Source organism: Pseudomonas sp. LBUM1663 (assembly GCF_059695905.1).
In genome coordinates, this window is the sequence record NZ_CP166792.1 from 628,454 (window position 1) to 686,124 (window position 57,671).

The 57,671-nt window shown below is 60.5% G+C and carries 46 protein-coding genes (1 of these 46 cut by a window edge); 17 read left to right on the forward strand and 29 right to left on the reverse strand.

Translation table 11 applies throughout. The features are described from left to right. Positions 1 to 219 precede the first annotated feature (219 nt). Positions 220 to 2,295, forward strand: coding sequence for an AsmA family protein (locus ACA075_RS02815; RefSeq protein ID WP_497297191.1), 2,076 nt, complete (start codon positions 220 to 222; stop codon positions 2,293 to 2,295). A 105-nt stretch (positions 2,296 to 2,400) separates the two neighbouring features. On the opposite strand, the gene ACA075_RS02820 is transcribed toward ACA075_RS02815, so the two are convergent. After that, positions 2,401 to 3,333 carry a LysR substrate-binding domain-containing protein gene (locus tag ACA075_RS02820; RefSeq protein ID WP_497297192.1) on the reverse strand — a complete coding sequence of 311 codons (933 nt, stop codon included), beginning with the start codon at positions 3,331 to 3,333 and terminating at the stop codon, positions 2,401 to 2,403. An 87-nt stretch (positions 3,334 to 3,420) separates the two neighbouring features. On the opposite strand from ACA075_RS02820, the gene ACA075_RS02825 reads away from it, so the two are divergent. The 3 genes from ACA075_RS02825 (at position 3,421) to ACA075_RS02835 (ending at position 5,363) form a co-directional block, all read left to right on the forward strand. Then, positions 3,421 to 4,059 (forward strand): FMN-dependent NADH-azoreductase, encoded by a 639-nt coding sequence (locus tag ACA075_RS02825; protein WP_497297193.1) that lies wholly within the window; start codon positions 3,421 to 3,423, stop codon positions 4,057 to 4,059. Further along, a complete protein-coding gene (locus ACA075_RS02830; protein ID WP_497297194.1) occupies positions 4,059 to 4,364 on the forward strand; it encodes a DMT family transporter in 306 nt (101 codons plus the stop codon). The genes ACA075_RS02825 and ACA075_RS02830 overlap by 1 nt, the downstream gene beginning before the upstream one ends. Before the next feature lie 108 nt (positions 4,365 to 4,472). Then, positions 4,473 to 5,363, forward strand: a complete 891-nt coding sequence (locus tag ACA075_RS02835) for an esterase/lipase family protein (protein ID WP_497297195.1) — start codon at positions 4,473 to 4,475, stop codon at positions 5,361 to 5,363. 132 nt (positions 5,364 to 5,495) lie between these two features. Here ACA075_RS02835 and ACA075_RS02840 read toward each other — a convergent pair whose 3' ends face one another. Next, positions 5,496 to 6,371, reverse strand: a complete 876-nt coding sequence (locus ACA075_RS02840) for a DMT family transporter (RefSeq protein WP_497297196.1) — start codon at positions 6,369 to 6,371, stop codon at positions 5,496 to 5,498. Positions 6,372 to 6,469: 98 nt separating this feature from the next. On the opposite strand from ACA075_RS02840, the gene ACA075_RS02845 reads away from it, so the two are divergent. From ACA075_RS02845 to ACA075_RS02860, 4 genes are all read left to right on the forward strand, one after another. Next, positions 6,470 to 7,252, forward strand: coding sequence for an AraC family transcriptional regulator (locus tag ACA075_RS02845; protein WP_497297197.1), 783 nt, complete (start codon positions 6,470 to 6,472; stop codon positions 7,250 to 7,252). A gap of 148 nt (positions 7,253 to 7,400) precedes the next feature. After that, a complete protein-coding gene (locus ACA075_RS02850; protein ID WP_497297198.1) occupies positions 7,401 to 11,801 on the forward strand; it encodes a dermonecrotic toxin domain-containing protein in 4,401 nt (1,466 codons plus the stop codon). A 98-nt stretch (positions 11,802 to 11,899) separates the two neighbouring features. Continuing rightward, a complete protein-coding gene (locus ACA075_RS02855; RefSeq protein ID WP_497297199.1) occupies positions 11,900 to 12,205 on the forward strand; it encodes a PsiF family protein in 306 nt (101 codons plus the stop codon). A 234-nt stretch (positions 12,206 to 12,439) separates the two neighbouring features. Then, positions 12,440 to 13,453 carry an AI-2E family transporter gene (locus ACA075_RS02860; RefSeq protein WP_219093713.1) on the forward strand — a complete coding sequence of 338 codons (1,014 nt, stop codon included), beginning with the start codon at positions 12,440 to 12,442 and terminating at the stop codon, positions 13,451 to 13,453. 130 nt (positions 13,454 to 13,583) lie between these two features. Here the strand turns inward: ACA075_RS02860 and ACA075_RS02865 are convergent, their stop codons facing one another. Further along, positions 13,584 to 14,858 carry an Hsp70 family protein gene (locus tag ACA075_RS02865; protein ID WP_497297200.1) on the reverse strand — a complete coding sequence of 425 codons (1,275 nt, stop codon included), beginning with the start codon at positions 14,856 to 14,858 and terminating at the stop codon, positions 13,584 to 13,586. 296 nt (positions 14,859 to 15,154) lie between these two features. Here ACA075_RS02865 and ACA075_RS02870 point away from each other — a divergent pair, with 296 nt between their 5' ends. Together ACA075_RS02870 and ACA075_RS02875 are read left to right on the forward strand one after the other, a co-directional pair. Then, on the forward strand, positions 15,155 to 16,102 hold the full coding sequence (locus tag ACA075_RS02870; RefSeq protein ID WP_219093719.1) for a DnaJ C-terminal domain-containing protein: 948 nt from the start codon (positions 15,155 to 15,157) through the stop codon (positions 16,100 to 16,102). Between the two features lie 23 nt (positions 16,103 to 16,125). Beyond that, a complete protein-coding gene (locus ACA075_RS02875) occupies positions 16,126 to 16,431 on the forward strand; it encodes a chaperone modulator CbpM (RefSeq protein ID WP_094469361.1) in 306 nt (101 codons plus the stop codon). A 132-nt stretch (positions 16,432 to 16,563) separates the two neighbouring features. On the opposite strand, the gene ACA075_RS02880 is transcribed toward ACA075_RS02875, so the two are convergent. Then, positions 16,564 to 17,691 (reverse strand): sensor histidine kinase, encoded by a 1,128-nt coding sequence (locus ACA075_RS02880; RefSeq protein WP_497297201.1) that lies wholly within the window; start codon positions 17,689 to 17,691, stop codon positions 16,564 to 16,566. Positions 17,692 to 17,928: 237 nt separating this feature from the next. Between ACA075_RS02880 and ACA075_RS02885 the strand changes: the two genes are divergently transcribed. Next, positions 17,929 to 23,214: an NEL-type E3 ubiquitin ligase domain-containing protein gene (locus ACA075_RS02885; RefSeq protein WP_497297202.1), complete on the forward strand. Its 5,286-nt coding sequence runs from the start codon at positions 17,929 to 17,931 to the stop codon at positions 23,212 to 23,214. Between the two features lie 64 nt (positions 23,215 to 23,278). Here the strand turns inward: ACA075_RS02885 and ureC are convergent, their stop codons facing one another. From ureC to ACA075_RS02945, 12 genes are all read right to left on the reverse strand, one after another. After that, a complete protein-coding gene (ureC, locus tag ACA075_RS02890) occupies positions 23,279 to 24,979 on the reverse strand; it encodes an urease subunit alpha (protein ID WP_497297204.1) in 1,701 nt (566 codons plus the stop codon). Positions 24,980 to 25,163: 184 nt separating this feature from the next. Further along, complete coding sequence (locus ACA075_RS02895; RefSeq protein WP_497297205.1) at positions 25,164 to 25,472, reverse strand: urease subunit beta; 309 nt, start codon at positions 25,470 to 25,472, stop codon at positions 25,164 to 25,166. Further along, the gene (locus ACA075_RS02900; protein WP_497297206.1) at positions 25,472 to 26,005 is read right to left on the reverse strand and encodes a GNAT family N-acetyltransferase; all 534 of its coding nucleotides are present in this window, start codon (positions 26,003 to 26,005) and stop codon (positions 25,472 to 25,474) included. Before ACA075_RS02900 ends, ACA075_RS02895 begins: the two co-directional genes overlap by 1 nt. Before the next feature lie 6 nt (positions 26,006 to 26,011). Further along, complete coding sequence (locus ACA075_RS02905) at positions 26,012 to 26,545, reverse strand: GNAT family N-acetyltransferase (RefSeq protein ID WP_497297207.1); 534 nt, start codon at positions 26,543 to 26,545, stop codon at positions 26,012 to 26,014. A 9-nt stretch (positions 26,546 to 26,554) separates the two neighbouring features. Next, positions 26,555 to 26,857: an urease subunit gamma gene (gene ureA / locus ACA075_RS02910; RefSeq protein WP_007907366.1), complete on the reverse strand. Its 303-nt coding sequence runs from the start codon at positions 26,855 to 26,857 to the stop codon at positions 26,555 to 26,557. A gap of 132 nt (positions 26,858 to 26,989) precedes the next feature. After that, complete coding sequence (locus ACA075_RS02915; protein ID WP_497297208.1) at positions 26,990 to 27,829, reverse strand: urease accessory protein UreD; 840 nt, start codon at positions 27,827 to 27,829, stop codon at positions 26,990 to 26,992. Positions 27,830 to 27,859: 30 nt separating this feature from the next. Beyond that, positions 27,860 to 28,558, reverse strand: coding sequence for an urea ABC transporter ATP-binding subunit UrtE (urtE, locus tag ACA075_RS02920; protein WP_077748951.1), 699 nt, complete (start codon positions 28,556 to 28,558; stop codon positions 27,860 to 27,862). Between the two features lie 122 nt (positions 28,559 to 28,680). Beyond that, the gene (gene urtD / locus ACA075_RS02925) at positions 28,681 to 29,553 is read right to left on the reverse strand and encodes an urea ABC transporter ATP-binding protein UrtD (protein ID WP_497297210.1); all 873 of its coding nucleotides are present in this window, start codon (positions 29,551 to 29,553) and stop codon (positions 28,681 to 28,683) included. Continuing rightward, a complete protein-coding gene (gene urtC / locus ACA075_RS02930) occupies positions 29,550 to 30,629 on the reverse strand; it encodes an urea ABC transporter permease subunit UrtC (RefSeq protein WP_497297211.1) in 1,080 nt (359 codons plus the stop codon). Before urtC ends, urtD begins: the two co-directional genes overlap by 4 nt. After that, the gene (gene urtB / locus ACA075_RS02935) at positions 30,629 to 32,131 is read right to left on the reverse strand and encodes an urea ABC transporter permease subunit UrtB (protein ID WP_497297213.1); all 1,503 of its coding nucleotides are present in this window, start codon (positions 32,129 to 32,131) and stop codon (positions 30,629 to 30,631) included. The genes urtC and urtB overlap by 1 nt, the downstream gene beginning before the upstream one ends. Positions 32,132 to 32,295: 164 nt before the next feature. Next, positions 32,296 to 33,561, reverse strand: a complete 1,266-nt coding sequence (gene urtA / locus ACA075_RS02940; protein WP_497297214.1) for an urea ABC transporter substrate-binding protein — start codon at positions 33,559 to 33,561, stop codon at positions 32,296 to 32,298. Between the two features lie 386 nt (positions 33,562 to 33,947). Continuing rightward, positions 33,948 to 34,319, reverse strand: coding sequence for a DUF6124 family protein (locus tag ACA075_RS02945; RefSeq protein WP_497297215.1), 372 nt, complete (start codon positions 34,317 to 34,319; stop codon positions 33,948 to 33,950). Between the two features lie 644 nt (positions 34,320 to 34,963). Here ACA075_RS02945 and ACA075_RS02950 point away from each other — a divergent pair. Then, entirely contained in the window at positions 34,964 to 39,451 is a 4,488-nt protein-coding gene (locus tag ACA075_RS02950) for a hypothetical protein (RefSeq protein WP_497297216.1), read from the forward strand. 58 nt (positions 39,452 to 39,509) lie between these two features. Here ACA075_RS02950 and ACA075_RS02955 read toward each other — a convergent pair whose 3' ends face one another. The 13 genes from ACA075_RS02955 to cbiE all read right to left on the reverse strand — a co-directional run bounded on the left by ACA075_RS02955 (position 39,510) and on the right by cbiE (position 51,628). Further along, complete coding sequence (locus tag ACA075_RS02955; protein ID WP_497297217.1) at positions 39,510 to 40,520, reverse strand: FecCD family ABC transporter permease; 1,011 nt, start codon at positions 40,518 to 40,520, stop codon at positions 39,510 to 39,512. After that, complete coding sequence (locus ACA075_RS02960; protein ID WP_497297218.1) at positions 40,517 to 41,464, reverse strand: ABC transporter substrate-binding protein; 948 nt, start codon at positions 41,462 to 41,464, stop codon at positions 40,517 to 40,519. Before ACA075_RS02960 ends, ACA075_RS02955 begins: the two co-directional genes overlap by 4 nt. Then, positions 41,461 to 42,249: an ABC transporter ATP-binding protein gene (locus tag ACA075_RS02965; protein ID WP_497297219.1), complete on the reverse strand. Its 789-nt coding sequence runs from the start codon at positions 42,247 to 42,249 to the stop codon at positions 41,461 to 41,463. The genes ACA075_RS02960 and ACA075_RS02965 overlap by 4 nt, the downstream gene beginning before the upstream one ends. A gap of 213 nt (positions 42,250 to 42,462) precedes the next feature. Further along, positions 42,463 to 43,842: a PepSY-associated TM helix domain-containing protein gene (locus ACA075_RS02970; RefSeq protein ID WP_497297220.1), complete on the reverse strand. Its 1,380-nt coding sequence runs from the start codon at positions 43,840 to 43,842 to the stop codon at positions 42,463 to 42,465. A 155-nt stretch (positions 43,843 to 43,997) separates the two neighbouring features. Further along, positions 43,998 to 46,115, reverse strand: a complete 2,118-nt coding sequence (locus tag ACA075_RS02975) for a TonB-dependent copper receptor (protein ID WP_497297221.1) — start codon at positions 46,113 to 46,115, stop codon at positions 43,998 to 44,000. A 223-nt stretch (positions 46,116 to 46,338) separates the two neighbouring features. Further along, positions 46,339 to 46,767: a DUF2946 domain-containing protein gene (locus ACA075_RS02980; protein ID WP_497297222.1), complete on the reverse strand. Its 429-nt coding sequence runs from the start codon at positions 46,765 to 46,767 to the stop codon at positions 46,339 to 46,341. 21 nt (positions 46,768 to 46,788) lie between these two features. Further along, positions 46,789 to 47,268, reverse strand: coding sequence for a copper chaperone PCu(A)C (locus tag ACA075_RS02985; protein ID WP_497297223.1), 480 nt, complete (start codon positions 47,266 to 47,268; stop codon positions 46,789 to 46,791). A 48-nt stretch (positions 47,269 to 47,316) separates the two neighbouring features. Next, entirely contained in the window at positions 47,317 to 47,715 is a 399-nt protein-coding gene (locus ACA075_RS02990; protein ID WP_497297224.1) for a DUF2946 domain-containing protein, read from the reverse strand. 98 nt (positions 47,716 to 47,813) lie between these two features. Next, positions 47,814 to 48,104 carry an addiction module antidote protein gene (locus ACA075_RS02995; RefSeq protein ID WP_109627766.1) on the reverse strand — a complete coding sequence of 97 codons (291 nt, stop codon included), beginning with the start codon at positions 48,102 to 48,104 and terminating at the stop codon, positions 47,814 to 47,816. Continuing rightward, positions 48,101 to 48,409, reverse strand: coding sequence for a type II toxin-antitoxin system RelE/ParE family toxin (locus ACA075_RS03000; protein ID WP_497297225.1), 309 nt, complete (start codon positions 48,407 to 48,409; stop codon positions 48,101 to 48,103). Before ACA075_RS03000 ends, ACA075_RS02995 begins: the two co-directional genes overlap by 4 nt. 192 nt (positions 48,410 to 48,601) lie before the next feature. Further along, positions 48,602 to 49,330: a cobalt-precorrin-6A reductase gene (locus ACA075_RS03005; protein WP_497297226.1), complete on the reverse strand. Its 729-nt coding sequence runs from the start codon at positions 49,328 to 49,330 to the stop codon at positions 48,602 to 48,604. Continuing rightward, complete coding sequence (locus ACA075_RS03010) at positions 49,327 to 50,424, reverse strand: cobalt-precorrin-5B (C(1))-methyltransferase (RefSeq protein WP_497297228.1); 1,098 nt, start codon at positions 50,422 to 50,424, stop codon at positions 49,327 to 49,329. The genes ACA075_RS03005 and ACA075_RS03010 overlap by 4 nt, the downstream gene beginning before the upstream one ends. Next, positions 50,417 to 51,628 carry a precorrin-6y C5,15-methyltransferase (decarboxylating) subunit CbiE gene (gene cbiE, locus ACA075_RS03015; protein ID WP_497297229.1) on the reverse strand — a complete coding sequence of 404 codons (1,212 nt, stop codon included), beginning with the start codon at positions 51,626 to 51,628 and terminating at the stop codon, positions 50,417 to 50,419. Before cbiE ends, ACA075_RS03010 begins: the two co-directional genes overlap by 8 nt. 143 nt (positions 51,629 to 51,771) lie before the next feature. Here cbiE and cobG point away from each other — a divergent pair, with 143 nt between their 5' ends. From cobG to ACA075_RS03040, 5 genes are all read left to right on the forward strand, one after another. After that, positions 51,772 to 53,079, forward strand: coding sequence for a precorrin-3B synthase (cobG, locus tag ACA075_RS03020; protein WP_497297230.1), 1,308 nt, complete (start codon positions 51,772 to 51,774; stop codon positions 53,077 to 53,079). Then, a complete protein-coding gene (locus ACA075_RS03025) occupies positions 53,072 to 53,698 on the forward strand; it encodes a precorrin-8X methylmutase (RefSeq protein ID WP_497297231.1) in 627 nt (208 codons plus the stop codon). Before cobG ends, ACA075_RS03025 begins: the two co-directional genes overlap by 8 nt. Then, complete coding sequence (locus tag ACA075_RS03030) at positions 53,698 to 54,429, forward strand: precorrin-2 C(20)-methyltransferase (protein ID WP_219093862.1); 732 nt, start codon at positions 53,698 to 53,700, stop codon at positions 54,427 to 54,429. The genes ACA075_RS03025 and ACA075_RS03030 overlap by 1 nt, the downstream gene beginning before the upstream one ends. After that, positions 54,429 to 56,132 carry a precorrin-3B C(17)-methyltransferase gene (cobJ, locus tag ACA075_RS03035; protein ID WP_497297232.1) on the forward strand — a complete coding sequence of 568 codons (1,704 nt, stop codon included), beginning with the start codon at positions 54,429 to 54,431 and terminating at the stop codon, positions 56,130 to 56,132. The genes ACA075_RS03030 and cobJ overlap by 1 nt, the downstream gene beginning before the upstream one ends. Before the next feature lie 481 nt (positions 56,133 to 56,613). Continuing rightward, positions 56,614 to 57,671 carry the 5' end (the start) of a TcdA/TcdB pore-forming domain-containing protein gene (locus ACA075_RS03040; RefSeq protein ID WP_497297233.1) on the forward strand. The gene runs 6,031 nt beyond the window's last position, so the window shows 1,058 of its 7,089 coding nt (coding positions 1-1,058); its start codon is at positions 56,614 to 56,616; its stop codon lies off the right edge, out of view.

The window sequence follows — 57,671 nt, forward strand, 5'->3', positions numbered from 1 at the left end:
GTATTTTCGACCCACTCGCGCCGCACAAAAGTGCGGGGGGCGGTAACGCCGGGTTCGGGGGCAGTCTCTCCCCGGCTGATTATTTGAGGATTAATCGGTGTTTCGGTTAAACCTGCGGGCCGTTTTCCAGTCGTAGATTCCATGGCAGGCCGGTTCTGGCCTGACGTTTCACTCGTGCGTCGCAGTCAGGGCGCTCAGTCGTATCAGGAGCCCTGTGCAATGACGCGCACTCGTAAAATTGTTACCTGGACCTTCGCCAGCCTGATTGTCTTGCTGGCGGTACTGGTTCTGATCATCGTGTTCTTCGATTGGAACCGGATCAAACCGCCCCTTAACGCCAAAGTTTCTGAAGAGCTGCATCGTCCGTTCGCCATTAATGGCAACCTCGCGGTGGTCTGGCAGCGCGAGCCCGACGAGGGTGGTTGGCGGGCCTGGGTGCCGTGGCCGCACGTGGTGGCCGAAGACCTGAGCCTGGGCAACCCGGATTGGTCGAAGAAACCGCAGATGGTCACCCTCAAACGCGTCGAACTGCGCATCTCACCCCTGGCTCTGCTGGCACAGCGGGTGGTGATCCCGCGTATTGATCTGACCGAGCCGAATGCCGACCTGCAGCGCCTGGCCGATGGTCGCGCCAACTGGACGTTCCAGTTCGACCCCAAAGACCCGAATGCCGAACCTTCGAGCTGGGTGGTGGACATCGGTGCCATCGGCTTCGACAAGGGCCACGTGACACTCGATGATCAGAACCTCAAGACTCAACTCGATGTGCTGATTGATCCGCTGGGCAAACCCATTCCGTTCAGCGATATCGTCGGCGACAAAGCCGCGAAAACCGCGCAGGAGAAAGGCGCAGCCCCGCAGGATTACGCGTTCGCGCTGAAGGTCAAAGGCCAATACCACAATCAGAAACTCGCGGGCGAAGGCAAGATTGGGGGGTTGCTGGCGTTGCAGGACGCGGCCCGGCCGTTCCCGCTCCAGGCGCAAGTGAAGATCGCCGATACCAGCGTCGAACTGGCCGGTACGCTGACCGATCCGCTGAACCTCGGTGCCCTGGACCTGCGCCTGAAACTGGCCGGCACCAGCCTGGGCAATCTCTATCCGCTGACCGGTGTGACACTGCCGGATACGCCGCCGTATGCAACCGACGGGCATTTGATCGCCAAACTGCATGAGTCCGGTGGCGCGGTGTTCCGCTATGAAGAATTCAACGGCAAGATCGGCGAGAGCGACATCCACGGCAGCCTGGCCTATGTCGCCAGCCAGCCGCGGCCGAAACTCAGTGGGTCGCTTGTTTCCAATCAACTGCTGTTCGCCGACTTGGCCCCGTTGATCGGCGCCGATTCCAACGCCAAGCAAAAGGCCCGTGGCGGCGAAAGCAAGCAGCCGACAGACAAGGTGTTGCCGGTCGAGGAGTTCAAGACCGAGCGTTGGCGCGACATGGACGCCGACGTCGAATTCACCGGCAAGCGCATCGTCCACAGCGAAAAACTGCCGTTCAAGGACCTCTACACGCATCTGGTACTGACAGACGGCGTCCTGAGTCTTGAACCCCTGCGTTTCGGCGTGGCGGGCGGCACTCTGGATGCGCAGATTCGCCTCAATGGCCGCACCGAACCATTGGAAGGCCGGGCCAAATTGACCGCGCGCAAGTTCAAGCTCAAGCAGTTGTTCCCGACCTTTGAACCGATGAAAACCAGCTTCGGCGAACTCAATGGCGATGCCGACATCACCGGCCGCGGCAACTCGGTGGCCAAGTTGTTGGGCGGCGCCAATGGCAATCTGAAAATGCTGATAAACGATGGCGCCATCAGCCGCGAGCTGATGGAGCTGGCCGGTCTGAACGTCGGCAACTATGTGGTGGGCAAGATCTTTGGCGACAAGGAGGTGAAGATCAATTGCGCGGCGGCCGACTTCGATATCAAGACCGGTTTGGCCACCACCCGACTGTTCGTCTTCGATACCGAGAACGCGATCATCTATATCGACGGCACGGCGAACATGGCGACGGAGCAACTGGACCTGACCGTTACCCCGGAGTCCAAGGGCTGGCGCCTGATTTCGTTGCGTTCGCCGCTGTATGTGCGAGGCAAGTTCATCAAGCCGGATGCGGGCGTGAAGGCGGTGCCGCTGATTTTGCGTGGCGCGGGGATGGTTGCGCTGGGCGTGATTGCAGCGCCGGCGGCGGGGCTGCTGGCGTTGGTGGCACCGAGCGGGGGTGAGCCGAATCAGTGTGCGCCGTTGTTGGAGCAGATGAAGGCGGGGAAGGCGCCAGTTACTGTTAAGCCTACCAAGTAATTCGTTGGCGTCTGTTGTGGCCCTATCGCGAGCAGGCTCGCTCCCACATTGGTTCTGTAAACACAGGTCCATTGTAGGAGCGAGCCTGCTCGCGATAGCAATCGATCACGCCAACGCATGTCCGGACAGCAACGCCTCTTCGCGCAACCACGCAAAGAACGCCCGCACCGGCGGATGTCGTTCGCGCCCCGGTACGCAAAGCGCGCTGTAGCCGGCGCCATCCACCTGAACGTCGCCCCGGTAGGCGACCAGCAAACCGCTGGCCACGCTTTCCGACACCAGGATATTGCTCGCCAGCACCAGGCCTTGCCCGGCGATCGCCGCTTGCAGGGCGTAATGCTCCTCGTCGTATTCACGGACCGCCGGTTGCCCTGTCAGCCAGGTCTCGCCGGACTGCGCGCACCAGGCCGCCCAGCCGTGGGCGTACAGTTTGGAGTTGTGCCAGCGCACGCTGATCAGTGTGGGCGCCTGGTCGGCCGCCAGCGCCACTTGCTCGGGCGAGCCAAAGACACCGAACGATTCGTCGAACAGGCACAGCCCATAAAGGTTCGGGTAATCATCAAGGCTGTAGCGCACCACCAGATCGACACTGGCGTCCTGATGCAAATCGATGACCTCGCAATGGGTGTCCAGGCGCAGGTTGATATTCGGATGGCGGGCGTAAAACCGACCCAGTCGCGGCACCAGCCACAGCGCCGCGAAGGCGGCCGTAGTAGAAATCGTCAGGCTCGCGCCGCTGCGTTGCGGGCGCAACGTGTCGACGCTTTGTGCCACTTCCAGCAACGCGCCGTGCAGGCTGCGGAACAACCGTTCGCCGCCGTCGGTCAGGCGTACTTGCCGTGGCAGCCGCTCGAACAGCGGCACACCGAGCCAGCTCTCCAGCGAGCGGATCTGGTGGGACACCGCTGTCGGTGTCACTGAGAGTTCTTCGGCGGCAGCCTTGAAACTCAGCAGGCGCGAGGCGGATTCGAAGGCGCGCAGGGCGGTCAGCGGCAACGAGGCAAACATTAAAATACTCCATGGATGAAATAGACTCATCCAGACTGATTTCTGCTCAGTTGAAGAAGGGCGGCTGCGAGCTTCAATCTGCAAGCCACAAGCAGTTTAGCCCTTTAGGAGATTCAGATGAGCAAGATTCTTGCGATCCATGCCAGCCCTCGTGGTGAGCGTTCCCACTCCCGGCGTCTGGCGGAAGTGTTTCTTGGCGCCTGGCAAGCGCGACATCCGCAGTCGCAGCTGACTCGCCGGGAAATCGGTCGGGCACTGATACCGCCGGTCAACGAAGCCTTTGTGGCCGCGGCGTTTTACCCCGAGCCCCACGCACGTCCCTTGTCGATGCAGGCCGACCTGGCGTTCAGCGATGAACTGGTCGGCGAGGTGCTCGGTCACGATTTGCTGGTAATTTCCACGCCGATGTACAACTTCAGCGTACCCAGTGGCCTCAAGGCCTGGATCGATCAGATTGTGCGGCTCGGGCTGACGTTCAATCACACCCTGGACAATGGCGTGGCGCAGTACGAGCCGCTGGTGCACGGCAAAAAAGCGCTGATCGTCACCAGCCGCGGCGGCTTCGGTTTCGGGCCCGGCGGCGAACTGGAGGCGATGAACCATGCCGATCCGTTGCTGCGCACCGCGCTGGGGTTCATCGGCATCACCGACATCACCGTGGTCGCCGCCGAAGGCGAAGAGTCGGCTGAGCGCACATTCGCGATTTCGCTGGCCGAGGCCGAGCAGCGTTTGCTGGCGCTGGCCCGGGAGTTCTGATGGCCTGGCTGTTTCTGCTGATCGCCGCGGGGTTCGAAGTCACCTTTGCCATGGGCATGAAGTATGCCGAAGGCTTTACCCGGCTCTGGCCATCACTGATCACGGGGGTGGCCGCCGTCGGCGGGATTTACTTCCTGACCCTGGCCATGCGCGAGTTGCCCGTGAGCATCGCCTACCCGATCTGGACCGCCATCGGTTCACTGGGCACGGTGTTTCTCGGCTTTGCGTTGCTGGGCGAAAGCCTGACGGCGATCAAACTGGTGTCGGTGGGGCTGATCGTGGTGGGCGTGGTGGGGCTGAAGTAGGGGGGATGTCATAGACTGGTCGTCGAGTTGTCATCTTGGGTGACGATGCTTGGCTAATGTCTTGCATCGCGCCTTGCTTCATCTCACCGATCACAAGGATGTCCGCCCATGTCGCAAGGTTCTGCCACGCGTTATCCGTTGGTGCTGGTCCCGGGAATGCTCGGGTTTATCCGTCTGGTGCTGTATCCGTACTGGTACGGGATCATTTCGGCGTTGCGCCGAGGAGGGGCGACGGTGTTTGCGGTGCAGGTCTCGCCGCTCAATTCCAGCGAGGTGCGCGGCGAGCAATTGCTGGCACGGATCGAGGACATTCTGCGGGAAACCGGGGCAGACAAAGTCAACTTGATCGGTCATAGCCAAGGCTCGCTCACAGCCCGTTACGCGGCCGCCAAGCGACCGGATCGCGTGGCGTCCGTCACTTCGGTCGCAGGGCCGAATCATGGCTCGGAGCTGGCGGATTATCTGGAAAAACATTACCCGGCGGACAGCGCCAAAGGTCGGCTTCTCGCAGCACTGCTGAGGCTGATCGGCGCATTGATGAGCCTGTTGGAGACCGGGTATCGCGGACCAAAATTGCCCGTGGATATCCACGCGTCCCATGAGTCCCTGACCAGTGTGGGCGTGGCGGCGTTCAACCAGCGTTATCCACAGGGCCTGCCTGAAACCTGGGGCGGTCATGGCCCGGAAGAGGTCAACGGCGTGCGTTATTACTCGTGGTCCGGGACGTTGCAACCAGGCAAGACGGATCGCGGCGGTAACCTGTTCGACGGCACCAACCGCAGTTGCCGGCTGTTTGCCAGAACCTTTGTGCGCGAAACCGGGCATTGCGACGGGATGGTCGGGCGTTACAGCTCGCACCTTGGGACGGTGATTGGCGATGAATATCCGATGGATCACTTTGACATCGTCAATCAGTCGCTGGGGCTGGTGGGGAAAGGGGCGGATCCGGTGCGGTTGTTTGTCGAGCATGCGGCCCGGTTGAAAGCGGCTGGCGTGTAAACGTCGTGTGGCGAGGGGGCTTGCCCCCGTTGGGCTGCGAAGCGGCCCCCTGCAATTTAAAAACTTACCCAGTTGGCAGGTTTCACGACTGCTGCGCAGCCGAACGGGGGCAAGCCCCCTCGCCACAAAGGATTACGCCCGGCCGAGCACCGTGGTCCAACGCTCCGAAAGCACCACCCCACCCAGCGTCAACACCCCACCCACCAGGTGATACAGCGCCAGCTGTTCATGCAGCACTACCGCCGCAATCAACGCCGTAATCAACGGCAGCAAATTGAAGAACAGTGTGGTCCGGCTCGGTCCCAGACGCACCACGGCTTGCATCCACGCCAACGGCGCCAGCATCGAAGCCAGCAAACAGGCATAAAGCACCAGCGGAATATTCTGCAAGGTCGGTCCGACCTTCGGTGAAGCGACAAACAGCGGAAAAAGCACCACCACCGCCACCAGTACCTGCAAATACAACAACACCAGCGGCGGCAAGCGCAGCTGCCATTTTTTCAGCAGCGTGCTGTAGATCGCATAGGCCAGCGTGGCGATCAGCATCATCGCGTCTACCAGGTTCACGCCATGTTCCAGCAGCGCGCCCAGGCTGCCGGTCGACACCACCACCAACACCCCGGAGAACGACAACACCGCGCCGGCCAATGCGCCCGCCGTCAGGCGCTGACCGAGGCTGACGATTGCCATGGCCAGCGACATCAAGGGCATCAGCGACAGGATGATCCCCATATTGGTGGCTGTAGTCAGCGTTGCGGCGAAGTACGCCAGGCTTTGATAGACGGCCATGCCGAGCACGCCCAGGATGAAAATCTTGCCCAGGTTCGGGCGAATTTTCGGCCAATGCGCAATCACCGGTTTGAGCATGAACGGCGTGAACAGAATCCCGGCCAGCAGCCAGCGGTAGAAGCCGATTTCCGCAGGGAAGATCGCCCCGGCTGACATCTTGGTGATCACGGTATTGCCGGCCCAAATGAAAATGGCCAGCAGGGGATAAGCGTATTGCATCAGAGAAAACCAGAAACGTTAATGAGCGGCGATTATCCGCCTGTCTGGATGCAAGCCTATACTTCGATCCAGACAACCTGCCCCGGATGACGGACAGCATGACCAGTAAACACATCGACCTGCTCGACTTCGCAGAATTGCCGTCCCCGGTCTATTTCCGTTATGCCGATTTCGACACCCACGAATATGCCTCGGCCCACCGTCACCCGTGGGGCACCCTCGAGTATTCGGCCAACGGCGTGTTGCACATGGAAATCGGCAGCCGCCGCTTCATGTCGCCGCCGCAATACGCGGTGTGGGTGCCGCCACAGACCGAGCACAGTTTCTACAGCAATCAACCGATCAACTATCGCGCGGTCTGCCTGGCGCCGGCGTTGTGCCGCGCGTTGCCGCAGCAAGCATGCACGCTGGCGATCAGCGACATTCTCAAGGCGATCCTCAAAGACTTCGCCGCCCGTGACGTGAAAATTCCCGAACACGACGCGGACAAACGTCTGGCGCAGGTGTTGGTGGACCAGTTGCAACAGGTGCCCATCCAAGAGTGTTATTTGCCTTACGCCAGCAGTTCGGGATTGCTCGTAATACTTGAAGCCCTGCAAGCCGAGCCCGGGGACAATCGGCCATTGGCGCATTGGGCCGCGCAGATCCATGTCAGCGAACGCACCTTGGCGCGGCAGTTTGTCCGTGAGCTGGGCATGAGTTTCGGTGAGTGGCGGCAACGCTTGCGTTTTCTCGCGGCGATCGAAGCGCTGGACAGTCAACGCAGTGTTCAGAACATTGCCTTTGACATGGGTTACAGCACGGGCTCGGCATTTATTGCGATGTTTCAACGTCAGGCCGGGTGTACGCCAGAGCAATATCGGCGGCAACGAGTTATCTGAGTTAAAGAAGTAAGTTTATATTAGAAGGTTTAAGTGGTGAAGTTTCTTACAGGCTAATCGGAATTGCACTTCATTTGATCGAGTGATTAACGTTGTACGCTAGTTGCATAAGCCGTTCCTGTTCAGCTTACTTATGCAGAGTATCAATGTGACCACTTCAACCCGTATCGATGAAATATCAGCAGCCGCGACACAACAAAAAAGCATTCACCACGAACTTATAAAAACAGCTATCCCCGAATGGATACGCCAGACTTCACCCCATAGGATCAGCGCGTTAAAAAGCGCGATAGCCCCTCTTCCCGAATGGATCATCTCCGCTTCACCGATGCAGCGCGCAGCCTTGCAACGTGCGTCGGAGGAAAGCTGGCGCACACAGAACGATGTCGACCAGATGTTGAGCGAGGCGCAAGACGTCTACGCCTTTTCTGAACCGCTGCTTCGTCGGGCGTTGAAAGATCAATACGGTGTGGACGTCGATGTAAAGGAAACGTTTTTGCAGTTGTTTTCTCCGCCTCATTTATCCCCCTGGGCGAACAATTTCAATAACGGCGTGGAATCGCGCATTGTTTCGCTGCTGGATGCGGCATTGCATAATTTTTCGGATAAAGAAGTACTAACCTCTGATTCGCAGTTTATTACCCGGCCGGACAAATCGAATCGGTTCGACATCACCGGAGTCCGCAACAAAATGAGTGTCGACCAATTCAAGACGCTGTGCCGCCGTCTGGATATCGGTGCTCAATATAAAGTCTATCTTGAAAACTATGTGCGCCCGGTCGATGGACTGGCGCGTGCGGTGGTGCAGCAAAAAATTATTAAAAGCCAAAAGGCTGCGTTAAAAACAGCCCTGTATCTGGCCAGCCTTAAAAATGATATCTCGGGAAGTGGCTACCTGGCCGTACAAAGCCTGCTCAAGGATATTAAAGCGTGGAAGATGGATGGCCTACCCGTTCATTACTATCAGCTGAAAGTGCTCGATGTTCAGTTGAGAGGCATCGTACTGATCGCCCCTGATCTGCATATCCACGACGGCGCCGCCCGGCGAGTCATTGCCTATGTGCCGCACGATCCGCAACATCCACTGAAAGAGTACGCCTCGAAGGCCGAGTTCGCCCGTGAGCTCACTCGCCAATTGCGTGACTCCCCAAAGAATTCCACAAACAGCTATCAGCAGTTCTTCAGCCGTTTTGTCGACCATCAACAACGGGGGCGCTTCTTCGCAGCGCTCAACGCCGCGCTGGTAGAAATCACTCCGCATGACAAGGTCCCGGGCGTCGATCAGCCGGTATGGCGCGAAACGCCCATCGACAATCCTCGCCTGCACTTTGATCACGTTCGATTCGAGAACGACACCCATACATTGTTGAGTGGCGACCCTTGGCGCTATCTCTACCAGCAACAGCAAAACAAAATCCTGAACGATGCCCGGGAAATGGTCATCTCGACGCAAGATGCCGATCGAATGGAGCGCTGGGCGTGGTTCGACAACCTGGAAAAAATGCTATCCGACATCTTCAATGCCGCGTTGATGGTGGTGGGGCCTTTCATACCCTTTGTGGGCGAGGTAATGATGGGTTACATGGTTTATCAGTTGGTCAGCGAGGTCGTCGAAGGCCTTGTGGATCTGGCTGAAGGTCTCTATCTGGAGGGGGCCGAGCACATCATTGGGTTTGTCGAAAGCGTGATCCAGTTAGCGGCCTTCGCCGGCGGCATGAAAATCGGCAGGGAGGTTGTACTGCCCAGGTTGTCATCGTTCATCGAGTCAACAACACCGGTCACGCTTGCCAACGGCGCAAAGCGCCTGTGGAACCGCGACCTGGAACCCTATCAGAAAAAAAACCTGACCCTGGCTGCGGATTCTAAGCCTGATGAAACCTGGCTGCACCGGCATGAGGGCAAGCCGATTCTCAAGCTGGACACCCGGCACTTCGAACTCACGAAAGATCCACAGACCGGCCAGCACAGGGTTAAACATCCGACTCGATCCGATGCCTATCAACCCGTGGTGGACAGCAACGGCGAAGGTGCCTTCGTGATTGAAGGCGAGCAGCCCCACACCTGGGATGACTCGACTTTGATGGCGCGACTCGGGCCAGACATGGGTGAGTTGGCCGAATCCTACGGCGACATCCGCACGGTCAGCCAGACCGACGCCAGCGCGATCCGCCGAATGTATGCCGACAATCAGCGGCCGTCGCCCTTGCTCAGCGATACCGTGACCCGGTTCCGCATCGACCGCGACATTCAGACCTTCATCGAGCAGATGGGCAGCGAACGTGCGCAAGATTACTCGAGCGCCGATCCCGAGATGCAATTTCAGCTGCTCGACGGTCTGTGGCCGGGCAATGCGATTGAACTGGTAGACGCCCGTGGCGAAGTGCTTCGGGTCATTGGTCGCGTGGATGGGCCGCGTGTCCGGATAAACAGCAATCGTCTGTCTGACGTTGATCTGGTCAAGAGGCTGTTATCGCACCTGGATGACGCACAGCTGAACACCTTGTTGAACGTCGAGTTTCGTATTGCGCCCAGCACGCAGGAAATGAACGCCAAAAATCTGCGGGCCGAGTTGGCGAAACGGGCCAAGAGCAAGCGCACGTCGCTATTCGACGCGCGTTATCGTCGTATCGAAGCCGCCACGAGTGACAGCGCAAAAACCATCCAGGCCAAAGTGCCGGGCCTTCCCGGCACTGTCGCTCGCGAGTTGCTGTCCATCGCCACGCCCTCCGAAGTTCAGGCGATTGAACGTGGGCAGGTGCCCGCAAGGCTGGAAAACCTCGCGCGTTGGGCGCTTCGAGACGTGCGCATGAGTCGTGCTTATGAAGGTTTTTACCTGGACTCGGTCGAGAGTGCTGACCTGGACAGACTGGCGCTGCACTCCCTTGAGCATCTTCGCGGCTGGAATTCCGATGTGCGCATTGAAGTCCGACGGTTCGAGTACGACGGCCACCTGCTCGACAGTATCGGCAAGGACGACGCGGGGATTCGCCGCACGCTCGTCGAGCTTCACGACTCGACGTTCATCGCTTATGACGGAGACGGTAACGCCCTGCATTCGGGCATGGATTGGTTTTCCTCGATTTTGCAGGCGTTGCCGGATGCCGAGCGTATCGCGCTGAACATCCATATCGGCCAAGGACTAAAACTGAAGCTGGCCCTGCGGGACAACGCGTTGAAGCCCTATCAGTTGCTGAAGGTGCTGGACGGTCTGCCGGTTCTTGACCCTCTCACTTACGATCCTCAATGGATGCGCCTGCGTGGCGGCGCGCCGGGTGCTGGCGGCGAACGTGCAGCTCTGGAAGACATCGGCGTGCAATACAGCGATCTGGTCGCGGTAGCGTTCCATCCTTCTGTTTCAGCGTTCAAACAATTCGATTATCTGCGTGGCCTGAAACTGATTCACGACAGCTTTCCACAGGATTACCTCTTCGATCTGTTCGAGGCCCTGAACGCCGCCAATGCGACCGGCGAGGCCGGGCCTGGCTTGGACATCGTCCAGAGTATCGAGGCGTTACCCGATCTTCAGAAGCTGATGCTGCCAGGGCAGTTCAGCGCGTTGACCGGGCGCCTGTTTACCGACGAAGGCTTGGTGCCGCTTACGGAGTTGGAACGAAATTTGGGTTTGAATGCGCGCAATCTGGAACAGACCGGGCGGGCCAATGCCTACCAGGCGCTGTTAGGTTCAGTCCGGGAGAACGGTGTAACGCCTAGTCCGGAGCTGAGGGATTTAAGTGAGTATGGAGAGTTCCTGTCCGCAGACGTAACCACGTCCGGGGAACCGATTCAGGTGTCGGCTCAAACCATGGCCAACTTGAAAATGGCGCAGGAAGCGATCTATCGAGCCAAGGAGCTCCTGCCGTTGTCCGGTAATCAGTTGCCGAGCATTTGGGAAAACGGCGGTTGGGCCATTGCCAAAATCAAAGGCCTGCGAGGGATGGACCTTGAGGAGGGCGGATTCTCCGCCAAACTGACCACCGCCGAAGCCGCTCGCAAAGCCATCGAGATCAAGGGGGGCAATTGCTCGGAGAACTCGAAGGTCACGTTATCGATTCTGGCGAGCCAGCCCCGGACGTCCAGTGTTCACATTGTCAGGGCCACCCTTTTTGACCATCAATATGTAGTGATAGGGGATGATCTGAGCAATCTCGATGCACTGGTCGTCGCTGACTCTTGGCCGGAATTTCCCGCGGCGCACGTGGCCAGCAATGCACACTTCGACTTTGAAATGCCGCCGGTGACCACACTAGCCCCCGGACCGGCCGTGGCTGAATACAACTTTATCAATGAAGCACCGACAGGGCCTGCGGCATTACCTGCGATTTCCGAGGCGAACACGTTCCGGCAGATAAAAATCAACAAGCTCTATGAGGAGGGCGCGGCATACGCTCAATGGACGTCGTTACGTGAGCTTGGACAGACTTATGCTGTCGAAGGGGGCACACCGATCTTGTTCGAGCGGATGCCCGCATCGGTCATTGATAAGCGGGTTGATGCCTATCAGCGATACCGGGAAGCCTTCAAGGATCTTCTGGATCCGGTGGTTGATTGAGGGCCATCTGTTGCATCGGCGGATGAAGGTGTAACAGGGCTTGTCTACACTCCAGATTGAGGCCGCACCCCTCGGTGCGGCAACAAGGAGAAAACTCCATGAAGATGTTGCGTGTCCCATTGTTGATGATCGGTTTGCTGCTTAGTGCCCAGGGCTTCGCCGCCACTGCGCAACAGAACAAGATGACCACCTGCAACGCTGACGCTACCGCGAAAAGCCTCAAGGGCGACGAGCGCAAAGCCTTCATGAGCACCTGCCTCAAGGCGGCGCCGGCCGCCAATGACGCCAAGACCCTGACCCCTCAGCAAGAGAAAATGAAAACCTGCAACGCCGATGCTGCGACTAAAGCGCTTAAGGGTGACGAGCGCAAAGCGTTCATGAGTGATTGCCTGAAGAAAAAATAACTGGAGCGGGAGATGTGCGGTGGCTGTAATGGCCCCATCGCGAGCAGGCTCGCTCCCACAATGGATCTGTGTGCGCAAGACAACTGTGGGAGCGAGCCTGCTCGCGAAGAGGCCGGCATGGGCGCTGCAAAAAATCGCCAATGCCCCACTAAGGTCGACCTACACAATCCCTAGTGCTGGCCTGCGAACGCTGGCAGACTGCCAATCCTTTTACGTCGTTCGTTTTGAGGCTGTATGCCAACGTTTTCTCAACGCCACGTTTTGCTGCTGATCAGTTGGGTCATCATCTTTGGCGGTTTGCTGCTGGTGATCCCGCTGCGACTGCTGCCCAGCCTGCTGGCCGGGTTGCTGGTGTTCGAACTGGTCAACATGCTCACCCCGCAATTGCAGCGGCTGATCGAAGGTCGGCGCGCGCGCTGGCTGGCTGTGGCATTGCTGGGGACGTTAGTGGTCAGTGTGTTGACCCTGATCTTTGCCGGCGCCATCAGCTTTTTGCTGCACGAAGCGGAAAACCCCGGCGCGTCCCTCGACAAGTTCATGCACGTGGTTGACCGCGCGCGCGGGCAACTGCCGCCGTTCATCGACGCCTATCTGCCCGCCAGTGCCGCCGAATTCCGCGTGGCCATCGGAGAGTGGATGAGCAAACACCTGAGCGACTTGCAACTGGTCGGCAAGGATGCGGCGCACATGTTTGTGACGCTGCTGATCGGCATGGTGCTCGGGGCGATCATCGCCTTGCAGCGCATCCCGGATGTGACCAAGCGCAAGCCGCTGGCTGCCGCGTTGTTCGACCGCTTGCACCTGCTGGTCCAGGCGTTTCGCAACATCGTGTTCGCACAGATCAAGATTTCCCTGCTCAACACCTTCTTTACCGGGATCTTCCTGGCGGTGATCCTGCCGATGTTCGGCATCAAACTGCCGCTGACCAAAACCCTGATCGTGCTGACCTTCCTGCTCGGCCTGCTGCCGGTGATCGGCAACCTGATGTCGAACACGCTGATCACCATTGTCGGCTTGTCGCTGTCGATCTGGGTCGCCATGGCGGCGCTGGGCTATCTGATTTTTATCCACAAGCTCGAATACTTCCTCAACGCGCGCATTGTCGGCGGGCAGATCAGTGCCAAGTCGTGGGAGTTGCTGCTGGCGATGCTGGTGTTCGAGGCCGCGTTCGGCCTGCCGGGGGTGGTGGCGGGGCCGATTTATTACGCGTACCTCAAGAGCGAGTTGAAGCAGGTGGGGATGGTTTGATCCGCTGTTGATCTACTGTGGTGAGGGGGCTTGCCCCCGTTGGACTGCGCAGCAGTCCCTTCTTTTGGGGATGAGGGGGGCCGCTTCGCGACCCAACGGGGGCAAGCCCCCTCGCCACAGGGGCTTTCTGTCAGTCCATCGAGCCGTAACGCTTCATCGCCTCGATCGCCAACCCGCTACCAATGCTGCCGAAGATATTCCCCTCAACATGCCGCGCATTCGGCAACATCGCTGACACGCTGTTGCGCAGCGCCGGAATCCCGCTCGAACCGCCCGTGAAGAACACCGTGTCGACCTGATCGACCCGCACGTTGGCGTCGTTCAGCAGTTGGGTCACGCTGTTGCGCACGCGCTCCAGCAGGTTGTCGATGGCCGATTCGAACAGCGCCCGGCTCAGCTCCACGCTCAAGCCCGGCTCGATACGGTCCAGCGGCACGTGGCGGCTGTCGGCGTGGGTCAGCTGGATCTTGGTTTCTTCCACTTCCATGGCCAGCCAGTGGCCGGCGCGCTGGTCGATCAGCTTGAACAGGCGATCGATGCCGCCGGTGTCTTCGATGTCGTAACGCATGCTGCCCAGCGCCAGAGTCGACTTCTGCGAGTACACCGAGTTGATGGTGTGCCAGGTCGCCAGGTTCATGTGGTGGCTGGTGGGCATGTAGGCGCCGCTCTTCATGCGGCTGCCGTAGCCGAACAGCGGCATCAGGCCTTGCAGGCTCAGCTGCTTGTCGAAATCGGTCCCGCCGATGTGCACGCCGCCGGTGGCGAGGATGTCATCGTGACGGTTGTCGTGGGTGCGGCGCTCCGGTGACAGGCGCACCAGCGAGAAGTCGGACGTACCACCGCCGATGTCGACGATCAGCACCAGCTCTTCCTTTTCGATGGTCGACTCGTAGTCGAATGCCGCCGCAATCGGTTCGTACTGGAACGACACATCCTTGAAGCCGATGGCGCGGGCCACGTCCACGAGGGTGTTCTCGGCTTCCTGGTCGGCCATTTCATCGTCGTCGACGAAGAACACCGGGCGACCCAGCACCACTTCCTCGAATTCCCGACCGGCGGCTGTCTCGGCACGCTTCTTCAACTGGCCGATAAACAGCCCGAGCAGGTCCTTGAACGGCATCGCCGTGCCGAGGACGCTGGTGTCGTGCTTGATCAGCTTGGAGCCCAGCAGGCTCTTGAGCGAGCGCATCAGCCGGCCTTCGTAGCCTTCCAGGTACTCGTGCAGCGCCAGTCGGCCGTACACCGGGCGGCGTTCTTCCATGTTGAAGAACACCACCGAGGGCAGGGTGATCTTGTCGTCCTCCAGCGCGATCAGCGTTTCCATGCCGGGGCGCAGCCAGCCGACGGTGGAGTTGGACGTGCCGAAGTCGATACCACAGGCACGGGCTGGAGATGCGTTTTTCATGACTTTCAGGTTCCGGTTAAAAAACGGCCGCGCAGTGTATGTCAGTGCGGCGCAGATTCGAAGGCCGACTATCCGCTAAATACTCCAATGGCGCCTTGATAAGATGGCCGGATGCCCCAAACTTGTCTGCATTGAGCCTGGCAGCCATCGGACGGTCGCAAGTACCGCCCACCGCTGCCGATAAACTTCTGACGCGCTACCCGGTCACAAACTTGAGATCGGTCAACCCGGCGCCTGGAAATACGCGCAGACTGCCGGTGACGGCGCGATATCGATAACGGATGGTGATTCCCTCGATGGACTTCAAAGACTATTACAAGATTCTCGGTGTGGAACCGACCGCGGACGATAAGACCATCAAGGCGGCTTATCGGAAACTGGCGCGCAAATACCACCCCGATGTCAGCAAGGAAAAGGACGCCGAGGCCAAGTTCAAGGACGCCTCGGAAGCCTATGAAGCGCTGAAAAGTGCCGACAAGCGCGCCGAATACGACGACTTGCGCAAGTACGGCCAGCACGGCCAACCGTTCCAGGGGCCGCCGGGCTGGCAGGGTCGTGGCGGCGGTGGTTTTGGTGGTGGTCAGGACACGGGCGATTTTTCGGACTTCTTCAGTTCGATCTTCGGCAACCGTGGTCCTGGTTTTGGCGGTGGAGAGTCGCGTCGCAGTGCCGGACGTCGGGGGCAAGACGTGGAAATGGAACTTGGGATTTTCCTGGAAGAAACTCTTTCGAACGAGTCGAAGAAAGTCACCTTCCAGGTGCCGCAATACAACGCTGCCGGCCAGCATGTCAGCAACACCAGCAAAAGCCTGAACGTGAAAATTCCGGCCGGCGTGACCGACGGCGAGCGCATCCGCCTCAAGGGCCAGGGCGCTCCAGGCATCGGTGGCGGCGCCAATGGCGACTTGTTCCTGATCATTCGCTTTGCGCCGCACCCGAAATTCGACGTCGAAGGCGAGAACCTGATCATTACCTTGCCGCTGGCTCCCTGGGAGTTGGCGTTGGGTGCCGAAGTGGCCGTGCCTACACTCACAGGCAAGATCAACCTCAAGGTGCCGGCTGGCAGCCAGAATGGCCAGCGCATGCGCGCCAAGGGGCACGGTCTGCTGAACAAGGCGGGCGAGCGTGGCTACCTGTTCGTGCAATTGAAGGCGGTCATGCCCAAGACCTCGAGCGATGAGGTCAAGGCGCTGTGGCAGGAACTGGCGAAAAAAGCCGCTTTCGACCCGAGAGAAAATTTCTGATCCAAGAGACGGAGTAGCCCATCATGAGCAACCCCCTGATCGTTCAACTGGACATGGCAGAATTCTGTGAGGCGACCGACCTGTCGGACGTCTACGTGATCGAAATCGTCGAGCACGGCATCCTCGAACCTCAGGGCAAGCAGCCCAAGGATTGGGTTTTCAACGATTATGAGCTGGCACTGGCCAAGCGCGCCGCCAAGCTGCGGCGCGATCTGGAACTGGAGTGGGAAGGCGTCGCCCTGGCGCTGGATCTGCTTGAAGAGGTCCAGCAACTGCGGGCCGAGAATCGCATGCTCAAGCAGCGGTTGGGGCGGTTGGTGGTCGAGTAAGCATTCTGACGGTTTCGTGTCGTTTGACAGGGCCCCTTCGCGAGCAAGCCCGCTCCCACATGAGTGCGGTGTACACAGATCCAGTGTGGGAGCGGGCTTGCTCGCGAAGAACGATGACGCGGTCCGTCGGTGTTAAACCTTGCGCGGCAACACCACGGTAAACATCGTCCCCTGCGCCTCACTGGAACTGACCTCGATCGTTCCCCCGTGCGCATCGACCACTTCCTTGACGATAAACAAGCCCAGGCCAAGGCTGGTGGAGGGGTGGCCGAGTTGCTCGTCCGCGCTGCGCACCAGCGGATCGAAAATCGTGCCGATCGCATCCTCGGGTATCGGAGCGCCGTAGTTGTGCACCGTGAGGCGAACCGTGTCTGGCTCGCCTGTCAGGGTCAGCGTCGTGTCCCGCTTGTTCAAACCATGCTGCAACGCGTTGCCGATCAGGTTCTGCAACAGTTGAGCCACCCGTCCGGCATCCCAGGCACCTTGGGTGTCACCCTTTACGTGGACCGTCGGATCGCACTCGGGGTTACCGGCGCAGGCTACGGCAATCGCCGCATGTACGGCATCGGCCAAGTCCATGGGTGCCGGTTCGATCGGCAGGCTCTTACCCAGGCGACTGCGCACCAGTTCCAGCAAATCACTGACCATCGCCGCCATGTGCCGCGCGCTATGCTTGATGTTGACCGCGCAAGCCAGGGCATCGCCTTCAAGTGTTGCTTTGCGCAGCAGCAATTCGGCAGACATGCTCACCGCTTGCAACGGTGCCCGCAGGTCATGCCCCAGGATCGCCAGAAAGATATCCCGCGAATGATTGACCTGCTCGGCGTAGGCAGCGGTGGATTCGGCGAGTGCTTCGTCAATGGCTTCGTTGAATCGGATCATGTCCTGGAAATAGGCCAGGTCCGGTGACGCCAGGCTGTCGACCCACAAACGGATGACGCACGCACGCAAATGACGGAACTCCGATGTCATCTGCACCAGATCAAACCCCACGGTATGCCGCAGTTCGCCATGACTGGCGCCGGCCTCGTCCAGGCTCGGGGTTTTTTCCGGGCCTTCGCCCTTGGCCTTGGCCATCTGTTCGCTGGAGGTTTGCGCAGTGGTCATGTCACGCGCGGCGGCCAGCAAAATGGCCTTGGCGTGATCGCGCAAAGCGAGCCTGTCCATGTGCTCGGCCGCCGGGGTAATGGTGCTGGCGAACTGCTCCCATTCATCGACGATACGGTCTACGTGTTGCCTGATGAAGTCGGGTAAGCGCATGTCCGGTTTCCTGGTGGGAAGTCTGGCGCATCTTAGCCCCTTTGCCGCCCGCTAAAAACTACCATTACGCGGGGACGCTCCTTTGCGCGGGGAGCGGGTGGTAATTACTTGTTTTTTAGATTCTTAAATCGGATGCGACGTTGATGTATTCGTGATTTCGGCGCTGTTTTTTGATCTTTTGTTTTCGTCGCCTCTCAATAATCTGGTGGTTCAATTCATCGCATAAGGATTTGCGAAATGAGCGAACGTTCGGATACGCCAGATCGCCCCGTCATTGCCGGGCAGGCAAGAGACGTGGAGCGCAATGTTTATCGTGATTATCTGCTGGGCAAACTGCCCCCGCAGGTAAAAGACGCACCCGCCTCGCGCCTGGTTGCCTTTGCCCATTCGAAACCGGAATTTGCGGAATGGTATTTGAGTTCAAGGGCCATGGATCGCCAGTACCTCAAGGAGTTGATCGACGAGCGCTGGCGCCTGCAGGGGCCATTGGACGAGACGCTGAAGAATGTGCAGCAGGACATTCTTGCCTTCGCCGAGCCCTTGCTGGTCCAGGCATTGAAAGAGCATTTGAATCTGGAACTGGACGTCAACGCGACGCTGATTCGGCTGTACGTCCCAGCCAATCTGGCCATTGGTATCGATACCCATGCCAGTCGGCTCAGGCAATCGTCATTGCTGGAAGCGGCCTTGCACAATTTCGAGGCCCCCGAAACGCAGGCGGGGGCGTTTCGCGATGGCTCGGGCATCTTCACCAGGGACGACGAAAACGAACTTTCGCGACATACGCTCACGGTCGAAAGATTTGCCGCCCTGTGCCGGACGCTCGATATCGGTGCGCGATACCAACGTCACATCAAAGCGTTGCTGATGCCCGAGGCGGTCACGGCCAGAGCGACTGTCGTGCGGCAATGCACGGCCAGTGAAAAAGCCGCGTTTCACGAATCGGCGCTGATCGCGTACCTGAAGAAAGACATCACGTTCTATGGCTACGGGAAACTTCGGCAGATCCGTGACAACGAACAAGGCATTCTGATACGGCGTCGGCCCCTGCAAAGCCATAGGCTTTCAATCATGGGCTTCAGACTGTCCGGCATTGTGTTGTTCAGTGCGGTGGCGGACCCTTCAAAAATCAAACGGGTTTACGACGCGCTGATTCCACAGCATCAACGAACGATGCTGGAATGGTCGCGACGCCTGGCACTGCTCCCGGGGCAGGAGTTTGAACAGTTCAAGCTGCTCCAGGCGTTTTTCGCCAATGGCCCCAGCGGTCTTGTTGAGGCCATGTTGCAACGGGATGATGCTTATCAACAAAGTCGTCTGGAGGGGACGCTGCTTGCATATGTTCCCGATGATCCCGACCACCCCCTCAAGGAATATGAGTCCTTCACTGATTTCATGAAGGAATTGACGAGCCAGTTGCGCTCGCCAGGCTACCAGCAATTTTTCAGCCGTTTCGTGGCGCAAAAAGACCAGGGCAAGTTTTTCGCCCGGGTTCGCGAGCGTCTCTCGACATACACCTGGAAACAGCGCGAGCCGCTGGACATGGGGCCGTGGTGGCGGGAAACCGCAGTTGAAAACGCCAACGCAGAGCCTGTCACCCATCTCATTTCAGGCGATCTCTGGACGCAAACAAGTCTGTGGCGCAGGGAGAAGGCGATTGCAGATGCGCGGCAAATCGCCGTGCCGACTGGCGATGAAGATGCCACCACCCGCTGGAACCGGTTGAACAGCTATCTGAACATCGGCTGGAACGTGTTCAACTTCGGCGCCATGTTGGTTCCCGGTCTGGGCGAAGCGATGCTGGCCGTCATGGCCGGGCAGATGGTTTTGGAAACCCTGGAAGGCTTCGAGGACTGGAGCAAGGGGGACAAGGAAGAAGCAGCGTCCCATCTCACCAGCGTCATGATCAATTTCGCGCAGTTGGCCATTATGGGCGCCGGGCATGTCTTGCCGGCCGGTGCGACGGCGACTGTCAAACCATCAGCGTTTATCGACCGGTTGAAAAAGGTTGAGCTGGCTGACGGCAAGACGCGCCTCTGGAACCCGGACCTTTCGCCCTACGCCCATGACATGGTGTTGCCCGCAAAGGCGAAGCCCGGCAAGCAGGGTCTGTACCGGCACAGCGAAAAGGACATCCTCAAGCATGAAAACCAACACTTCGAAGTCATAAACGATCCCCGCACCGGCCAGCCACGCTTGCAACACCCGACTCGGCCACAGGCTTATCAGCCGACACTGGAGCACAACGGTTGCGGCGCGTGGAAGACCGAACTCGACCGCCCCATCGAGTGGGACAAAACCACCCTCATGCGGCGCCTTGGCCCGACGGTCGAGGGCTTCTCTGATAACACCCTGGAACAGATTCGTCTCGTCAGCGGCATGGGGGAGGACGAATTGCGTCGTTTGCATGTCGTCAGCGACCCGCCGCCCGCGTTGCTGACCGACACGATCGAACGCTTCCAGGCCTGGGCCGAGGTGCAAAAGCTGCCCGGGCAGATAAGGCTCAACGAGGTTCCGCAAGCGTTCGTCGAGCAAGTGCCGCAGTTGCTGGTTGAATTGCCGAGATGGCCTGAGCAGAAAAGCATCGAGCTGTTTGACGGCTCTGGGCACGGCGGGCGCTCGATCAAATTTGGTAACGTCGATGCACTGCCAGCTGACACGCTGAAGATCAGCCGTGCCGAGGTCAGCGCAGGAAAACTGCCGGAGCGTGCCGTGAAGTTTGCCAACGAGACCGACATTCACGCGATGCTCGGGCAGGGCATTTCAACGGACGAGCGAGTCCGCATCAACGCCTTGAAAAACCTGCTGGCAGGGCGAGCAGGCAGTCGTCGCGGACCTCTGTTTGACGCGCTGAATCGTCGTTTGCAGCTGACCGAAAACCCGCAAGTTCGGGTGCTTCAGGACGCGTTCAATGGGCTCCCCACGGCGGTAGCCCGGGAGTTGCTCGCCGACATTGAGCCGCAAGACCTGCTCAACATCACCGAGCCGTCGCGCATCCCCTTGCAACTCAAGGAGCGGGTGAGAGTCACCTTGCAGGCGATACGAACCGCGCGCGCTTATGAAGGGCTCTTCCTCGATGCGCCCTACGGTGTGGACACCGAGCGGCTGGCCTTGCATTCGATGCAGGCGCTACCCGACTGGCCCGCGAACCTCAGGATTGAAATCCGTGCGTTTTCTTTCGACGGACCGTTGCGCGACAGTGTCGGCCCGACGGATGCCACCTACCGCAGAATCCTGGTCAGCGAGGACGGCCAGTACCAGGCACGCGATGCCGATGATCTGCATTTGCACGGGGCCGATGATCTTTATGCTTCCGTGTTGCATGCCCTGCCTGACGCCGAACGAAACGCGCTGGGGTATCACGTCAATCAAGGCGCCACGCTCAAGCTCGCCGTTCAAAACGCGCCGCTGCCACGGGACACGTTCAGCGCGCTGCTCGCGGATAACCCTGTGCGCAAACCGGCGTATGACCCTGCCACGATGCGTCTGCGGGGCGGCATGCGTGGGGTTGCTCATGGGCTGCACAGAGTCAACGAGCCCATCACGCCGCAAGAGCGGGTGCGTGTCGTGCGTCCCGGATGGACCGAGGACGAAGCCTTGGCCTATCTGCAGGCGAGTGGCAGCGAACTCAGCCCGGCGCAGAGGGCGAGCGCAATCGAGGCGGAATTCGATCGGCTCAACGCCAATTTTCAACGCTGGTTGAAATCGCCGACCGAAGCGTACAGCTTCACGCCTGCTGGCGTCGCCGAATGGCAATCCAGAAACGCCTTGTACAAAGCGGTCAGGGAATGCTGGCAGCACACCGGGTTGCGCCATGTGGATTCATTCGGTCATCTGCAGGGCGTTGTGCTCGACCTGGAAAACATTCCACTGGGGCGTCATCTGCGCACCATGCCCGCCCTGGAAGGCCATTTCGATCACGTCACAAACCTCAATTTGACCCTGACCGAATTGACCGACGCACACAGTTCCTTCCTCGATCATTTCCCCCGTTTGCGTTTGCTCAACGTCAACGGCAATGCGCTCACCGGTGTTCCACGTGCCATCCGCCGCATGCGCGGGCTGACGGAACTCAGCATGCGAGGCAACCGTATTGTCCTGGATACCCAAGGCATCGCGGACCTGCGCAACCTGACACGACTTGAGGCCCTGGACCTGTTTGGCAATCCGTTGGGGCAAGCCCCGGATATCGGCAGCATGAGAATGTTGCATACGCTGATCCTGACTGACACCGGCGTTCATACCTGGCCGCAGGGGCTGTTCGCACAACCGCGGTTCCGGCATTTTTTCCTGGATATGCAGGGCAACGAAATCACGCAAATCCCGGCGGTACCCCTGGGTTCCGTGCAGGCGGAATTGCTGGCTCGCACGGTGCTGAGCCGTGATCCGCAGTGGTTGGCGGAGGCCAATCTGCAGACGCTCAGGGACTACATCGAGTCCGTCGGCCTTGACCCGGATCGACCGTATCCACCACGCGGCGTGCGCGACAGTCTCGACTGGGAGGCGGGCATGCCCCGGCCGGAATGGGTGGCGAAACAAGCGGTCTGGAACAGCGTCGAGGATGAGCACGGATCGGTCGGGTTTTTCAACGAGATCCGTAAACTCACCGAGTCGGGGCATTTCAAGAACGACCCCGGGTTTCGGGTCGATATGACCGCCAAGGTCTGGCGCATGCTCGAGGCGATGTCCAAAAACACCGAGCTTCGGCAAAAACTCTTCACCATGACCACGGTGCCCACGGCGTGCGTCGATGCCGGCGCGCAACTGTTCAATGCCATGGGCCTGGAAGTGTTGATTCACGAGGCCTATGAACTGGCCAATCCCGCGCTGGTGGAAGGGGAGCTGGTGTCGCTGGCGCGAGGCAAGTCACGTCTGGATGAACTGAGCAGGATTGCTCGCAAAACCATTTCCGAGCGCGAGGCGATGGGCGAGGCGTTTAGGCGCATCAACGCCGCGGGGGAGGTGACGGGTACGATTGATGAGGTGGAAGTTCACTTGGCGTTCATGACCGATCTTGCCGACCGGCTGGACCTGCCCTGGCAGTCTCGCAACATGCAGTTCAGAGGGATCGCGGGTGTCACATCGCAGATGACCGAAGATGCTTATCTGCGTGTGCTGGACCTTGAGGAAGGGGAGTTACTCAGTGATTTGCTGGTCGAGCAGCCGTTCTGGTCATCCTATGTCGAGGGTGTCAACCGACGTGCTTTCAAAGTGTTCAGGCGCCGGATCGATGCCACGACAGACTTCTACATGGCGTTGGACATGCGTGCGAACGACACAACGCTTTCCCTTGAGCAAAAGGCTCGGTTGAAGGAAGAACTCACGGTGCTCGGCGCTGAACTTAAGAAGCCGGAAAGCGACTTTGCACCGGGACGCACCATGACCGATGCGCAATACGCCGCTGAATTGAATGCGATCGATGAAGAGCAAAAGGAGTTGGTCAAAACCTTCACTCAACAGGCAATCGGCCGGGCAAAACTGCAGAGGGTAGAACTCCCCTTTGTCGTACAGCCGGACGTTTGATTGCTGCTGCTTTTTCCGGGGACCTGGTACGCCAGGCCCCCGGGATTTCAGTCCGATCCACTGATCAAAACAGGAAATATCGCTGGGCCATCGGCAACACATCCGCTGGCTCACACCACAGCAGCACACCGTCGGCCTTGACTTGATAGGTCTGCGGATCGACATCGATGGTCGGCAGGTAGTCGTTGTGGATCAAGTCAGTTTTCTGCACCTCGCGGCACCCTTTGACCACTGCGATTTTCTTCTTCAAACCCAAGGCCTCGGGAAGGCCCGCCTCCTGCGCGGCCTGGCTGATGAAGGTCAGGCTGGTGGCGTGCAACGAGCCGCCGTAGCTGGCAAACATCGGTCGGTAATGCACCGGTTGCGGAGTCGGAATGGAAGCATTGGCATCGCCCATCAGGCTGGCTGCGATGGCACCACCCTTGAGGATCAAGGTCGGCTTGACCCCAAAAAATGCCGGACGCCAGAGCACCAGATCCGCCCATTTACCCACCTCGACCGAGCCCACTTCATGGCTGATGCCATGGGTGATTGCCGGGTTGATCGTGTACTTGGCGATGTAGCGTTTGGCGCGGAAGTTGTCGTTGCCCTCGCCATCACCGGGTAGCGCACCGCGCTGCTTTTTCATCTTGTCGGCGGTCTGCCAGGTGCGTGTGATGACTTCGCCGACACGGCCCATGGCCTGGCTGTCGGAGCTGATCATCGAGAACGCGCCGAGGTCGTGCAGGATGTCTTCGGCGGCGATGGTTTCGCGGCGGATGCGACTTTCGGCGAAGGCCACGTCTTCGGCAATGCTCGGGTCCAGGTGGTGGCAGACCATGAGCATGTCGAGGTGTTCGTCGATGGTATTGCGGGTGAACGGTCGGGTCGGGTTGGTCGAACTCGGCAGCACGTTGGCAAAGCCGCAGGCCTTGATGATGTCCGGGGCATGACCGCCACCCGCGCCTTCGGTGTGATAGGTGTGGATGGTGCGACCCTTGAAGGCGGCGAGGGTGGTTTCGACGAAGCCCGACTCGTTGAGGGTGTCGGTATGGATCGCCACTTGTACGTCGTACTGGTCGGCGACGTTCAGGCAGTTGTCGATACTCGCCGGGGTGGTGCCCCAGTCTTCGTGCAGCTTGAGGCCGATGGCGCCGGCCTTGACCTGCTCGATCAACGGCTCCGGCAGGCTGGCGTTGCCCTTGCCGGTGAGGCCGATGTTCATCGGGAATGCATCGGCGGCCTGAAGCATGCGCGCCAGATGCCACGGCCCGGACGTGCAGGTGGTGGCGTTTGTGCCAGTGGCCGGGCCGGTGCCGCCGCCGATCATGGTGGTGACGCCGCTCATCAACGCTTCTTCGATCTGCTGCGGGCAGATGAAATGGATGTGCGTGTCAATGCCGCCAGCGGTGAGGATCATGCCTTCACCGGCGATGACTTCGGTGCTGGCGCCGATGGCGATGGTGACGTTGGGCTGCACATCCGGATTGCCTGCCTTGCCGATGCCTGCGATGCGTCCATCCTTGAGGCCGACGTCAGCCTTGACGATGCCCCAGTGGTCGATGATCAGCGCATTGGTGATCACCGTGTCGACGACCTCGGCGGCTAACAGTTGGCTCTGACCCTGGCCGTCGCGGATGACTTTACCGCCGCCGAATTTCACTTCTTCGCCATAGGTGGTGAAATCTTTTTCCACCTCGATCCACAGCTCGGTGTCGGCCAGGCGGACCTTGTCACCGACGGTGGGGCCGAACATGTCGGCGTAGGCCTGACGGGAAATCTTCATTCGTTCGCCTTGTAAATGATGGGTGGCAACCTGCGATCCATTGTGGCGAGGGAGCTTGCTCCCGCTGGGCTGCGCAGCAGCCCTAAAGCCTTTAACCGGATTTCTTCAGGCACTCTCTATTTTTCGGGTTAGCGAGCGCTTCGCACTCGAGCGGGAGCAAGCTCCCTCGCCACAGGTGAGCATGTCAGTCGAGGTCACCCATGACCCTGCCGGCAAACCCGAACACCCGGCGATGCCCGGCCAGGTCCACCAGCTCAACCTCACGACTCTGCCCCGGCTCGAAGCGCACGGCGGTGCCGGCGGGGATGTTCAGGCGCATGCCACGACTGGCCGCACGGTCGAAGGTCAGGGCGTCGTTGGTTTCGAAGAAGTGATAGTGCGAGCCGACCTGGATCGGCCGGTCGCCGCTGTTGGCCACTTTCAGGCTAACAGTACGGCGGCCGACGTTGAGTTCGATGTCGCCGGGCTGGATCTGGTATTCACCGGGAATCATCAATGGGCTCCCTGAAGAATCTTGTAGTAGAGGGCGGTCGGTTTGTACTGGCCGCTCGGGTCGCAGGCGTAATCAGGGATTTCACCTGCTTTGGTGTAGCCCAGGGCTTTGTAGAAGTCCTCGGCGGGGGAGCCAGCCTCGGTGTCGAGGTAGAGCATGCCGCGCTTGTGCTGGAGCGCGGCCTGTTCCAGCGCGCTCATCAATTGTTGGCCCAGGCCACGGCGGCGCGCATGTTCGCGCACCAGCAGTTTCTGCACTTCTGCACGGTTCAGGCCATTGGCTTTCTGACACAGGGTCAGCTGCACGCTGGCCTGCACCTGCTCGTCCTTGACCACCACCCACAGCAGCACGTTGCCCTTGTTCAGGTTGTCCTGAACGTCATCGAAATAGGCGCGGGCCGCGGCGGCATCCAGATTGGCCATGAACCCGACACTGGCGCCATAGCCGACGGCGTCGAGCAGCAGATCAATCAAACCCTGACGATAGTGCGCAAAGCTTTCAACATTGACGCGGCGCAGTTGGGCAGCGTTCATCGGGCGTTACTCCTTGTTGGCAGGCGGCGGCTCCGCGCCAGGATTGAGGGTCAGTTGCATGAAAGTCAGGTCCAGCCAGCGGCCGAATTTGGTGCCCACTTGCGGCATCTCTCCGGTGATCACGAAACCGGCCCGTTCATGCAAACGGATAGACGCGGCATTGCCGCTTTCGATGGCCGCGACCATGACGTGTTTGTCGCAGCCTTTGGCGCGCTCGATCAGCACCTTCATCAATTGCGGACCGAGACCGTTGCCACGCTGGTCGCTGCGCACGTAGACCGAGTGCTCGACGGTGTGGCGGAAACCGTCGAACGGCCGCCAGTCACCAAATGAAGCGTAGCCCAGCACGCTGTTATCGCCGTCGACGATCACTAGGATCGGATAACCCTGGGCTTGCCGGGCGCTGAACCACGCCTGACGGTTGCCCAGGTCCACGGCCTGTTCGTTCCAGATCGCCGTGGTGTTGAGCACGGCGTCGTTGTAGATGTCGCGAATCGCCGGCAGGTCGGCGTGCAGCGCATCGCGGATGTGATAGGTCATGACGCGTCCTCAGGCGATGGGTTGGTGAACGGTGACCAGTTTGGTGCCGTCGGGGAACGTCGCTTCGACCTGGATCTCCGGGATCATTTCCGGGATGCCTTCCATCACTTGTTCGCGGCTGAGCAGGGTGGTGCCGAAGTGCATCAGTTCGGCCACGGTCTGGCCGTCACGCGCGCCTTCGAGCAGCGCAGCGGAGATGTAGGCCATGGCTTCCGGGTAATTGAGTTTCACGCCGCGCGCCAAACGCCGCTCGGCCACGAGGCCGGCGGTGAAGATCAGCAGCTTGTCTTTTTCGCGTGGGGTCAAGTCCATCGTTTGGAATCCATCTGGGCAGATAAAAAAATCGGATCTGTAAACACACAACTTGTAGGAGCCAGCTTGCTGGCGATGGCGTACTTACTGGCGCCATCGCCAGCAAGCCGGCTCCTACAAGGATATCGGTGTTCAGGTGCTCCATATTCTTGGGGGCAGGGCTTCGCGGCCGAGTAACGCAGGCCGCAGCAACCGCCACAATTCAATCAACCAGCCCCGCGCCAACAGCGCTTCGCTGGCCAGGCACCGAGCCACCAGAAGTCCGGGCAATTGCGTCAGATCCCCGCGCACTTCATTGGGCAGCGAGCGACAGGTTTCCAGCAGTTCGCTATCAATTTCCCCGGTCACCAGCAACGTCGCAAACACCGGCTGCCCATCCAGGCCAATCGGCGAGTCGAGCAAGCCGTCATCCCCGACAATGCGCTGGCGTTCGTGCCAGAGCAACTGGCCGTCGCGGCGGATGTCCAGTTTTGCCTGAAAATGCCCGAGGTCGAAGCGCTCGCCACTGGCCGGTCGGCCCAGCGCCACGACGTCCCAGTAAAACAGCCGGGCGTCGCCCTCCAGATCAATCGAGGTGCTGAGTTCGGCTTGAGCGTCGCTGAAGATGATCGTCTCTTGTGGCAGCCATTCCAGTGTCGCACCGCACGCCACTTTCAATGTCAGCTGTTGATAGGCGGGCCCCGCCGCGCGATACCACTTGGCGGCACCCGGGCTGGTGATTTGCGCCCAGGCATCCGCGCCGACGCTGGCCGAGATGTCCAGTCGATCACCACCTGCGATACCGCCCGGCGGATGAACGATGATGTGCTGGCACACTTGCGGGCCTTCGGCATACAGGTGCTTTTGCACCCGCAGCGGGCCTTTATGTCGGCGCAGGACCGGGCGTGTGCTGTCGCCGAACCGGGCGTAGCCCAATTCCAGCTCGGCATGCCAGCTCGGGGTAAACAGGGCAGTGGGAAGAGGTAAATTCATGTTTTCTAATTATCGTCAGGACGCTTCAGATTAGATCGTAACCAGACCGCGTACACCCTCGGCTTCCATATTTTCGCCGCGACCTTGCTGCACGATCTCGCCGCGGGACATCACCAGGTACTGGTCGGCCAGTTCGGCGGCGAAATCGTAGAACTGCTCGACCAACAGAATCGCCATGTCGCCCCGGGCCGCGAGCTTCTTGATCACTACGCCGATCTCTTTGATCACCGATGGCTGGATGCCTTCGGTGGGCTCATCGAGAATCAACAGCCGTGGACGGCTGGCCAGTGCGCGACCAATCGCCAATTGCTGCTGTTGGCCGCCGGACAAGTCACCGCCGCGTCTTTGTTTCATTTGCAGCAGCACCGGGAACAGCTCGTAGATGAATGCCGGGACTTCCTTGGCCTCAGAACCAGGAAACCGCGAAAGACCCATCAGCAGGTTTTCTTCCACGGTCAGGCGGCCGAAAATTTCGCGGCCCTGAGGCACATAGGCGATCCCGGCATGCACCCGCTGGTGCGGCTTGAACGTGGTGATCGGTTTGCCTTCCCAATTCACTGCGCCTTCCTTGGCCGGCAGCAAACCCATCAGGCATTTGAGCAGGGTGGTCTTGCCCACGCCGTTGCGCCCCAGCAGGCACGTGACTTCACCGACCTTCACGTCAAACGTCAGGCCCCGCAGGATGTGGCTACCGCCGTAGTACTGGTGCAGCTTGTCGACTTGCAGCATTCTCAGATTCTCCTTAAATCCCCTGTAGGAGCGAGGCTTGCCCGCGAAGAACGATGACGCGGTCTTGCAGTTGGACCGAGGCGTCCCCTTCGCGGGCAAGCCTCGCTCCTACAAGAGCCATTTCATCTTCCGAGGTAAACCTCGATCACTCGCTCGTTGTCCTGCACCTGCTCCAGCGACCCTTCGGCCAGCACGCTGCCCTGGTGCAACACGGTGACGTGGTCGGCAATCGACCCGACAAACCCCATGTCGTGTTCCACCACCATCAGCGAATGCTTGCCGGCCAGGCTTTTGAACAGTTCGGCGGTGAACTCGGTCTCGGCGTCGGTCATGCCTGCCACCGGCTCGTCGAGCAGCAGCAGTTGCGGGTCTTGCATGAGTAGCATGCCGATCTCCAGAAACTGCTTCTGGCCGTGGGACAACAGACCCGCCGGGCGATTGACCGAGGCCGTCAGGCGAATGGTTTCCAGCACCTCGCTGATGCGATCTTTCTGTTCGCCACTGAGGCGAGCCCGCAGGCTGGCCCACACCGACTTGTCGGTTTTCTGCGCCAGCTCCAGGTTCTCGAACACGCTCAAGGCCTCGAACACCGTCGGCTTCTGGAACTTGCGGCCGATGCCGGCCTGGGCAATCTGTACTTCAGTCATCGACGTCAGGTCCAGGGTTTCGCCGAACCAGGCTTTGCCGTGACTGGGGCGAGTCTTGCCGGTGATGACGTCCATCAACGTGGTCTTGCCCGCGCCGTTGGGGCCGATGATGCAGCGCAATTCGCCGACGCCGATGTACAGGTTCAAAGCGTTGAGTGCCTTGAAGCCATCGAAGCTGACGCTGATGTCTTCCAGGGTCAGGATCGTGCCGTGGCGTGTATCCAGGCCGGGACCGACACGTTGCCCGAGGCCGATGGCATCGCGGCTGCTGCCGGCGTCCTTGTTGGGTTCCAACGGCGGGAAAAACGCCGGTTCGAGCATGAATTCAGCCGTCGCAGTGACTCTCATTGCTCACCTCTCTTTTTCAGCAGGCCGATCACGCCTTTGGGCAGGTACAAGGTCACGACGATGAACAGCGCGCCAAGGAAGAACAGCCAGTATTCAGGGAACGCTACGGTGAACCAGCTCTTCATGCCATTGACCACACCGGCGCCGAGCAGCGGACCGATCAACGTACCGCGACCACCGAGGGCCACCCAGACGGCCGCTTCAATCGAGTTGGTCGGCGACATTTCACTCGGGTTAATGATCCCGACTTGCGGCACGTACAACGCACCGGCCAGACCACACAGCACCGCGCTCAAGACCCAGACAAACAGTTTGAAACCCCGCGGGTCGTAGCCGCAGAACATCAAGCGGTTTTCCGCATCACGCAAGGCGGTCAGCACCCGGCCGAACTTGCTCTGCGCCAGACGCCAGCCGATGAACAGGCTCGCCACCAGCAACACCACCGTGGCAAAAAACAGCACCGCGCGCGTGCCCGGCTCGGTAATGCCAAAGCCGAGAATCGTGCGGAAGTTGGTGAAGCCGTTGTTGCCGCCAAACCCGGTTTCGTTGCGGAAAAACAGCAGCATCCCGGCGAAGGTCAGGGCCTGGGTCATGATCGAGAAATACACGCCCTTGATCCGCGAACGGAAGGCGAAAAACCCGAAGACCAGCGCCAGCAACCCCGGCGCGAGCACCACCAGGCACATCGACCAGAGGAAGCTGCTGGTGCCGGTCCAGTACCACGGCAATTCGGTCCACGACAGGAACGTCATGAACGCCGGCAAGCCGTCGCCCGAGGCCTGGCGCATCAGGTACATGCCCATCGCATAACCGCCGAGGGCGAAGAACAGGCCGTGACCGAGGGACAACAGCCCCGCGTAACCCCAGACCAAATCGAGGGCGAGGGCGACGATGGCGTAGCACAGAATCTTGCCCACCAGCGTCAGGGTGTAGGCCGAGACGTGAAAAACGCTGACCGGAGATAACAGCGAGAGCAGCGGCAACGCCAGCAACAGAACGAGGATCACTGCACCAACGGCAATCGTGACCGTGGGACCGGCTTTTTGTGTTGCGGTAACGAGCAGGGGCTGGTTCATCAGTCGATCACCCGTCCTTTCAGTGCGAAGAGGCCTTGCGGACGCTTCTGGATGAACAGAATGATCAGCGCGAGGATCAGAATCTTGCCGAGCACGGCGCCGATCTGCGGTTCGAGAATCTTGTTGGCGATGCCCAGGCCGAAGGCAGCCAGGACACTACCGGCCAACTGACCGACACCGCCGAGCACCACCACGAGGAACGAGTCGATGATGTAGCTCTGGCCGAGGTCCGGGCCGACGTTGCCGATCTGGCTGAGGGCCACGCCGCCGAGCCCTGCGATGCCGGAGCCGAGGCCGAAGGCGAGCATGTCCACGCGCCCGGTCGGCACACCGCAGCAGGCGGCCATGTTGCGATTCTGGGTGACGGCGCGCACGTTCAAACCCAGGCGCGTCTTGTTCAGCAGCAGCCAGGTCAGCACCACCACAAACAAGGCGAAGGCGATGATCACGATGCGGTTGTACGGCAGCACGAGGTTGGGCAGCACTTGAATACCGCCCGACAACCACGCCGGGTTGGCCACTTCAACGTTCTGCGCGCCGAACACCAAGCGCACCAGTTGAATCAGCATGAGGCTGATGCCCCAGGTCGCGAGTAGGGTTTCCAGCGGGCGGCCGTAGAGGTGACGAATCACCGTGCGCTCCAGCGCCATGCCGATGGCGGCTGTGACGAAAAACGCCACCGGCAACGCGATCAGCGGGTAGAACTCGATGGCTTGCGGGGCGAAGCGCTGGAGCATCAGTTGCACCACGTAGGTCGAGTACGCGCCGAGCATCAGCATCTCGCCGTGGGCCATGTTGATCACGCCGAGCAGGCCGAAGGTGATCGCCAGTCCCAGGGCGGCGAGCAGCAGGATCGAACCGAGGGACATGCCGCTGAACGCTTGCCCGAGGATCTCGCCGACCAGCAGTTTGCGTTTGACTTGAGCCAGGCTGGTTTCGGCGGCAGTGCGCACGTTGGCATCGGCTTCAATGCCCGGCTCCAGCAGGCTTTCGAGGCGGGTGCGTGCCAGCGGATCGCCGGTTTCGCCAAGCAGACGCACCGCCGCGAGGCGCACGGCCGGGTCGGTGTCGACCAGTTGCAGGTTGGCCAGAGCGAGGCTGAGGGCGGCGTGGACGCTTTCGTCTTTTTCGCCGGCCAGTTGCCGGTCGAGAAATTTCAACTGTGCGGGTTTGGCGCTTTTCTGCAGTTGCTGCGCGGCGGCCAGACGGGTTTTTGGGTCGGCGGCGAGCAGTTGATGGCTGGCCAGTGCGGTGTCGATCAGACCGCGCAGGCGGTTATTCAGGCGCAGGGTTTTGGTTTGGCCGTCGACGGTCAGTTCGCCTTGTTGCAGGGCGCTGATCAGCTCGATACGGGCCGATTCGGGCTGCGCGGCCCAGGTCTCCAGCAGTTTGGCTTGCTGCATGGGGTTGGCGGCGACGAAGTCGTCGGTGTCGCTGGCCTGTACGGCCATCGGCAGCAAAAGCGCGAGTGCAAAGATAAAGCGGTAGAGGGCGATGGGCATATGTAAGGCCTTGCGCGGACTAATTGTAGGAGTGAGCCTGCTCGCGATAGCGGTCTATCAATCAACAAATATGTTGTCTGACCCACCGCTATCGCGAGCAGGCTCACTCCTACAGGGGATTGCGTCGGGCTCAAGCGACATGCCCAAGCCCGACATCCAGTGGCTTAGTTGCTCTTCATCGCATAATCCGGCTTCTTGTCGTTGCCATCGATAAACGGGCTCCACGGCTGGGCGCGGATCGGGCCTTCGGTCTGCCACACGACGTTGAACTGACCGTCGGCCTGGATCTCGCCAATCATCACCGGTTTGTGCAGGTGATGGTTGGTCTTGTCCATGGTCAAGGTGTAACCGGACGGCGCGGCAAAGGTCTGGCCGGCGAGGGCCTCGCGGACTTTGTCGACGTCGGTGGATTTGGCTTTCTCAGCCGCTTGCGCCCACATGTGGATGCCCACGTAAGTGGCTTCCATCGGGTCGTTGGTCACCGCTTTGTCGGCGCCCGGCAGGTTGTGTTTCTTCGCGTAGGCTTTCCAGTCGGCCACGAACTTCTTGTTCGCCGGGTTCTCGACCGATTCGAAGTAATTCCATGCCGCGAGGTTGCCCACCAGTGGCTTGGTGTCGATGCCGCGCAGTTCTTCTTCTCCCACCGAGAACGCCACGACCGGAACGTCGGTGGCTTTCAGGCCCTGGTTGGCCAGCTCTTTGTAGAACGGCACGTTGGAGTCGCCGTTGACGGTGGAGATGACCGCTGTCTTGCCGCCGGCCGAGAACTTCTTGATGTTGGCCACGATGGTTTGGTAATCGCTGTGGCCGAACGGGGTGTAGACCTCTTCGATGTCCTTGTCCGCCACGCCTTTGGAGTGCAGGAACGAGCGCAGAATCTTGTTGGTGGTGCGCGGGTAAACGTAGTCGGTGCCCAGCAGGAAGTAACGCTTGGCGCTGCCGCCTTCTTCGCTCATCAGGTATTCCACCGCCGGGATTGCCTGTTGGTTCGGCGCGGCGCCGGTGTAGAACACGTTCGGCGACATCTCTTCGCCTTCGTATTGCACCGGGTAGAACAGCAAGCCATTGAGTTCTTCGAACACCGGCAACACCGATTTACGCGACACCGACGTCCAGCAACCGAACACCACGGCCACCTTGTCCTGAGTCAGCAACTGACGACCCTTTTCTGCGAACAGCGGCCAGTTCGACGCGGGGTCCACGACCACCGGTTCCAGCATCTTGCCGTTCACGCCGCCCTTGGCGTTGATCTCGTCGATGGTCATCAACGCCATGTCTTTGAGCGAGGTTTCGGAGATCGCCATGGTCCCGGACAACGAATGCAGAATACCGACCTTGATGGTCTCGGCGGCCTGGACGGTCCAGGTCATGCCCATCGCGGCAATGCTTGCCGTGAGTGTGAAAGCCTTGATCAAGCTACGACGCTTCATTGTGCGATCTCCATGAACATTAGAATTTTTTCTGGGTTGGCAGATGCGGACTACTGAAGGGTGTTTTGCAAAGGCTGTGCCCGGTCGGCAAAAGGCAGGGAAATGTCGTTTTAGAGCGGTCGCGCGCGGTGGTGGCGCACCACGAAGGGACGAGGGTGGGGCGGTGGTGCGACGAGGCGCGCCACATTGGGGCGCAGAAAATTTGCAGTGAACACAAAACCTGTGGCGAGGGAGCTTGCTCCCGCTGGGTCGCGAAGCGGCCCCAAAACCTGCAAGCACGATGCATCAGGTGTACCGCGTGCAAAGGTTTTACGACTGCTTCGCAGCCGAGCGGGAGCAAGCTCCCTCACCACAAAAGCTCGCTCCTACATTTTCTTGCGGTGTGTTCAGGTGGGGACGACGTTATCCACCGCGCGGTTCACCGCCAGTTCGGCGAGCATGATGATTTGCTGGATGGCCATCGCCTTGTGGCGTTGCGGGCCGATCAGGTCGGTGGCGAAATCGCTGGCCAGGACGCTGGCAGAGGCCAGGGATTCACAGGCATGGACCAGCAGGCTTTCGGTGTCGTTGTTTGGGGCGATCATGTACATCGTGCTGGGGCGGTGGGGTTTTTCGGTGTAGAGCGCAGGCGGATCCAGGTAGTAGTTGAGGGCGCGTTTGATGGCTTCGCGGTCTCGGAGCAGGTCTTCGTCGCGAGATGTTTCGGGTTCGGGCGTGGTGGTGTCGATGGGTGGATCTGGAACAATTTTCTTATTCATGTGCCTGCCTTGGTTTTCAAGTTGGAGCCACCACTTGCCGTTTCTCACGCGGCGAAGAGGGTGGCAGCTATGTGCAGGGTGAGAAACCGGGGAACCAAGAAACCGGCCGGACCGAAGTCCGCCCACACACAGCCGCCATAACGCATTTACAGGCAGCGGATAAGCTGACGGCAATTATGCTGATACGAGTACTGCATGGCTAATGTTTCCCGGGTTCTCACGCCCGATCACTGATGTGCAGTGACAGCCCCAGACTAGAGAGCCCACGTCCGACGAACAACCTGAAAAGGTCGTGGGAAACGTCCGGTATTTTTGCGTCCGCATAAACACATCTAAACAACCCCAGAATCACAAATCCCCTGTGGGGGCGGGCTTGCTCGCGAAAGCGGTGTGTCTGTCACATTGATGTTGGCTGTGCCGCCCCCTTCAGGGAGAAAGGGGACAGATTTATTTTCGGTGCATCGGCGTGCGCAGCATCGGTGTTGGCTGCGTCAAAAGTAAAAAACCGGAGGGCGATACATATGTACCACCCGCTGCGCTCCGGGATCTTGATCATCGTGGCTTCTCAATCGAGTGAGCAGCGTATGAACGGCACCTCTACCAGTCCCCCTTCAGCCCCCCGAAAGACGACAACATTTCCTGCTTTGGGACCGACCTTCATCAGCGCGGATGACGCGGCCTATTGGGTTCACCGACAAATCGGCGCGAGCCGTGACAACGCCTACGGCGGCGTGATCGTGCAGCGTGGTGACGGAAAATTTCAGCCCACATTGCCAGTGGCGGGTCGGATGGGGCATTTCGATTTCGACTTTCTGCTGACTCTCGGTAACCTCAATGAGCTGTTTGCACCGCCGGGCTACAGTGGCGCGGCGTATTACCTGTCCCATTCGGCCAGTCACGCCGACGTCCTGCGGGTTCATCCGGGCTGGACGACTGAGCAGGTCACGTTGAGCCTCGGATTTTTTTCCAGAGCACATCTCCTGAGTCACATGCAGGACCCGGGCGCTTATGGCCAGCGCCATTATTTGTCGGGGCCGGATGGCTCGTTGATCAAGTACGAATCCACTCAGCCGGCAGAAGAGAAAAAACTCTTTGAGCAGGGGGGCAAGACTTTCGGGCCGTTCTCCGACGTTGAGTACCTGATTCAGAAAGTCGCCCAGACCGGCACGCTAAGCGTACTGGTGGCCAATGCACCATGGGGCGGCGTCCGAGGAAACGTGCCGGCGAACTGGACGCTCGGTACGGCTGCGGTGCGAAGTCCGACGTCGGTCCAGCCGTTTTTTTGTGCGGTGTTCGATCAAGTGGACAAGGCCATCGAAGCGGCCGCCGCGACGGTAACCGCGTCCACCGGCAGCGTTTATCTGGGGTTTGTGGCGACCTCTGCCGGCAGCGCGGAGTGCATGGCGACCTATCCGGTGCTTTCCAGCGAGCCCGCAGCCGAACTGCTCAAGACATTCCCGCTGAATGCTGATCGCACGCTGGAGCGCCTGCTCGATTTCGACCTGAACGGCGTCTACTTCATGCCGCAGGGCGATGCGACTCACAGCGCTAGCGAACCTTGGCTTTATGAGCGTTTTTTTTCACCGCAGGAGTTGGCTTCGGGCATCAGGTTTTCGCTAGGGGATGTTCATCGGCAGGCGTACCCGGACTACCTGAAGGTGTACGCCCGGACCCGGGACGGCGCTGTGTTGCAATACCGCCCTTCGGCGCACCTTCGTGAAGTACCGCTGAAGGAGAGCGCGGATTTCAACGTCCGATTGAAGGCCGGCACGCTCAAGCCTGCGGATTACATCAGGCAGGTGGCTGCTGCCGGCGAGCTGACGGTGCTGAAGGACAGCGCGCTTTGGGATGTTGCCGGAATCGTGGGGCCTGATTGGCGACCCTATGCCAGGTCGCGGCGTTTGAGTCCCGCTTTCCTCATGGCGGACGATGCTGCACGTTTCGCTCATGAACATATCGGCAGCCGGCGTGAGCAGGGTTTTGTCGGGATGATTTTGCGGGATCGCAACCAACGCTTCGTCGCCACCGAGCCGGTGTTTGCCGCCAAACGGTTTGCACTTGACAGGCTCTGCCCCCTCGATGCCACTGGCGCACCGATCGTGTTGGTCGAGGGTCACTCTTTTCATGGGCTGTACGCTTCGCGCTGGCAAGCGGATGCCGGAGCCATTGTGCGTACTGACTTGCAAGAGCAACTGACTCACGCACAAATGTTCACCTCCGAAGACATTCGCTCGGTGTTCGAGAAGAGTGCGCAGGTTGTCGATTTCTACCTGTCCGGCTCGGCCGACTCCCTGTTGGTTTATAGCCCCGACGTATCGAAAGTGGCGGCTCGCAACCGTCTGCAAAAGCGGGTGTCCGTACTCGTCGATGGCAAAACGCTGATAGACCAGGAGCTGGCGGCCGGCGCACTTGAGCCCGGTGCAGTGGTCGACGAACTGGCCGGCACGGGCAGATTACGCGTGGTGGTCGGCAGCGATGTGTGGGGGCCGCGGGGAACGGTGCCGGGGGATGAGTCAAATAACGAGGTCGCCCGCACAGACATTACCGCTCCGGTGCTGGGGGCTATTTTTACCAGCGCCGAAGACGCGGTGCTGAACGCCCGCCAGCGCGCCAGGCTCGACTACCGAGCAGCTGCGGCGGGTTGGGGATTTATCCTCAAGCACAAAGAACGCGATGAGTACGTGGCGACTGAAACAGTCCCGGTCAACCGCCTGGGGGCGCTGAACCAAGCGAGCGACTTTGGCGCTCCCGTATTGATCGACGAGTTCCAGACCCTCGGCCTTTATTACGCGGCAAGCTGGATGCCCAAAGAGTTATCGACAGCGGACGCCTGGTTTGCCCGGCATTTCGCTTCCATCCGCGAGCTGGCGACAGCGATCGTCGACGACAAGGGCACGCAACGTCTGACGCATTTTCAGGACCTGAACATTTTTATCGCAACACTGGACGGGGCATTGTTGCTTTACCAGTGCTCAGCCGCCTCAACACAATTCGACAACGAGGGTTTGCAACAACTGATGCCGGTCCTGGGCAAGGACACGCCACCCTATGCCAGTGTCATTCAGAAGGTCGCGGCGTCTGGAGAACTGAAGGTATTGCGCACCAGTGAACTGTGGGATGAACCGGGCATTGTCGGCCCGGACTGGAAGCCTTTCACGCAGGTCCAGCGGCGGGCGCTCAGCCCGGTCTTTTTTGCGCAGGATGATGCTGCGCGCTATGCGTTGGCGCAGCTGGGTTCGCGGCGTGAGCGGATCTACGGTGGGCTGGTGCTGCGTCGCGCCGACGGTTTGTTTGTCGCAACGCTGCCGGTGGCCGTGGAGGTCGAGAACTTCCCGGTCAGCTGGATTCGTCTGGATGAATTGACTGAACAGGGGGTGTTCCTGACGGGGAGTACAGTCGTCGCCCGGTACCATTCCCGAATCCCGGTCGAACCGATTTTCGCCCTGTCGAACCGCGAGCGGGACGTATACCACGCGATGTTTTTCACGGATTTTCTGGCGGACATTCTGAGCGGTTCCGGGCGTTCCCCGTCTCTGTCGCCCGGCAAGGAATACCTGCTGGGGCTCGATGGCAGCCTGATCAGCTACACCCTCAGTGCGAGCGCCAGCGAGAAGCAACTCGCCCGGGCATTGGCGCCACCCAGCCAGTTGCAGCGCCGGCACACCCCGATAGAGCTGAAAATGCGCAACGGCACCCAAACCCCGAGCGAGTACGTCAATCAGGTTGCAAGCGCCGGCCGGTTGCAAGTAATTCAGGGGAGCCGACTGTGGGGCGAGGCCAGGCAACTGTCGCACTGGAGTGCTTATCCGGGAATTATCTCGTCAGAGGTGCATCGATTTGCCATTGCCGAGCCGGCGCTCAGCCCGGTCTTCACGCAGATGGACGATGCCCTGCGCCATGTCCATCGCACGGTGGGCGCACGTGCCAGCCTGATGTTTGGCTTTGTGCTCAAGGCGCTGAACGGTGAACGGTACGTGACGACGCTGCCGATCGACGGGCGGCAAGGGCATCTCACGGTCGAGCGGGTATTTCCCAAAGGGATATTACCGTCGGGGTATCGAGTCGAGGGCCTCTATTTGTGTCCGTCGACAAGTCCGGGACGATTGCCCCATGACGTGGCACACAGCTTCATCTCGCCTCGGGATCTGTCTTACGGGCTGGACGCTGTCGGTGTGCGCACTGCTGAAGGATCCACGTACCTCAACGTCTACATCTCCTGCGCCGACGGCGCCTTGTTGCGCTACGCCCCCAGGGCCAAGGCACCTGAGTGGACCCTTTTTCATGCCACGGTGGCCTACGAGAAAGTAGTGCAATCAGGCCGGGAATCGCTGATCGACTACCTGCGCAAAGTGATTGCCAACGGTGAGTTGCAAACCGTGGTGCGCAGCGCTTTCTGGTCGCCGCTCAGGGTTGACGCCCGTGGCGTCAAAACCGGTATAAGCCTGATCAAGTGGGCGCGGGAAAACCGGTTTGCGCTCGGCCCTGTCTTCGCCCATGCCGATGATGCCGCTCGCTCGGCGCAGCGAATGATGGGCGAGTACGTTGGCCAATCTTATTTGGGCGGCGTGCTGATACACCCGGCGTCTTCTTCGTTCGTAGCCGTCGAACCGCTTGAGGACGGTGCCAGCAGTGGGGCTGCCAGTGCGCTGTTTTACTCAGGACCGGGCGGGCCTATTGCACCGGTCACGGTGCCCGGTGCGCAGCCTTTGCCGTTGCCGGTTTTTCCTCAGGGCTACAAATGGGCGGCTGTTCATCAGTTCTACAAGCGCTTCAATCTGTTCGTGAAGGACCCCAATGCGTCTGATCGATTACTGATGGATAACCTGGCCCTGGCCGACCTGTGGTTCTGCAGAGACGTCGTGAAAAAGAGTGGCGTCTCCGGGGGCAGTTGCTATTTCAGCGGTCGTGGCGGGGCCCTGTTCAAATTCACCCCCAGCTTCTCGCCGCAGGAAACGGCCTTGTTCAATGAGGAGGCAAAGGACGGGGTCGCGGCCTACCTCGCCGCTCTCGCCGGTGTCGGACGGCTTGAGGTGCTGGGCACCGATAGCTACTGGAAACGCCGCGGGCGACTGAGTTCGACGTGGCAGCCACCTGTGCAAACGACGGCGAAGCCCGATCGTGACGAACTGTGAAGCGCAGCGTTCATTGATCTGAGTGCCTGATGGGCCGTGTCTTCCGGGCTGGCACGGCTCAGCGGCGTCGCATGAGACCGATGAAAAAAAACCCGCCAATCGCCGCCGTGGCCACGCCAATCGGCAAGTCCTCGGGGGCGATCAGGGTGCGCGCGGCGACATCGACCCACACCAAAAACACGCTGCCCAACAGCACGCACACCGGCAACAACCGACGATGTTCGGCCCCGACCAATCGACGGGCAATGTGCGGCACCATCAGTCCGACAAACCCGATCGACCCACTGATCGACACCAACACGCCGGTCATCAACGACGCAATCAGAAACACCCGCAAGCGCACGGTACGCGCATTCAAGCCAAGGGTGACGGCGGTCTGTTCGCCGGCCATTAGCGCATTCAACGGGCGGGCCATGCCGAGCAACAACACCAATCCCAGCAATACACTGGCGGCCGGCACCGCAAGCAACTCCCAGCGCGCCAACCCGAGCCCGCCGAGCATCCAGAACATCACCGCCGAACTCGCCCGGTGGTCGCCGAGGAACAGCAGCAAATTGGCAATCGCCATCATCACGAACGACACCGCCACGCCGCACAGCAGTAGCCGGTCACTGTCCAGACGACCGTTGCGATTGGCGATCATCAGCACGATCAGCATGCTCAGCAGCGCGCCGATAAACGCCGCGATTGGCAAGGTCAGCAGGCCGACGATTTCACCGACGTGCAGCACCACAATCACCGCGCCAAGGGTCGCACCGGAAGTGACCCCGAGCAGGTGCGGGTCGGCCAATGGATTGCGCGTCACCGCTTGCAACACCGCGCCGATCAGCGCCAGGCCGGCACCCACCAGTGCGCCCAACAGCATGCGCGGCACTCGGATCAACCACACGATATGTTCTTGCCCGGCGGTCCAGTCCTGACCGCCGACCCCCAGCATCTTGTGCAGCAAGATCCGCCACACCACGTCGATGGGCACCCGCGCCGGACCAAAGCCCAGCGACACCACGCACGACACCAGCAACAGCGCGCCGAGCATCACCAGCAGCAAGGCATAGCGACGATCCATCATTCGCCGTGGAAACCTTTGGCCAGGGTTTCAACCGCCAGCACATTGTCGATGCCCGGCGTGGCCTGCACATACGGAATCACGATGAAGCGCTGGTTCTTGATTGCGTCCACCGATTGCAGCGCCTTGTTGCTCCGCAGGAATTGCTCCTTTTGTTCGGCGGTGACTTCGCCGTAGTCGACGATCACGATCACTTGCGGGTTGCGCTCGACCACGTTTTCCCAGTTGACGCGGGTCCAGCTCGCCTCGACGTCGTCCAGAATGTTGCGCCCGCCCGCGGCATCGATCAGTGCCTGCGGCATGCCGAGGCGGCCGGAGGTCATGGCGCGGTCTTCACCGCTGTCGTAGAGAAACACGCGCGGTTTGTCCGCGGGCAGACCCTTGCGTACCTCGGCGACTTGCGCCTGCATGTCGCCGATCAGTGCATTGGCGCGGTCCTGCACGTCGAAGATTTTCCCGAGGTTGCGCAAGTCGTTGTAGGTGTCTTCCAGGCTGGCCGGTGGACGCTTCATGACAAAGGCACATGACTCGGTCAGCTCGTAGATATTGATGCCCAGCGGTTGCAACGTTTGCGGCGTGAGGTCGCCGCCCACGCGCATGCCGTAATCCCAGCCGGCGAAGAAGAAATCGACGTTGGCATTGAGCAGGGTTTCCACCGACGGGTATTTGGCTGCGAGCTCAGGCAAACCGTCGAGGATGGTCTGCATCTCGGGCGTGACTGACTTCCAGCCGGTCACGCCGCTGTAGCCGGCCATGCGCGGTTTGAGGCCAAGGGCGAGCATCATCTGGGTCATGTTGATGTCATGGCTGACCGCGTGTTTCGGCGCCTGTGTGAAGGTCACTTCGCGGTTGCAGCTCTGGATCGTCAACGGGTATTTCGTGGCCTCGGCCAGGGCTTGGGTACTGCCCAGCAACAGCGTGAAGCAAAGCAGGGAACGCAATGTCATTGTTGGGTTATCCAGGTGATTCGTGGGTAGCCGTGCAAGGGGTGTTCATCGATCAGCGCTTCGACGCCGAACACGTCGCGCAGCAAAGGCGCGGTCAGGACTTCTTTTGGTGTGCCGCTGGCGACGATGCGGCCGTGATTGATCACGTATAAACGATCGCAGAAAGCGGCCGCCAGATTGAGGTCGTGGATGCTGGCCAGGGTGCCGATCTTCAAGCGTTTGACCAGTTGCAACAGTTCCAGCTGATAGCGTGGGTCGAGGTGGTTGGTCGGCTCGTCGAGGATCAGCAATTGCGGTTGCTGGGCCAGGGCGCGGGCGAGGATCACACGTTGTTTTTCTCCGCCGGAGAGGGTGGCGAAGGCGTGGTCTTCGAAGCCTCTGAGGCCGACGGACGCCAATGCATGAGTCGCCAGATGTCGGTCTTCAATTGTGTCGCCGTCGAACAGGCCTTTGTGCGGCGTGCGGCCCATGGCGACCACCTCGTCGACGGTGAGGCCGAAGGCATCGGGGAACTCCTGCAACACCACGGCGATGCGTTGGGCGCACCAGCGCGAGGTTTGCTTCCAGACGTTGTGGTGGTCGAGCCGGATCTCGCCGCTCTCTGGCTTGCTGAAGCGATAAGCGCAACGCAGCAGGCTGGTCTTGCCGCTACCGTTGGGGCCGATCAACCCGACGAACTCACCGGCGGCCACCTGCAGGGACGCATCACGCAGCTGGAACTGGTGATGGCAGTGGCCGTGGCCCAGGGGCGTCCAGGCGAGGTGTGTGAGGTTCAGCGAGGTCATGCATTTGCTCTGAGAGAGTGGGTGACGCTCAAGACGCCATCGCGGGCAAGCCCGCTCCCACAGGGATCGCGAAAGTCCTGTGGGAGCGGGCTTGCCCGCGATGGCACCTGCTGATTAAAACGGTGTGCGTGAGTTATACAGTAACGCTAAGAATGATGCTGAGCCAAACGCGGAAAGTCTACAGATCCGCCTAAACCTCGCATCTCGCCTGCTTCATGATGAAGATGAAGCCGATTCAGTTTGTCGGGTGAGTCGCGAAAACAGCACGCGATCCAGCACCCACACCACCACCAGCGAGGCGCCCACCAACGGAAACGCCACGGCCAGGGCGAACATGATGACCATCGCGGTTTTCCATTTCGGCAGGTCGTGGCGCAGCGGTGGAACACCGAACTTGCCTTGTGGACGACGTTTCCACCAGATCACCACGCCGCTGACGGCGCTGAGCAAAATCATCAGGCAGATCAGCAGCACGATGATCTGGTTGAACACGCCGAACATCTTGCCTTCATGCAGCATCACGCCGATTTCCGTGGCGCGGGCGACGGTGCCGTATTGCTCGTAGCGTACGTCGGCGAGTACGTCGCCGGTGTACTGATCGACGTGCAAGGTGGCGTCGTTGCGCGGGTCGTCCGCGAACACGGCGATGGTGAACACGCCGGTCGCACTTTTCGGGAAGGTGATGCTGTAACCCGGTTCGACCTTGCGTTGCACGGCGATGTTCTGCACGTCTTGCAGGCTGATAGTCGGCGCGGCGGGGGCGGCTTGCGCACCTTCGTGGGCCATGTGCTCGGCGTGATCGCCGGAGGTTGGCATCGGGGTGTTTTCCATCGCCCAAGGTACAGTCTGGCGCGTGGCGGTATTCAGGCTGCGGGCCTCAACGTCAGACTTCGGCACGTTGTCCCACATCGCCGCCGGAAACACGTTCCACACCTGCGCATATGTCTGGCCCCAGAACCCGGTCCAGGTCATGCCGCTGAGCAGCATCACCAGCAGCAGCGATGCGCCCCAGAAACCGGTCACGGCATGCAAATCACGCCACAGCACCCGACCACGACTGGTCAGGCGCGGCCACAAAATACCGGCCGCCTGGCCACGCGGCCACCACAGGAACACGCCGGAAACCACCAGCACGACGCCCCAGCCGGCGGCCAGTTCGACCAATCGATCACCGACGGTGCCGATCATCAATTCGCCGTGAATCGCTCGCGCCACCGCTTGCAGATTCTTCTTGGCGTCTTGCTCGCCGAGGATGTCGCCCTGGTAGGGATCAACGAATACGTTGAGCTCGGTGCCGCCATTGATCACGACAAACTGAGCGCTGCGCTCGGCGTTGACCGGTGGCAGATACTGTTTGATCGTGGCTTGTGGATAGGCCTGTTTCACCCGCTTGAGCAGATCGTCGGCCGGGACGCTGTGATGCCCGGCCGGTACGTTCATCAGGCTGCCGTACATCAACGGATCGAGTTGCGGCTTGAACAGGTAAATGACGCCGGTCAAGGCCAACATCACCATGAATGGCGCGACGAACAGACCGGCATAGAAATGCCAGCGCCAGGCCAGGTTGTAGAAATTCACTTTGGGCTGTTTCATCACGTGTGCTCCGCTTTGGCTTGGTTCTTTTGTTGTTGTCTGGTGACTGCTGCGCAGTCATTCGCGGGCAAGCCTCGCTCCTACAGGAGTTGTGTTGTTCGCATCGTTTGTGATCGACGCGAATAATGTAGGAGCGAGGCTTGCTCGCGAAGCTCTTAAAAGCTCATATCCACCTTGGTCCAGAGCGTTCGCCCCGGTTCTTTAATGGCCTGCGGGTCATTGGCCGGGAAGCCAAAACCGGCGTTGCCGGCCAGGTTCAAATGCTCGGCGTAAGCCTTGCCGAACAGGTTGTCGACGCCACTGCTGACCTTCCAGTTTTGGTTAATCCGGTACGCACCATTGAGCGAGAACACGCCGAATCCCGGGGTCTTGTCGAAGTCCTTGCCGACCACGTTGCCCTTGTTCCGGTCGATGCGGTTTTGCGCCGCAACCACGCGCCACAAGGCCCCGGCGCTCCAGTTGTCTTCGCTGTAGGTCAGGCCGAAACGCGCGTCCAGCGGCGGCATTTGCGGCAACGCGTTGCCATCGCTGCTGTTCTTGCCCCAGGCGTAGGCCAGGGTCGCGTCGGCTTTCCAGTGGCTGGTCAGCTGGTAGGCCGCGCCGAGTTCGCCGCCCATGATTCGCGCGTCGATGTTCTGGGCCTGGGACGTGGTCCCCATCGTCGTAGGGGGGTAATCGAACAGGATGTAATCGCGCACCTGGCCGACATAACCCGAGGCCCAGGCTTCGAGGTTTTCGGACTTGTATTGCAGGCCGAAGTCGAGCTGGGTGGTTTTTTCAGGCTTGATCGAATCGAAAGCGTTCACCGATCCGGCGGGGCCGGACTTGGGTGAAAACAGTTCCCAGTAATCGGGGAAACGCTGGGTGTGACCAAGGCCGGCGTAGAGCGTGGTCGGGCTGTCGGCGAGGTCATGCTCGTAGCGCACGAAGCCGCTTGGCAGCGTGTCGGCGCGGGTGTCGTCGGCGGTCGGATTGGGGCGCGTCATCATCCCTGAGCCCGTGGTCTGCCGGAAATCCTTGGCCGAGGCACGGTCCAGGCGTGCACCGGTAATCAACCGGTCACGGTCGGCGGCGTACCAGGTCAATTCGCTGAACACGCCGTAGTTGTGGAAGTCGGCATCCTTGGTGTACGGCAAGTCCTTGTAAGTATCGATGCCCATGCTGCCGCGTTGGCGATGCTCGTTGGTCTGCGCATCGATGCCGCTGATCAACTGCACATCGGCCCAGCGCCAGGTGGCCTTGATCCGCGCGCCGAGGGTGCGGCGGTCGACGTTGGAGGCCATCGGGCCGGCCATCATCCCGGTGCCGGACGGCGTACGCAGGGTGTAGTTGTCCATCACGTGGTCGGCGTAGTTGTAGTAGATCTGCGCTTCAACCGTGTCCAGAACCTCCCCGATGTTGGACTTTTCGAACCGCAGGCCCAGGCTTTCACGCTTGAACTGCGAGCCGTCCATGCCGCGCCCGGCGTAACGCGCCTCGCCGTCGCCCTTGCCGGCGGTCAGCTCCAGCAGGGTGTCGGCGTCCGGCGTCCAGCCGAGTGCCACATCTCCGTTCCACTTGTCGTAGCGCGAGGGCACGGTGTCGTTGTTGCCGTCCTTGTAGTCGTCGGCGTGCGCGGTGTTGCCGATCACGCGCACGTAGCCCAGCGGCCCACCGGCAGCGGCGTCCACCACTTTGTCAAAGCGGCCGTTGGAGCCGGCCAATACGCTGGCGTTCACACGGGTACCGAGTTCGCCGAAGCTTTCCGGCTCACGCTCGAAAAGGATGGTGCCCGCCGATGCGCCCGGTCCCCACAGTACGGTTTGCGGACCTTTGATGACGGTGAGTTTGTCGTAGGTTTCCGGCGAGATGTAGGAGGTGGGCGCGTCCATCCGGCCGGGGCAGGCACCGAGCAATTGGCCGCCGTTGGTGAGGATGTTCAGCCGCGAGCCGAACATGCCGCGCAGCACCGGATCACCGTTGGTGCCGCCGTTGCGTACCAGGGCGAAGCCGGGGATGGTTTTCAGGTAGTCGGCACCGTCGCTGGCCGGAACGGGTTGGCGCGGGTCCTTGGGGTTGGTGACGATGGTCAGCGGCGAACTCGGCGCGATGGCGGTGATGACCGTCGGGCTCAGCTCTTCACTGTGGCCCGCGTGTTCGTTGGCCAGCACCGTGGGTGTCAGCAATGCGCCGCAAAGGACGGCGGTGGCGTGCCTGAAACGAATACTCGATTCGTTCGGGGCAAAAGAAGCTTGGGCAGGGCTCAAGCGTGTGTCAGCAGAAAACCTGGACATGACAATTTCCATCGAACAGTCGTAAACGACACGGCCGGAAACCAGCACAATCCTTGTGGGAGCGGTTTTGTGTGGCGAGCGAGCTTGCTCGCGCTGGGCTGCGTAGCGGCCCCTTTTGTGAGTGCTGCGCACTCAAGCGGGAGCAAGCTCCCTCGCCACACTTGCCCACTGCCACAAGTTGCTTTGGTTGTCTTCGAAACCGTGTGAAATCAGAGGTAGGTGTTTACGCGACGACGGGCGGGGCGCGGGTTCGGGCGCCGGGGAAGACGGTGTGCCGGGCATGGCCCAGGCGAGGGGAGGGAGCGGTGAAGGTGGTGGTTGTTGGTGTATCGAACGTGACGAAGGTCTGGCCGCCGGTCAGGGCCGGGCAATTGAACAGCAGGCTGCAATAGCCACATTTTTCCCAGAGCGCATGATGCGAGGCTTCGGGTGGGCAATGTTCGGCGGCGGCGGCTTGCGCGCCGTGGTCGGCGTGCTCCATGGCCGACATGCTCATCGACATCGACGGCGCGCGTTGATCCATCGGCATCGACTGGGAAATCAGCGGTCCGATAAAGATCATCAGCATGGCGAACAGGCTGATCCAGCTGCCGCGCGTCAGGCTTGACGACTGACGACGGTGTGCGGATGACCTGGCGCTAAGCGGGCGCATGGGCGTGTTCAGCTCAGTCGATTACTGGGCGTGGGCGTGCATCTGCATGTCTTCCGGCGGCTTTTTCTGCACCGAGACTTCGACCGTCACATCACCGGACTTTTCGAAATGCAGGGTCAGCGGGAAACGCTTGCCGTCGCTCAGCAGGCTGCGGTCTTTCAGGTTCACGAGCATCACGTGATAGGCCATCGGCGCAAACGTGACGTTGCCACCGGCGGGAATCTCGACGCTCGGCACTTGCTGCATTTTCATCAGATCGGCTTGCATGACGTGCTCATGCAATTGCGCTTCACCTGCAATCGGCGAGTCGACGCTAAGCAGGCGGTCGGCGGTTTTACCTGGGTTCTGAATGACAAAGTAGGCCGCTACGGTTGGCGCGTTGGGCGGCAACTCCTGCGACCACGGGTGAGCGATCTCCAGTTCGCCGGCTTTGTATTCGTGGGCATTGGCAAAGCAGGCAGGCAGCAGCAACGCAACCAGAACGATGAGTTTGTTCAACATGGCAGTTCTCCAGAGCGATTCAAGACGCAGGTCAATTGCGAGAAGGAATCACACCAGAGGGGACGCGCGGGGGTTGAGACTCGGCCATTGCTGGCGCGGGGTGGGGGTGTCGAGAGTGGTGGCAGGCACGCTTCGATTGGCCTCGAAGCGGGCGAAATACAGCTGCGGCACATGCCCCGGCAACGCCACCACTGGCGCGGAACCTGAGCAGCACCAGCAATGCTGCATGTTGGAATGGTCGTCGTTCTGCGGGGCTTTCTGCTCAAGGTCACCCAGGGAAATCGCCACCATCTTGGTGCCGCTGGACGTACAAAAACTGCCCCACAACAATTGCTCGGCGGGTGATTTCGCCGACTGCGCCATGGCTCCGGTCATCGGCATGGCGAGCATGTTGAACAGCACTGCGAAGCAGGCGATCCAGGCAATTGCGAGCCGTTGTCGGGACATGGGACAAAATCCGTTGGGTGGGCGATCAGGCGCGGCTATTTAGCCTGATCAGGGCCGATAAGTAAAAAAGCGGCGTGCGGTGTGGTGTCGCAGTGCAATCAAAGAGCCGTGGCATGCAAGCGCAGGCCCAAGGCTTTCATAACTTTCATGATAGTCGCGAATTCTGGATTGCCAGTGCTTCCCAATGCTTTGTACAAACTTTCACGACCCAAACCTGCGTCACGGGCGACCTGGGTCATACCCTGTGCGCGGGCAATGTCGTTGAGTGCGGCACGTATGAGCACTCCATCGCCTGCATCTTCGTCAAAGCATGCGTCCAGATAAGCGGCCATTTCCTCAGGTGTTTTAAGAAATTCGGCAGCGTCGAAACGGGTGAATTGTTCGGTCATGATGACTCCTCATTACCGATGTTTTGTGCCAGTTGAATGGCGCGTTCGATATCTCGTTTTTGTGTCGACTTATCACCACCCATCAGCAGCAGATAAACCACTTCACTTCGTCGGGTGAAATAGATCCTGTAACCGGGACCGTAATGCACGCGCATTTCATAAACAGCGCTGCCTACGGGTTCGCAATCTCCAAAATTCCCATATTCGGCTGCTCGTAGCCTCGCGATGATCCGAACTTTGCCAATGACGTCTCTCAGTGAATCAAGCCAATCGCCAAATGCTCGGGATCGTTCAAAGTCGATCATGCTCGATCGTATTCCTTGGGATACAGGTTGGCAAGCCGCACTTTCCTCGGGCCGAATTTGATCGTCCCTAAAGATGTTGGGTTGGTGTGCTTGTTAGAATTTGAGAACCCGGACTATAGGATTGAAGGCATAGCGTGAATAGCCGGCTCCGTCCGAGAGTGTTGCCGGCAAATTCGCGGGGTTAGGCAGAAATCAAGATTCGTCTGACACCGATAGGGCTTTCAGCACTTCATCCGTCGACCCAAACTCCCGATTCACCCCCGGCAACACCGGCCGCCGCAACACAATCACCGGCACCCCACGCTCCCGCGCTACTTCCAGTTTCGGTTCTGTCGCGGTGCTTCCGCTGTTCTTGCTGATCAGCACATCTATCTGCCGCCGCTCAAACAACTCCCGTTCATCCTCGATCAGGAACGGCCCGCGTGCGCCGATGACTTCGCAGCGTTCGTTGCCGGGGTAAACGTCCAGGGCGCGCAAGGTCCAGAATTGCTCCGGCGGGATTTCGTGCAGGTGCTGCAACGGTTCGCGGCCGAGGGTGAACAGCGGTCGACGGAAGGGTTTCAGGGTTTCGATCAGTTCGGCCCAATCGCTGACGTCCCGCCAGTCATCCCCGGCTTGCGGCTGCCAGGCCGGGCGCCGTAATGCCCAGCATGCAATGCCGCTCAGCTTCGCGGCAGTGGCGGCGTTGTGGCTGATTTGTGCGGCGTAGGGATGGGTTGCGTCCAGCAGCAGGTCGATGCCTTCATCGCGAATGAATTGCGCCAGGCCTTCGGCACCGCCGTAGCCGCCGACGCGCACCTGGCAGGGCAGGTCCGTCGGCACGCGACCGACACCGGCGAGGCTGTAGATGTGTTCTGGCCCCAGGGTGCGGGCGATGGCCAAGGCTTCGGTCACGCCGCCCAGCAGCAAAATGCGTTTCATTGAAAAGCGCCTGCATGGCCGACAATCCCGCCCTGGCGATCGATGGCAAAGACCTCAACCTGAACCTGCGCCGGCACCACGCTGCGGGCGAAATCCAACGCGTGCTGACACACCGCATCTCCGAGGGCGATGCCCGCCGCGCTGGCCATCGCCAAGGCTTGCTGGCTGGTGTTGGCGTCGCGAATGCCTTGCTGCAACGCGTCATCGGCGCCTATAGCGGCGGCCCATTTGGCCAGTTGCGGCAGGTCGATGCTGGAATGCCGGCTGTGCAAATCCATGTGCCCGGCCGCCAGTTTGCTGATCTTGCCGAAGCCGCCGCACAGGCTGAGTTTATCCACCGGCACTTTACGCACGTGTTTGAGGACGGCGCCGACGAAGTCGCCCATCTCGATCAGGGCGATTTCCGGCAGGTCGTAGACGCGGCGCATGGTGTCTTCGCTGGCGTTGCCGGTACACGCGGCGACGTGCAGGTAACCGTTGGTTTTGGCCACATCGATGCCCTGGTGGATCGAGGCGATATAGGCCGCGCAGGAAAACGGCCGGACGATGCCGCTGGTGCCGAGGATCGACAGCCCACCCAGAATGCCCAGTCGCGGGTTCATGGTTTTCAAGGCCAGCGCCTCGCCGTCCTCGACGTTGACCGTGACCTCGAAGCCGCCGCCGTAGCCGAGTTCTTCGGCCAACAGCGTCAGGTGCTCGGTGATCATTTTGCGCGGCACCGGGTTGATCGCCGGCTCGCCGACGCCCAGCACCAGCCCCGGCCGGGTGACCGTGCCGACGCCACGTCCGGCGCTGAAACGTATACCCGGCTCGCCGCTCAGTCGCACCTGGGAATACAGCAACGCGCCATGGGTCACGTCGGGGTCATCCCCGGCATCCTTGATCGTACCGGCTTCGGCACCGTCGTCGATCAGACGGCAGAACTCCAGGCGCATCTGCACCTGCTTGCCCTTGGGCAGCACGATCTCCACGGCGTCAGCACTGATGCCACCCAATAGCAAACGGGCCGCGGCGAGGCTCGTGGCGGTGGCGCAGCTGCCGGTGGTCAGTCCGCTGCGCAAGGGGGCGGGTTGTTCGGCGGTTTCGTCACGCATCGAGGGGCTTCGCCACGTCCAGCAAGGTAATCGGCAGCGCCTGGCGCCAGGTGTCGAACTCCCCCAGCGGTTGGGCCTGGGCAACGTGAATGCGGGTCAGCTCACCGCCATGGCGTTCGCGCCAAGCCATCAGGGTCATTTCGCTTTGCAACGTGACGGCGTTGGCGATCAGTCGGCCACCGGGTTTGAGTAGTGCCCAGCAGGTGTCGAGCACACCGTCACGGGTGACCCCGCCGCCGATGAAAATCGCATCCGGGGGTTCAAGACCGGCCAGGGCCTGCGGCGCACTGCCACGAATCAGTTGCAAACCGGGTACGCCAAGGGCGTCGCGGTTGTGTTCGATCAGCCGTTGCCGACCTTCATCGGCTTCGATCACCAGCGCGCGGCAACTGGGGTGGGCGCGCATCCATTCGATGCCGATCGAGCCGCTGCCGGCGCCAACATCCCACAACAGTTCGCCGGGGACCGGGGCGAGCCGAGCAAGGGTGATCGCGCGGACATCGCGTTTGGTCAGTTGACCGTCGTGCTGGAAGGCCGAGTCTGGCAGGCCGGCCAGTCGCGAGAGACGCGGTGTATCCGGCGCGGCGATGCACTCGATGGCGATCAGGTTCAGATCGGCGATCGCTGGATCCTTCCAGTCTTTGGCCAGCCCATCGATGCGCCGTTCGTCTGCGCCGCCCAAATGTTCCAGCACGCTGAGACGGCTCGGACCGAAACCGCGTTCACGCAGCAGTGCGGCAATGGCGGCCGGGCTTTGGCCATCGTTGCTCAGCACCAACAAACGCACGCCGCTGAACAACTGGGCGTTCAGTGCGGCGAGGGGCCGGGCCACCACCGAAAGCGTCACCACCTCCTGCAACGGCCAGCCCATTCGCGCCGCCGCGAGCGAGCAGGAGGAGGGCGCGGGCAGGATCAGCATTTCAGCGTCAGGCACTTGCCGGGCCAGGCTGGCGCCGACGCCGAAGAACATCGGATCACCGCTGGCCAGCACGCAGACCGGTTCGCCACGCAGCGCCAGAACGGGCTCAAGGGAAAACGGACTGGGCCACAACTGCCGCTCGCCACGGATGCAGGCAGGCAGCAAATCCAGTTGTCGCTGGCCGCCAATGATCCGCGAAGCGCGCAACAGGGCGTGCCGGGCACTTTTGCCCAGGCCCTTGAAGCCGTCTTCACCGATTCCTACTACTGTCAGCCAAGGGGACATCTGTAGCCCTCAAAAATAGTCTTCAAACGCGTTGTTCCGACGGGCAGGCTTTTCATGCCGCCTGACAAAGCAGGCATAATACCGCGCCTTCGCCCGTGAAGCGCCTTTCCCCATTGCCGGTCGCCCCCTTGAACGAACGCCCGATGTCCTCAGCCTTACGCCCCTCGGCCTGCCCGGGGTTGCTGCGTATTGTCCAGGCACTGGATGGGGGCATCTGCCGGATCAAATTGACTGGCGGTTCGATCAGCGCGGCTCAGGCCGAAGCGGTGGCCGATGCGGCCGAGCGTTTCGCCGGCGGCGTGATCGAGGCCACCAACCGCGCCAATCTGCAAATCCGTGGGATCGGCAGTGAACACGGTGCCTTGATCGACAGCCTGATGGCGGCCGGGCTCGGCCCGACCAGCGCGGCGGGCGATGACGTGCGCAATCTGATGCTCAGCCCCGGCGCCGGCATTGATCAACAGATGCTGATCGATACGCGCCCACTGGCCGAACAGATCCTCGCCACGCTGCAAAGCGACGAACGCTTTCACGACCTCAGCGCCAAGTTCGCCGTGCAACTGGATGGCGGCGAAGGCCTGGCAATGCTTGAACACCCTCATGATCTTTGGTTGTCCGCTGCTGAGCGAGACGGTGAGCGATTGTTTGTCTTCGGCCTGGCGGGTTGCCTTGTCGACCTGCCCGCAGGCGCGGTGCCGCTGGAGCAGGGCCATGGGCTGGTGGTCGCGGTGCTGGAGTTGTTCCTGGAACTGGCGCGCCCCGACCAGACCCGCATGCGGCACCTGCTTGCCGAATGTTCGCCCGAAAGGTTTCTCGCGCGTCTCGCCGAGCGTGTGCCGTTGATGCCCATCGAGGGGTGGCAGCGCGAGGTAACGCCAAGTGCCCTGCACATCGGCGCTCATCCTCAGCGTGACAGCGTCCGTGTGTACGTCGGTGCAGTGCCGCCGCTGGGCCGCCTTAACCCGGCGATGCTCCGAGGCGCCGCACAACTGGCCCGCGAACAGGGCGACGGCACGCTGCGTTTCACACCCTGGCAAAGCCTCTTGGTGCCCGGGGTCCGTGACAACCAGGCGCTTCACGTTATCCACAGCCTTGAACATCTCGGAATGCGTTGTTCGGCCGACGATGCCCTGGCGCATCTCATCGCCTGCACCGGCTCGACCGGCTGCGGCAAAGGCCTGGCTGACACCAAGGGCGATGCCCGACAACTGGCGGCGCTGTTGCAACGTCACGGCCAGACGCTGAACGTGCACCTGTCCGGCTGCCCGCGTTCCTGTGCGGCGGCGCACATCGCGCCGGTCACGTTGCTGGCGGTTTCTCCCGGTCATTACGACCTCTATTTTCGCGATGCAGCGCAGCCGGGTTTCGGCGCGCTGCACGCACGCAATCTTACTATTGAAGCGGTCGCGGCCTTGCTCGACGCCCGCTCACGGAGCCCTTTAGATGCTTGATTACATCCGCGACGGTCAGGAGATCTATCGCAACTCCTTCGCGATCATTCGTGCCGAGGCCAACCTCGAGCGAATTCCGGCCGATCTGGAAAAACTCGCGGTGCGGGTGATCCACGCCTGCGGCATGGTCGACGCCATCGACGGCCTGCAATTTTCCGAAGGCGCGGGCAAGGCCGGGCGTGAGGCGCTCGCCGCCGGTGCGCCCATCCTGTGCGACGCGCGGATGGTCAGCGAAGGCGTGACCCGCACGCGGTTGCCGGCCAACAACGAAGTGATTTGCACCCTACGCGATGAAAGCGTTCCAGAACTGGCCCGTGAGTTGGGCAACACCCGTTCCGCCGCCGCGCTGGAGCTGTGGCGCCCGCATCTGGAAGGCAGCGTGGTGGTGATCGGTAACGCGCCGACCGCATTGTTCTATCTGTTGGAAATGCTCGACGCCGGCGCACCGAAACCAGCGCTGATCCTCGGCTTCCCGGTCGGCTTCGTCGGCGCCGCCGAATCCAAGGCAGCGCTGGCGGCCGACAGTCGCGGCGTGCCGTTTGTCATCATGCAAGGCCGGCTGGGCGGTAGCGCCATGGCCGCTGCCGCCGTCAATGCCCTCGCCACGGAGATCGAATGATGCAGCAGCCTGGACGCTTGATCGGCCTGGGTGTCGGCCCCGGTGACCCGGAACTGATTACCGTCAAAGCCCTGCGCTTGCTGCGCGAGTCGCCTGTGGTGGCGTACTTCGTCGCCAAGGGCAAAAAGGGCAACGCCTTCGGCATCATCGAAGCGCATTTGCAGGACGCACAAACGCTGCTGCCGCTGGTGTATCCGGTGACCACCGAAGCGCTGCCGGCGCCGCTGTCGTATGAGCAAGTGATCAGCGATTTCTACGATGCGGCGGGCGAAGAACTCGCCGCGCATCTGGATGCCGGTCGCGACGTGGCGGTGATCTGCGAAGGCGATCCGTTCTTCTACGGCTCCTACATGTACCTGCACGATCGCTTGGCCGACCGCTACGAAGCCGAAGTCGTGCCGGGCGTGTGCTCGATGCTCGGCGGTGCTTCGGTGCTGGGCGCGCCGTTGGTGTATCGCAATCAGAGCCTGTCGGTGCTGTCCGGCGTATTACCGCACGAGGACCTCAAACGTCGTCTGGCCGATGCCGATGCGGCGGTGATCATGAAGCTGGGACGCAACTTTCCCAAGGTCCGTCAGGTGCTCGAAGAACTGGGGCTGGCAGAGCGGGCGTTGTACGTCGAGCGCGCGACCATGGCCAATCAGAAGATCGTGCCGCTGGATCAGGTCGAGCCGATGTCCTCGCCGTACTTCTCGTTGATCATCGTTCCCGGCGAACGGTGGCAAGGTTGATGGCCCGTCCAGCTCCGGCGATTGTCATTCTTGGCAATGGCAGCCTCGCGACCGCGCGCAAGATCCAGCAGGTTTACCCCGGTGCCTTGATTCATGGCCTGGCCGGTCGGGTTGAAGGCGCGGACCGTGTTTATCAGGAGTTCGGCGCAACCGTGCGCGAGTTCTATCAGCAGGACACGCCGATCATTGCCTTGTGTGCGGCCGGGATTGTGATCCGCACGCTGGCGCCGTTGCTACTTGAGAAGGGCGCGGAGCCGCCAGTGCTGGCCGTGGCCGAAGACGGCAGCGCCGTGGTGCCGCTACTGGGCGGTCTCGGCGGTGTGAACGTCATGGCGCGGGAGATTGCTGACGGTCTCGACGTGGCGGCGGCGATCACCACCAGCGGTGAACTGCGCTTCGGCACTTGTCTGCTCAATCCACCCGGCGGCTACGCCCTCGGCGATCTGGAACTGGGCAAACGCTTTGTCTCGGATCTGCTCGCCGGCCAAAGTGTACGCATCGAAGGGGTTGCCCCTTGGCTGGCACAAGCGCAGTTGCCGGAGGATCCGCTGGCGCAGTTGTCGATTCATGTCGGCAGTGCCGAGCGCACGCCGGCGGCCAATGAGTTGCTGATCTACCCACGCAACGTGCTAGTGGCGGTGAACGCCGAGGTGGTGGATCTGCCGAACGCGATTCGCGCGGCGCTGCATCAGGCAAACATCGCCGTGCAATCGCTGGCGTGCTTGCTGGCCAGCGATCTGCACATGGCCAATCCGGCATTGCGCGAAGCGGCACTTGAGCTGGGCGTGCCGCTGCGGTTTGCCTCGGTCAGAGGCGGCGTCAGCGAACTGGCCCGCCATACCGTGCCGAACGCTGCCGTCGTGTCGGCGGATAGCGGCATCGCGATCGCGGTGGCCAGTCAGCCACTGGAGGTTGCCCAGATCGGGCGTGCACGCGGTCGTTTGGCGGTGATCGGCTTGGGCCCTGGTGCTGCCGAATTGATGGTACCGGCGGTCAAGGCTGAACTGGCGCGGGCCAATGACGTGCTGGGTTATGAAACCTACGTGCGCATGGCCGGGCCATTTCGCGAGGATCAAGTGCTGCATTGCACCGACAATCGCGAGGAAATGCAGCGCGCTCGCCACGCCTTTGAACTGGCGGCCCAAGGGCGGTCGGTGGTGGTGGTTTCGTCGGGGGATCCGGGCGTATTCGCCATGGCGGCCGCCGTGCTCGAAGCGCTGCACGAGTCGAGTGAGCCGGGCTGGCACAGCGTTGATCTGGAAATTCTTCCTGGCGTCTCCGCGTCCCTGGCAACGGCCGCTCAGGCCGGCGCGCCATTGGGGCACGACTTCTGCGTCATGTCGCTGTCGGACAACCTCAAGCCCTGGTCGATCATCGAGAAGCGGCTGGACCTGGCTTCTCAGGCCGACCTGGCGCTGGCGTTCTACAACCCGATTTCGCGGTCGCGTCCTTGGCAACTGGGGCGGGCGCTGGAGATTGTCGCGCAGCACCGCACCGCTGAAACGCCGGTGGTGTTGGGGCGGGATATCGGTCGCCCGGGCCAGACATTGCGTGTCACCACGCTGGGTGATCTGACCCCGGATCAGGTCGACATGCGCACCATGGTGCTGGTCGGCTCTTCCACCACCTGCGTGTTCCCGCGTGCAGAGGGTGGCCAGTGGGTGTATACGCCTCGGTGGTACGGCGATAAGCCAGCCGGATAAGTCATGGCGGCCAGGTGAACTGGCCGCAGCCCCCCCCTCCCGGTGCGTAAGATTCTTCACCGCGCATCGACTGAAATACGCTCGGATGCCCGCCGTACTTTAACTGGGCGCGCCCGGAAATTGCCTGCGAGCGCATCAGACAATTCAATGTCCGGCTCTTAATGTTCTGAAACAACCGATGCAGGCCGTTTGGTTCGTGGCTGAGCGCCGTTTGTTAATAACCGTGTCTGTCAAAGATAAAAGTTACACATGTATTTTGAGCTTAAATGTAATTAATTAATTGCCTGGTTGTTAGATTGAGGTTGTTATTTTTATCGCTTAGTATTTTTGGCTGTGGCAGATCAACTAATGTTTTTTGCCTGCTGTTTCGATTTGAACGCCACTCGAACAGTGGGGTCGGTTATTAGTGTGTCGGCAATACCAGGGCCTTCAATGCTGGTTTAAATGTTAACTCAGGTTCTCAAGCATCGACCGATGGATTGTGTTCGATGCTGCGGGCTACGTGTATTCCAAGTTTTTTAATGGCATGGATGTTATGAATCAATATCAGGTAACAAGTACTGCGGGAAAGTCGTTTCTTCAATATTTCAGCACGGATGATTTTCATACACTCGCGAATGAGTTCCGCACCACGCCGCTATATGAAGCGCTGGCGGGCTATTACTCAGCGTGCGCAAAGGATCAGCGCTGGGCTGAGCAGATGGCGCCATTGTTATTGCTAAAAGACACGCTGGACTCACTGATTGGCCAGCGCGCCGGGCCGATTTCGCCAGCGTTGGCCGACCTCTCTGCGCGACTTGAAAACTATGCAAATCGGCTGGTCCAGACTGTTCGAATGTTGAATCCGGTTGCACCCGAAGTGCCGAAAACTATGCATTTTGTTTGGGTCGGCGGGAGCGCGGTAGGCACTATTCAGCGGGATTACATCAAACTATGGAAGGCGGTCATGGTCAAGGAAGGCCATACGTTCAACCTGTGGTACGACAGTGATGCATTGCTGGCGTTCGAGATGAATCGAGTGATCCTGGAAAGTGCCAGGGCGCATGCCATGGAGTCAGGTGGAGCAACCCTTGATACGCCGGTGGTATTGGCCCGGATGATCGAGCATCGGGCCCGGGTACTGAAAATGCAGATGTCGGCTCATCTCAGCCAGGAACGCTGGGCTGGCAAGGCGGATGAAGCACGTATTGATCTGATGGTCCGCGCCTATGGCAAGGACGAGGCTACCCTCATTGCGTTCAGACAGAAATGTCTGGACAGTCACTTGGCCATGGTGGATGAACATCTGCGGTTGCGCGACGTGCGTGAGGTCTTCAAAGAGCACCTTTTATGGGACGTCTATGAGCGCGAAGTGGCAGGGCGAGGCAACTTTGCTGCGGCCAGCGATGTGGTTCGTCTGCAGGTCGAAGCACTGGAGGGAGGTCGCTACAGTGATGTGGATTACTTGCCGCAGTTGAAGGGCGTACTGGGCGGAGTCGATATCGCGGGGTTCGATGAAAGTGCGCGAATTGGCGTATTGCAACTTCTGCTCAATAACAA

Bases quoted from the DNA above. Each gene is read 5' to 3' on its own strand.
- ACA075_RS02815 (WP_497297191.1), top strand. From the start codon at position 220: ATGACGCGCACTCGTAAAATTGTTACCTGGACCTTCGCCAGCCTGATT.
- ACA075_RS02820 (WP_497297192.1), bottom strand. From the start codon at position 3,333: ATGAGTCTATTTCATCCATGGAGTATTTTAATGTTTGCCTCGTTGCCG.
- ACA075_RS02825 (WP_497297193.1), top strand. From the start codon at position 3,421: ATGAGCAAGATTCTTGCGATCCATGCCAGCCCTCGTGGTGAGCGTTCC.
- ACA075_RS02830 (WP_497297194.1), top strand. From the start codon at position 4,059: ATGGCCTGGCTGTTTCTGCTGATCGCCGCGGGGTTCGAAGTCACCTTT.
- ACA075_RS02835 (WP_497297195.1), top strand. From the start codon at position 4,473: ATGTCGCAAGGTTCTGCCACGCGTTATCCGTTGGTGCTGGTCCCGGGA.
- ACA075_RS02840 (WP_497297196.1), bottom strand. From the start codon at position 6,371: ATGCAATACGCTTATCCCCTGCTGGCCATTTTCATTTGGGCCGGCAAT.
- ACA075_RS02845 (WP_497297197.1), top strand. From the start codon at position 6,470: ATGACCAGTAAACACATCGACCTGCTCGACTTCGCAGAATTGCCGTCC.
- ACA075_RS02855 (WP_497297199.1), top strand. From the start codon at position 11,900: ATGAAGATGTTGCGTGTCCCATTGTTGATGATCGGTTTGCTGCTTAGT.
- ACA075_RS02860 (WP_219093713.1), top strand. From the start codon at position 12,440: ATGCCAACGTTTTCTCAACGCCACGTTTTGCTGCTGATCAGTTGGGTC.
- ACA075_RS02865 (WP_497297200.1), bottom strand. From the start codon at position 14,858: ATGAAAAACGCATCTCCAGCCCGTGCCTGTGGTATCGACTTCGGCACG.
- ACA075_RS02870 (WP_219093719.1), top strand. From the start codon at position 15,155: ATGGACTTCAAAGACTATTACAAGATTCTCGGTGTGGAACCGACCGCG.
- ACA075_RS02875 (WP_094469361.1), top strand. From the start codon at position 16,126: ATGAGCAACCCCCTGATCGTTCAACTGGACATGGCAGAATTCTGTGAG.
- ACA075_RS02880 (WP_497297201.1), bottom strand. From the start codon at position 17,691: ATGCGCTTACCCGACTTCATCAGGCAACACGTAGACCGTATCGTCGAT.
- ACA075_RS02885 (WP_497297202.1), top strand. From the start codon at position 17,929: ATGAGCGAACGTTCGGATACGCCAGATCGCCCCGTCATTGCCGGGCAG.
- ureC (WP_497297204.1), bottom strand. From the start codon at position 24,979: ATGAAGATTTCCCGTCAGGCCTACGCCGACATGTTCGGCCCCACCGTC.
- ACA075_RS02895 (WP_497297205.1), bottom strand. From the start codon at position 25,472: ATGATTCCCGGTGAATACCAGATCCAGCCCGGCGACATCGAACTCAAC.
- ACA075_RS02900 (WP_497297206.1), bottom strand. From the start codon at position 26,005: ATGAACGCTGCCCAACTGCGCCGCGTCAATGTTGAAAGCTTTGCGCAC.
- ACA075_RS02905 (WP_497297207.1), bottom strand. From the start codon at position 26,545: ATGACCTATCACATCCGCGATGCGCTGCACGCCGACCTGCCGGCGATT.
- ureA (WP_007907366.1), bottom strand. From the start codon at position 26,857: ATGGACTTGACCCCACGCGAAAAAGACAAGCTGCTGATCTTCACCGCC.
- ACA075_RS02915 (WP_497297208.1), bottom strand. From the start codon at position 27,829: ATGAATTTACCTCTTCCCACTGCCCTGTTTACCCCGAGCTGGCATGCC.
- urtE (WP_077748951.1), bottom strand. From the start codon at position 28,558: ATGCTGCAAGTCGACAAGCTGCACCAGTACTACGGCGGTAGCCACATC.
- urtD (WP_497297210.1), bottom strand. From the start codon at position 29,553: ATGAGAGTCACTGCGACGGCTGAATTCATGCTCGAACCGGCGTTTTTC.
- urtC (WP_497297211.1), bottom strand. From the start codon at position 30,629: ATGAACCAGCCCCTGCTCGTTACCGCAACACAAAAAGCCGGTCCCACG.
- urtB (WP_497297213.1), bottom strand. From the start codon at position 32,131: ATGCCCATCGCCCTCTACCGCTTTATCTTTGCACTCGCGCTTTTGCTG.
- urtA (WP_497297214.1), bottom strand. From the start codon at position 33,561: ATGAAGCGTCGTAGCTTGATCAAGGCTTTCACACTCACGGCAAGCATT.
- ACA075_RS02945 (WP_497297215.1), bottom strand. From the start codon at position 34,319: ATGAATAAGAAAATTGTTCCAGATCCACCCATCGACACCACCACGCCC.
- ACA075_RS02955 (WP_497297217.1), bottom strand. From the start codon at position 40,520: ATGATGGATCGTCGCTATGCCTTGCTGCTGGTGATGCTCGGCGCGCTG.
- ACA075_RS02960 (WP_497297218.1), bottom strand. From the start codon at position 41,464: ATGACATTGCGTTCCCTGCTTTGCTTCACGCTGTTGCTGGGCAGTACC.
- ACA075_RS02965 (WP_497297219.1), bottom strand. From the start codon at position 42,249: ATGACCTCGCTGAACCTCACACACCTCGCCTGGACGCCCCTGGGCCAC.
- ACA075_RS02970 (WP_497297220.1), bottom strand. From the start codon at position 43,842: ATGAAACAGCCCAAAGTGAATTTCTACAACCTGGCCTGGCGCTGGCAT.
- ACA075_RS02975 (WP_497297221.1), bottom strand. From the start codon at position 46,115: ATGTCCAGGTTTTCTGCTGACACACGCTTGAGCCCTGCCCAAGCTTCT.
- ACA075_RS02980 (WP_497297222.1), bottom strand. From the start codon at position 46,767: ATGCGCCCGCTTAGCGCCAGGTCATCCGCACACCGTCGTCAGTCGTCA.
- ACA075_RS02985 (WP_497297223.1), bottom strand. From the start codon at position 47,268: ATGTTGAACAAACTCATCGTTCTGGTTGCGTTGCTGCTGCCTGCCTGC.
- ACA075_RS02990 (WP_497297224.1), bottom strand. From the start codon at position 47,715: ATGTCCCGACAACGGCTCGCAATTGCCTGGATCGCCTGCTTCGCAGTG.
- ACA075_RS02995 (WP_109627766.1), bottom strand. From the start codon at position 48,104: ATGACCGAACAATTCACCCGTTTCGACGCTGCCGAATTTCTTAAAACA.
- ACA075_RS03000 (WP_497297225.1), bottom strand. From the start codon at position 48,409: ATGATCGACTTTGAACGATCCCGAGCATTTGGCGATTGGCTTGATTCA.
- ACA075_RS03005 (WP_497297226.1), bottom strand. From the start codon at position 49,330: ATGAAACGCATTTTGCTGCTGGGCGGCGTGACCGAAGCCTTGGCCATC.
- ACA075_RS03010 (WP_497297228.1), bottom strand. From the start codon at position 50,424: ATGCGTGACGAAACCGCCGAACAACCCGCCCCCTTGCGCAGCGGACTG.
- cbiE (WP_497297229.1), bottom strand. From the start codon at position 51,628: ATGTCCCCTTGGCTGACAGTAGTAGGAATCGGTGAAGACGGCTTCAAG.
- cobG (WP_497297230.1), top strand. From the start codon at position 51,772: ATGTCCTCAGCCTTACGCCCCTCGGCCTGCCCGGGGTTGCTGCGTATT.
- ACA075_RS03025 (WP_497297231.1), top strand. From the start codon at position 53,072: ATGCTTGATTACATCCGCGACGGTCAGGAGATCTATCGCAACTCCTTC.
- ACA075_RS03030 (WP_219093862.1), top strand. From the start codon at position 53,698: ATGCAGCAGCCTGGACGCTTGATCGGCCTGGGTGTCGGCCCCGGTGAC.
- cobJ (WP_497297232.1), top strand. From the start codon at position 54,429: ATGGCCCGTCCAGCTCCGGCGATTGTCATTCTTGGCAATGGCAGCCTC.